The organism is Streptomyces sp. NBC_01450 (genome assembly GCF_036227505.1).
Lineage (GTDB): Bacteria > Actinomycetota > Actinomycetes > Streptomycetales > Streptomycetaceae > Streptomyces.
Genome location: NZ_CP109481.1, coordinates 1,425,269 through 1,481,282, shown reverse-complemented (window position 1 = coordinate 1,481,282; position 56,014 = coordinate 1,425,269). Strand labels below are relative to the sequence as shown.

At 69.3% G+C, this 56,014-nt stretch carries 53 protein-coding genes and 6 pseudogenes (1 of these 59 only partly in view); 30 read left to right on the top strand and 29 right to left on the bottom strand.

Annotation, left to right across the window (positions count from 1 at the left end):
• Positions 1 to 161: 161 nt before the first annotated feature.
• Positions 162 to 773 (bottom strand): TetR/AcrR family transcriptional regulator, encoded by a 612-nt coding sequence (locus OG568_RS55425; RefSeq protein WP_030354522.1) that lies wholly within the window; start codon positions 771 to 773, stop codon positions 162 to 164.
• Between the two features lie 144 nt (positions 774 to 917).
• Between OG568_RS55425 and OG568_RS55420 the strand changes: the two genes are divergently transcribed.
• The 5 genes and pseudogenes from OG568_RS55420 to OG568_RS55400 all read left to right on the top strand — a co-directional run bounded on the left by OG568_RS55420 (position 918) and on the right by OG568_RS55400 (position 6,055).
• Positions 918 to 1,652, top strand: coding sequence for an SDR family NAD(P)-dependent oxidoreductase (locus tag OG568_RS55420; RefSeq protein WP_030354521.1), 735 nt, complete (start codon positions 918 to 920; stop codon positions 1,650 to 1,652).
• 32 nt (positions 1,653 to 1,684) lie between these two features.
• Entirely contained in the window at positions 1,685 to 2,305 is a 621-nt protein-coding gene (locus tag OG568_RS55415; RefSeq protein ID WP_329537603.1) for an NADPH-dependent F420 reductase, read from the top strand.
• Positions 2,306 to 2,557: 252 nt separating this feature from the next.
• Entirely contained in the window at positions 2,558 to 3,085 is a 528-nt protein-coding gene (locus OG568_RS55410) for a GNAT family N-acetyltransferase (protein WP_329537602.1), read from the top strand.
• 120 nt (positions 3,086 to 3,205) lie between these two features.
• Positions 3,206 to 4,609 (top strand): annotated as a pseudogene (locus OG568_RS55405) (IS1380 family transposase).
• Between the two features lie 183 nt (positions 4,610 to 4,792).
• Entirely contained in the window at positions 4,793 to 6,055 is a 1,263-nt protein-coding gene (locus OG568_RS55400; protein WP_329537601.1) for a hypothetical protein, read from the top strand.
• Positions 6,056 to 6,619: 564 nt separating this feature from the next.
• On the opposite strand, the gene OG568_RS55395 is transcribed toward OG568_RS55400, so the two are convergent.
• The 3 genes from OG568_RS55395 to OG568_RS55385 form a co-directional block, all read right to left on the bottom strand.
• A complete protein-coding gene (locus tag OG568_RS55395; RefSeq protein WP_329537600.1) occupies positions 6,620 to 7,504 on the bottom strand; it encodes a hypothetical protein in 885 nt (294 codons plus the stop codon).
• Between the two features lie 51 nt (positions 7,505 to 7,555).
• A complete protein-coding gene (locus OG568_RS55390; protein WP_329537599.1) occupies positions 7,556 to 8,581 on the bottom strand; it encodes a WD40 repeat domain-containing protein in 1,026 nt (341 codons plus the stop codon).
• Positions 8,582 to 8,697: 116 nt separating this feature from the next.
• On the bottom strand, positions 8,698 to 9,669 hold the full coding sequence (locus OG568_RS55385; RefSeq protein WP_329537598.1) for an FAD-dependent oxidoreductase: 972 nt from the start codon (positions 9,667 to 9,669) through the stop codon (positions 8,698 to 8,700).
• A 109-nt stretch (positions 9,670 to 9,778) separates the two neighbouring features.
• Here OG568_RS55385 and OG568_RS55380 point away from each other — a divergent pair, with 109 nt between their 5' ends.
• From OG568_RS55380 to OG568_RS55370, 3 genes are all read left to right on the top strand, one after another.
• Positions 9,779 to 10,672: a LysR substrate-binding domain-containing protein gene (locus OG568_RS55380; protein ID WP_329537597.1), complete on the top strand. Its 894-nt coding sequence runs from the start codon at positions 9,779 to 9,781 to the stop codon at positions 10,670 to 10,672.
• 475 nt (positions 10,673 to 11,147) lie between these two features.
• Positions 11,148 to 11,375 (top strand): hypothetical protein, encoded by a 228-nt coding sequence (locus tag OG568_RS55375; RefSeq protein ID WP_329537596.1) that lies wholly within the window; start codon positions 11,148 to 11,150, stop codon positions 11,373 to 11,375.
• Between the two features lie 349 nt (positions 11,376 to 11,724).
• A protein-coding gene (locus tag OG568_RS55370; RefSeq protein ID WP_266421100.1) for an IS3 family transposase occupies positions 11,725 to 12,899 on the top strand; the annotation gives its coding sequence in 2 pieces (ribosomal slippage) (positions 11,725 to 11,992 and positions 11,992 to 12,899; 1,176 coding nt in all).
• A gap of 191 nt (positions 12,900 to 13,090) precedes the next feature.
• Here OG568_RS55370 and OG568_RS55365 read toward each other — a convergent pair.
• Both OG568_RS55365 and OG568_RS55360 read right to left on the bottom strand, forming a co-directional pair.
• A complete protein-coding gene (locus OG568_RS55365) occupies positions 13,091 to 14,038 on the bottom strand; it encodes a GNAT family N-acetyltransferase (RefSeq protein ID WP_329537595.1) in 948 nt (315 codons plus the stop codon).
• 45 nt (positions 14,039 to 14,083) lie between these two features.
• Positions 14,084 to 14,995, bottom strand: a complete 912-nt coding sequence (locus OG568_RS55360; RefSeq protein ID WP_329537594.1) for an NADP-dependent oxidoreductase — start codon at positions 14,993 to 14,995, stop codon at positions 14,084 to 14,086.
• 491 nt (positions 14,996 to 15,486) lie between these two features.
• Between OG568_RS55360 and OG568_RS55355 the strand changes: the two genes are divergently transcribed.
• Positions 15,487 to 16,746 (top strand): MFS transporter, encoded by a 1,260-nt coding sequence (locus OG568_RS55355; protein ID WP_329537593.1) that lies wholly within the window; start codon positions 15,487 to 15,489, stop codon positions 16,744 to 16,746.
• 356 nt (positions 16,747 to 17,102) lie between these two features.
• Here the strand turns inward: OG568_RS55355 and pdxR are convergent, their stop codons facing one another.
• The 3 genes from pdxR to OG568_RS55340 form a co-directional block, all read right to left on the bottom strand.
• Positions 17,103 to 18,521: a MocR-like pyridoxine biosynthesis transcription factor PdxR gene (gene pdxR, locus OG568_RS55350; protein ID WP_443077950.1), complete on the bottom strand. Its 1,419-nt coding sequence runs from the start codon at positions 18,519 to 18,521 to the stop codon at positions 17,103 to 17,105.
• An 8-nt stretch (positions 18,522 to 18,529) separates the two neighbouring features.
• On the bottom strand, positions 18,530 to 18,913 hold the full coding sequence (locus OG568_RS55345; protein ID WP_075033306.1) for an MmcQ/YjbR family DNA-binding protein: 384 nt from the start codon (positions 18,911 to 18,913) through the stop codon (positions 18,530 to 18,532).
• Positions 18,914 to 19,753: 840 nt separating this feature from the next.
• On the bottom strand, positions 19,754 to 20,425 hold the full coding sequence (locus tag OG568_RS55340) for a TetR/AcrR family transcriptional regulator (RefSeq protein ID WP_329537591.1): 672 nt from the start codon (positions 20,423 to 20,425) through the stop codon (positions 19,754 to 19,756).
• 227 nt (positions 20,426 to 20,652) lie between these two features.
• Between OG568_RS55340 and OG568_RS55335 the strand changes: the two genes are divergently transcribed.
• Entirely contained in the window at positions 20,653 to 20,781 is a 129-nt protein-coding gene (locus OG568_RS55335) for a hypothetical protein (protein ID WP_329537590.1), read from the top strand.
• A 40-nt stretch (positions 20,782 to 20,821) separates the two neighbouring features.
• Positions 20,822 to 22,834 carry a SpoIIE family protein phosphatase gene (locus OG568_RS55330; RefSeq protein ID WP_329537589.1) on the top strand — a complete coding sequence of 671 codons (2,013 nt, stop codon included), beginning with the start codon at positions 20,822 to 20,824 and terminating at the stop codon, positions 22,832 to 22,834.
• A gap of 98 nt (positions 22,835 to 22,932) precedes the next feature.
• Here the strand turns inward: OG568_RS55330 and OG568_RS55325 are convergent, their stop codons facing one another.
• Together OG568_RS55325 and OG568_RS55320 are read right to left on the bottom strand one after the other, a co-directional pair.
• The gene (locus OG568_RS55325; RefSeq protein ID WP_329537588.1) at positions 22,933 to 23,550 is read right to left on the bottom strand and encodes a TetR/AcrR family transcriptional regulator; all 618 of its coding nucleotides are present in this window, start codon (positions 23,548 to 23,550) and stop codon (positions 22,933 to 22,935) included.
• A gap of 23 nt (positions 23,551 to 23,573) precedes the next feature.
• Complete coding sequence (locus OG568_RS55320; RefSeq protein WP_329537587.1) at positions 23,574 to 23,702, bottom strand: hypothetical protein; 129 nt, start codon at positions 23,700 to 23,702, stop codon at positions 23,574 to 23,576.
• Positions 23,703 to 24,467: 765 nt separating this feature from the next.
• Between OG568_RS55320 and OG568_RS55315 the strand changes: the two genes are divergently transcribed.
• From OG568_RS55315 to OG568_RS55295, 5 genes are all read left to right on the top strand, one after another.
• Positions 24,468 to 25,022 (top strand): carboxymuconolactone decarboxylase family protein, encoded by a 555-nt coding sequence (locus OG568_RS55315; RefSeq protein WP_329537585.1) that lies wholly within the window; start codon positions 24,468 to 24,470, stop codon positions 25,020 to 25,022.
• Between the two features lie 293 nt (positions 25,023 to 25,315).
• Positions 25,316 to 26,140 carry an isocitrate lyase/PEP mutase family protein gene (locus tag OG568_RS55310; RefSeq protein WP_329537584.1) on the top strand — a complete coding sequence of 275 codons (825 nt, stop codon included), beginning with the start codon at positions 25,316 to 25,318 and terminating at the stop codon, positions 26,138 to 26,140.
• Positions 26,141 to 26,200: 60 nt separating this feature from the next.
• Positions 26,201 to 26,848: a nitroreductase family protein gene (locus OG568_RS55305; RefSeq protein WP_054227983.1), complete on the top strand. Its 648-nt coding sequence runs from the start codon at positions 26,201 to 26,203 to the stop codon at positions 26,846 to 26,848.
• A gap of 448 nt (positions 26,849 to 27,296) precedes the next feature.
• Positions 27,297 to 28,196: a zinc-binding dehydrogenase gene (locus OG568_RS55300; RefSeq protein ID WP_329537583.1), complete on the top strand. Its 900-nt coding sequence runs from the start codon at positions 27,297 to 27,299 to the stop codon at positions 28,194 to 28,196.
• A 462-nt stretch (positions 28,197 to 28,658) separates the two neighbouring features.
• Positions 28,659 to 29,600, top strand: coding sequence for an NADP-dependent oxidoreductase (locus OG568_RS55295; RefSeq protein WP_329537582.1), 942 nt, complete (start codon positions 28,659 to 28,661; stop codon positions 29,598 to 29,600).
• Positions 29,601 to 29,720: 120 nt separating this feature from the next.
• Here OG568_RS55295 and OG568_RS55290 read toward each other — a convergent pair whose 3' ends face one another.
• Positions 29,721 to 30,152, bottom strand: coding sequence for a nuclear transport factor 2 family protein (locus OG568_RS55290; RefSeq protein WP_329537581.1), 432 nt, complete (start codon positions 30,150 to 30,152; stop codon positions 29,721 to 29,723).
• 435 nt (positions 30,153 to 30,587) lie between these two features.
• Between OG568_RS55290 and OG568_RS55285 the strand changes: the two genes are divergently transcribed.
• From OG568_RS55285 to OG568_RS55250, 8 genes and pseudogenes are all read left to right on the top strand, one after another.
• Complete coding sequence (locus OG568_RS55285) at positions 30,588 to 31,475, top strand: SDR family oxidoreductase (RefSeq protein ID WP_329538294.1); 888 nt, start codon at positions 30,588 to 30,590, stop codon at positions 31,473 to 31,475.
• Positions 31,476 to 31,751: 276 nt separating this feature from the next.
• A pseudogene (locus tag OG568_RS55280) lies at positions 31,752 to 32,624 on the top strand (4Fe-4S dicluster domain-containing protein); the annotation flags it as partial.
• Between the two features lie 61 nt (positions 32,625 to 32,685).
• Positions 32,686 to 33,504 carry an FAD/NAD(P)-binding protein gene (locus OG568_RS55275; protein ID WP_329537580.1) on the top strand — a complete coding sequence of 273 codons (819 nt, stop codon included), beginning with the start codon at positions 32,686 to 32,688 and terminating at the stop codon, positions 33,502 to 33,504.
• A 1-nt stretch (position 33,505) separates the two neighbouring features.
• A complete protein-coding gene (locus tag OG568_RS55270) occupies positions 33,506 to 34,384 on the top strand; it encodes an oxidoreductase (protein WP_329537579.1) in 879 nt (292 codons plus the stop codon).
• Positions 34,381 to 35,727 (top strand): Ni/Fe hydrogenase subunit alpha, encoded by a 1,347-nt coding sequence (locus tag OG568_RS55265; RefSeq protein WP_329537578.1) that lies wholly within the window; start codon positions 34,381 to 34,383, stop codon positions 35,725 to 35,727. The genes OG568_RS55270 and OG568_RS55265 overlap by 4 nt, the downstream gene beginning before the upstream one ends.
• Positions 35,724 to 36,308 (top strand): hydrogenase maturation protease, encoded by a 585-nt coding sequence (locus OG568_RS55260; protein ID WP_329537577.1) that lies wholly within the window; start codon positions 35,724 to 35,726, stop codon positions 36,306 to 36,308. Before OG568_RS55265 ends, OG568_RS55260 begins: the two co-directional genes overlap by 4 nt.
• Before the next feature lie 55 nt (positions 36,309 to 36,363).
• Entirely contained in the window at positions 36,364 to 37,239 is an 876-nt protein-coding gene (locus OG568_RS55255; protein ID WP_329537576.1) for a universal stress protein, read from the top strand.
• A gap of 26 nt (positions 37,240 to 37,265) precedes the next feature.
• A complete protein-coding gene (locus OG568_RS55250; RefSeq protein ID WP_329537575.1) occupies positions 37,266 to 37,478 on the top strand; it encodes a hypothetical protein in 213 nt (70 codons plus the stop codon).
• A gap of 374 nt (positions 37,479 to 37,852) precedes the next feature.
• Here the strand turns inward: OG568_RS55250 and OG568_RS55245 are convergent, their stop codons facing one another.
• Together OG568_RS55245 and OG568_RS55240 are read right to left on the bottom strand one after the other, a co-directional pair.
• A complete protein-coding gene (locus OG568_RS55245; protein ID WP_329537574.1) occupies positions 37,853 to 38,332 on the bottom strand; it encodes a universal stress protein in 480 nt (159 codons plus the stop codon).
• On the bottom strand, positions 38,316 to 38,666 hold the full coding sequence (locus OG568_RS55240; RefSeq protein ID WP_329537573.1) for a DUF1918 domain-containing protein: 351 nt from the start codon (positions 38,664 to 38,666) through the stop codon (positions 38,316 to 38,318). The genes OG568_RS55245 and OG568_RS55240 overlap by 17 nt, the downstream gene beginning before the upstream one ends.
• A 281-nt stretch (positions 38,667 to 38,947) precedes the next feature.
• Here OG568_RS55240 and OG568_RS55235 point away from each other — a divergent pair, with 281 nt between their 5' ends.
• Positions 38,948 to 39,370: an Hsp20/alpha crystallin family protein gene (locus OG568_RS55235; RefSeq protein ID WP_266590363.1), complete on the top strand. Its 423-nt coding sequence runs from the start codon at positions 38,948 to 38,950 to the stop codon at positions 39,368 to 39,370.
• A 64-nt stretch (positions 39,371 to 39,434) separates the two neighbouring features.
• Here OG568_RS55235 and OG568_RS55230 read toward each other — a convergent pair whose 3' ends face one another.
• The 9 genes from OG568_RS55230 to OG568_RS55190 all read right to left on the bottom strand — a co-directional run bounded on the left by OG568_RS55230 (position 39,435) and on the right by OG568_RS55190 (position 47,156).
• Positions 39,435 to 40,055, bottom strand: a complete 621-nt coding sequence (locus OG568_RS55230; protein ID WP_329537572.1) for a V-type ATP synthase subunit D — start codon at positions 40,053 to 40,055, stop codon at positions 39,435 to 39,437.
• Entirely contained in the window at positions 40,052 to 41,446 is a 1,395-nt protein-coding gene (locus OG568_RS55225) for a V-type ATP synthase subunit B (RefSeq protein WP_329537570.1), read from the bottom strand. Before OG568_RS55225 ends, OG568_RS55230 begins: the two co-directional genes overlap by 4 nt.
• On the bottom strand, positions 41,443 to 43,137 hold the full coding sequence (locus OG568_RS55220; RefSeq protein ID WP_329538293.1) for a V-type ATP synthase subunit A: 1,695 nt from the start codon (positions 43,135 to 43,137) through the stop codon (positions 41,443 to 41,445). Before OG568_RS55220 ends, OG568_RS55225 begins: the two co-directional genes overlap by 4 nt.
• Positions 43,138 to 43,223: 86 nt before the next feature.
• Positions 43,224 to 43,733, bottom strand: coding sequence for a hypothetical protein (locus tag OG568_RS55215; RefSeq protein WP_329537569.1), 510 nt, complete (start codon positions 43,731 to 43,733; stop codon positions 43,224 to 43,226).
• A complete protein-coding gene (locus tag OG568_RS55210; protein WP_266590372.1) occupies positions 43,733 to 43,957 on the bottom strand; it encodes a V-type ATP synthase subunit F in 225 nt (74 codons plus the stop codon). Before OG568_RS55210 ends, OG568_RS55215 begins: the two co-directional genes overlap by 1 nt.
• A gap of 2 nt (positions 43,958 to 43,959) precedes the next feature.
• The gene (locus OG568_RS55205; RefSeq protein WP_329537568.1) at positions 43,960 to 44,373 is read right to left on the bottom strand and encodes an ATP synthase subunit C; all 414 of its coding nucleotides are present in this window, start codon (positions 44,371 to 44,373) and stop codon (positions 43,960 to 43,962) included.
• The gene (locus OG568_RS55200; RefSeq protein ID WP_443077981.1) at positions 44,358 to 45,716 is read right to left on the bottom strand and encodes a V-type ATPase 116kDa subunit family protein; all 1,359 of its coding nucleotides are present in this window, start codon (positions 45,714 to 45,716) and stop codon (positions 44,358 to 44,360) included. The genes OG568_RS55205 and OG568_RS55200 overlap by 16 nt, the downstream gene beginning before the upstream one ends.
• A gap of 70 nt (positions 45,717 to 45,786) precedes the next feature.
• Complete coding sequence (locus OG568_RS55195; protein ID WP_329537566.1) at positions 45,787 to 46,716, bottom strand: hypothetical protein; 930 nt, start codon at positions 46,714 to 46,716, stop codon at positions 45,787 to 45,789.
• Positions 46,713 to 47,156, bottom strand: a complete 444-nt coding sequence (locus OG568_RS55190) for a hypothetical protein (RefSeq protein ID WP_329537565.1) — start codon at positions 47,154 to 47,156, stop codon at positions 46,713 to 46,715. Before OG568_RS55190 ends, OG568_RS55195 begins: the two co-directional genes overlap by 4 nt.
• A gap of 413 nt (positions 47,157 to 47,569) precedes the next feature.
• On the opposite strand from OG568_RS55190, the gene OG568_RS55185 reads away from it, so the two are divergent.
• Together OG568_RS55185 and OG568_RS55180 are read left to right on the top strand one after the other, a co-directional pair.
• Positions 47,570 to 48,196 (top strand): CBS domain-containing protein, encoded by a 627-nt coding sequence (locus OG568_RS55185; protein ID WP_329537564.1) that lies wholly within the window; start codon positions 47,570 to 47,572, stop codon positions 48,194 to 48,196.
• 208 nt (positions 48,197 to 48,404) lie between these two features.
• Positions 48,405 to 50,060 (top strand): annotated as a pseudogene (locus OG568_RS55180) (IS200/IS605 family accessory protein TnpB-related protein).
• 19 nt (positions 50,061 to 50,079) lie between these two features.
• Here OG568_RS55180 and OG568_RS55175 read toward each other — a convergent pair.
• Positions 50,080 to 50,418 (bottom strand): annotated as a pseudogene (locus OG568_RS55175) (helix-turn-helix domain-containing protein); the annotation flags it as partial.
• Between the two features lie 2 nt (positions 50,419 to 50,420).
• Positions 50,421 to 50,750 (bottom strand): annotated as a pseudogene (locus OG568_RS55170) (PEP/pyruvate-binding domain-containing protein); the annotation flags it as partial.
• Positions 50,751 to 50,884: 134 nt separating this feature from the next.
• Here OG568_RS55170 and OG568_RS55165 point away from each other — a divergent pair.
• The 3 genes and pseudogenes from OG568_RS55165 to OG568_RS55155 form a co-directional block, all read left to right on the top strand.
• Positions 50,885 to 51,097: pseudogene (locus tag OG568_RS55165) on the top strand (sensor histidine kinase); the annotation flags it as partial.
• A gap of 180 nt (positions 51,098 to 51,277) precedes the next feature.
• Positions 51,278 to 51,982: a CBS domain-containing protein gene (locus tag OG568_RS55160; RefSeq protein WP_329537563.1), complete on the top strand. Its 705-nt coding sequence runs from the start codon at positions 51,278 to 51,280 to the stop codon at positions 51,980 to 51,982.
• Positions 51,983 to 52,017: 35 nt separating this feature from the next.
• On the top strand, positions 52,018 to 52,614 hold the full coding sequence (locus tag OG568_RS55155; protein ID WP_329537562.1) for an Rv1733c family protein: 597 nt from the start codon (positions 52,018 to 52,020) through the stop codon (positions 52,612 to 52,614).
• 78 nt (positions 52,615 to 52,692) lie between these two features.
• On the opposite strand, the gene OG568_RS55150 is transcribed toward OG568_RS55155, so the two are convergent.
• The 4 genes in view from OG568_RS55150 to OG568_RS55135 are tightly spaced (at most 44 nt apart) and all read right to left on the bottom strand, a layout consistent with a single transcriptional unit that may run on beyond the window.
• Positions 52,693 to 53,343, bottom strand: a complete 651-nt coding sequence (locus tag OG568_RS55150; RefSeq protein WP_329537561.1) for a CBS domain-containing protein — start codon at positions 53,341 to 53,343, stop codon at positions 52,693 to 52,695.
• A 30-nt stretch (positions 53,344 to 53,373) separates the two neighbouring features.
• The gene (locus OG568_RS55145; RefSeq protein ID WP_329537559.1) at positions 53,374 to 53,832 is read right to left on the bottom strand and encodes a Crp/Fnr family transcriptional regulator; all 459 of its coding nucleotides are present in this window, start codon (positions 53,830 to 53,832) and stop codon (positions 53,374 to 53,376) included.
• 44 nt (positions 53,833 to 53,876) lie between these two features.
• Positions 53,877 to 54,590, bottom strand: coding sequence for a CBS domain-containing protein (locus tag OG568_RS55140; protein ID WP_329537558.1), 714 nt, complete (start codon positions 54,588 to 54,590; stop codon positions 53,877 to 53,879).
• Positions 54,591 to 54,621: 31 nt separating this feature from the next.
• Positions 54,622 to 56,014, bottom strand: partial view of a bifunctional acetate--CoA ligase family protein/GNAT family N-acetyltransferase gene (locus tag OG568_RS55135; protein WP_329537557.1) — the 3' portion only. The gene runs 1,295 nt beyond the window's last position; only the last 1,393 of its 2,688 coding nucleotides appear in the window; its start codon lies off the right edge, out of view; it ends in the stop codon at positions 54,622 to 54,624.

Sequence of the window (56,014 nt, the reverse complement as noted above, 5' to 3'; positions counted from 1 at the left end):
GTCGCCATTCCCCGGCGGCTTCTGCTGCGGCCTTCAACAGGCGGGCGGGGCGGCCAGTTCCGTAAAGCCTGCAATGCCAGGTGCCGGGCGGCTGGTATCGCGTGCCAGCCGGTGCAACCGCGTGACCGGTAGTGCGTCCAGCCCGGCCGCGATGGTCCACGTTAACTCGACACTTCCTCCCGTCGTCGGTCATCGCTGGCTGTGGCGGGGATGGCGTTGTCGATGAGGACGGCGGCGATGGCGGCGGCGGTGGGGAAAGCGTCGGCGTTGAGGACCCGGGTGCGGGCCGCGGCGCCGTCGATGAGCAACGCGAGCTGCTCACCGAGCTGTTCAGGGTCGGCGGCGCCGGCTTCGCGGGCGGTGTCGGCGAGCCGCGCGGCGACGGCTTCCTTGTAGTCGCGCGCGTACTGGGATGCGGGGTGCTGGGGGTCGTGAAGTTCGACGGCGGCGGCGATGTAGGGGCACAGGGGGGTGGTGGGGGGGATGTCGAAGGCGGCGAGGAGCCGTTCGCGGGGCGTGAGGTCGGTGCGGTCGAACACGCCGGACAGAACGGAGGGGTCGAACCGGCGCAGGTACTCGGCGACGAGTTCGTCCTTGCCGGTGAAGTGCTGGTAGGCCGTGCGCTTGGACACCTGGGCCGCCGCGCAAAGCTGGTCCATGCCGGTGCGGTTGATGCCCTGCTCGCGGAACAGTTGCTGGGACGCGCTGATGATGCGCTCGCGGGCGCCCCGGCCGCGGCGGCGGCCCGTGGGGCCCTTCTCCAACTCCGTCATGGCTCCATCGTACCGCAGCTAGGTAACGACCGGTGTACATAGTTTGCGCCCCGGCGGCCCGCCCGATACCGTAAGCACACAGGACGGTGTACATAATGCCGTCGCCCCAGGTACACACGGCACCACCGACTCAAGGGAACAACTATGGGAAAGCTTGACGGCAAGGTCGCGGTCATCACCGGCGGCACCACCGGCATGGCGCTGGCCGGCGCGAAGCTGTTCGTCGACGAGGGAGCGCACGTCTTCATCACCGGCCGCCGCCAGGACGCCCTGGACGAGGCCGTGAAGCAGATCGGCCGCAACGTCACCGGCGTCCAAGGCGACGCCGCCGACCTGGATGACCTGGACCGCCTGTACGACACCGTCAAGCGGGAGAAGGGAAGCCTCGACGTGCTGTGGGCCAGCGCCGGAGGGGGCGAGCCCGCCCCGCTCGGCGAGATCACCGAGGCCCACTTCGACGCCGCGTTCTACCTCAACGCCCGCGGCACCCTGTTCACCGTCCAGAAGGCCCTCCCGCTCTTCAACGACGGCGGTTCCATCCTCATGACCGGCTCCAACGCCTCCCTTGGCGCCTTCCCCGGCTGGAGCGTCTACGCCGGCAGCAAGGCCGTCCAGCAGGCCTGGGCCCGCGTCTGGCTCAACGAGCTCAAGGACCGCCGTATCCGCGTCAACGTCCTGACTCCCGGCCAGGTCGCCACCGCTAAGCAGGAAGAACTCTTCGACGAGGCCACCAAGCGCCAGTTCGAGTCCCTCATCCCCCGCGGCCAGATGGGCCGCCCCGACGAAATCGCCACCGCCGCCCTCTTCCTCGCCTCCGACGACTCCAGCTACGTCAACGGCATGGAACTCGTCGCCGACGGCGGCACCACCGCCATCTAAACCGAACAACCACAACCAGGGCGGGACATCTCATGAGCAACATCAGCATCATCGGCACCGGGAACATGGCCCGCACCATCGGCGCGCGGGCGATAGCGGGCGGCAACACCGTCGAGGTCATGGGCCGCGATCAGTCCAAGGCCGCTGACCTGGCCAAGGCTCTCGGCGGCGCCACGACGGGAGAATGGGGCACCGCCCCGGCCGGGGACATCGTCATCGTGGCCCTGCTGTACGACGGCGTCGTGCCGGTCGTCGCCCAGTACGGAGACGCTCTCGCAGGCAAGGTCATCGTCGACATCAGCAATCCCTTCAACTCCACGTTCGACGGGCTAGCCCACCGCGAGGAAACCTCGATCGCGCAGGAAGTCACTAAGGCCGCCCCGGCCAGCGCCAGCGTGGTGAAGGCGTTCAACACCAACTTCCGCCATGTCCTGGAGAAGGGTCGGCCCGACGTCTTCATCGCTGGCGATAATGCGCAGGCCAAGGCAAGTGTGGAGGCGTTCATCGAGACCCTCGGGCTGCGCCCGCTGGACGTCGGCGGCCTGAAAATGGCGCACTGGTTGGAAGGAGCGGGCGTGGTCACAGTGGGCCTCGCCAACCACGGGGTGGGGAACTTGGACTTCGCCCTCAGCATCACCGAACTTTCCGTCTGAGTTAACCTCGCCGTTTCGGTTGAGATGAGGCCGGGAGCGGAGAGGAAATGCGAAAGTGCCTTCTGGGCTGGGACGATGAACCTTGTCGAGGGGTTCTGTCGGTCCAAGCGGCAGGCACTTTCTGCGTGCAGGGTATCGAGAACATGAGCTGCGCGATCGACTCGATCCTCCGGCGGGCGTAGAGTGCGGCGGCGTGGGCACCCTCGCATAGGCTGGGCGTCTCATCAGACGCACCGCGACGAGGATCAGCCCATGCGCAGCGGCACCAGGATCCGCCTGATCGAGCCCGCCGACGCCGCCCCGATAGCCGCGCATCGGGTGCGGGACTTCGAGGCTTTCCGGCGGTGGGAACCGGCCCAGCCGGCCGACTTCTTCACCCCGGAGGGCCAGGCGGAGCGGATCGACAGGCTGCTGGCCGGATATCGGGCCGGCACGGTCTGGCCGGGCGTGGTACTCGCCGACGACCAGGTGATCGGGCAGGTCACCGTCGGAGGCATCCTGCCGCAGCCGCACCTGCGCCGCGGCTCCGTCGGATACTGGATCGCCGGCGTCGCCCAGAATCAGGGGCACGCCGGGCACGCCGTCGGGCTTGTACTCCGGGTGATGACGGACGAACTCGGGTTGCACCGCGCCGAGGCGTCCACCAATCTGGAGAATCTGCCGTCGCAGCGGGTGCTGCGCCGCAACGGGTTCAGCCCGTACGGCGTCGCGCACTCCTCGATCTTTCTCGACGGGAGCTGGCGGGACGGGCTGCTGTGGGAGCGGGTCCTCGGCGACTAGCCTCGCCGTTTGGGTTGAGATGAGGCCGGAAGCGGGGAGGAAATACGAAAGTGCCTTCTGAGCTGGGACGATGAACCTTGTCGAGGGGTTCTGTCGGTCCAAGCGGAAGGCACTTTCTGCGTGCAGGGTATCGGTTCTCGTCCCAAGCTCCACGTCTCCACTGACGGTTCGGGGGTGGTCGGGCACGCGGGCGCACGTTTGCTGGCGGATCTTGCCGATGCCACCGGTCTGACCACCGCCTACTCCACTGCGCTCAGGCCGTTGCGACCGCGTGGCACCGGGCACGATCCAGGTCGGACCTTCACCGATCTCGCGGTGATGCTCGCCGACGGCGGTGAGGCGATAGCGGATCTGGCCGTGCTGCGGGACCAGGGCGAGGTATTCGGACCGGTCGCCTCCACGCCCACCGCCTGGCGGTTGCTCGCCGACACCCACGGGGCAGTACTCGCTTCGCTGCGAGCGGCCCGCGCCTCAGCCCGGGAAGTCGCCTGGATGCAGGCCGCCGAGACCGGCCACGGCATCCCCGCCGTCCAGGCCGACGGACGAGAGCTTCCCGGCCTGGTCCTGGACCTCGACGCCACGCTGATCACCTCCCACTCGGAAAAGGAACAGGCCGCGCCCACTTACAAAGGCGGCTTCGGCTTTCATCCGCTGCTGTGTTTCCTCGCGAACACCGGCGAGGCCATGTCTGGCCGACTGCGGCCCGGCAACTCCGGAGCCAACACCGCCGCGGATCACATCGCGGTGCTGGACGACGCCCTCGCGCAGATCCCCGACGCTCACCGGTACGGCACCCAGATCCTGGTCCGCGCCGACAGCGCCGGATCCGCGAAAGCCTTCCTCACCCACATCCGGACCTTGCGCGAGCACGGGTTGGACCTGTGGTTCTCGGTCGGATACGCGGTCACCGAGCCAGTCCGTCGTGCAATCCGCTCAGTGCCCGAAGCTCTCTGGCATCCCGCCCTGGACCAGAACGGGACACTGCGAGACGGCGCCGAGGTCGCCGAACTGACCGGCATGTGACCTCGCTGGTTACCCGGTCGGCACCCGCATCACCGTGCGGCGCGAACGACCGCACCCCGGCGCCCAACTGTCCCTGTTCGACCACGACGAGGGCCTGCGACACCAGGTATTCCTTACCGATACCCCTTACTCCGGCGGCGGCTCCGTACAGTTCCTCGAGGTCCGCCACCGTGGGCACGCCACCGTCGAGGACCACATCCGGTGCGGCAAGAACACTGGCTTCGGCGGCTTCCCTTCCCGTCATTTCGACGTCAACGCCACCTGGCTTGAACTCAGCCTCACGGCGATCGATCTCCTCGCCTGGGCTCGCGTCCTCCTGCTGGATGGCGAACTCGCCGCCGCCGAACCCAAGAAACTTCGCTACCGGCTGCTACACGTTGCCGCCCGCCTCACCCGCGGTGGACGCCGCCTCCGCCTGCGGATCTCGGCGACCTGGCCTGGAGACACGAACTGGCCACGGCTTTCCACCGCCTCGCCGCACTGCCCCGACCGGTTGACTGACCTGCGGCCCCCGCCCACCCACGATCCGAAGGACCCGGAGAACCCGACCATTGCGCCGGGACTCCACCATGCCCAGGCAACAGAATCGCCTCGACCACCCAACAGTTGATGATCAACGCAGCCACCTCAGTCCAACCGAAACGGCGAGGCTAGATGGGTGGCCCGCCGGCGCGTGAGGACGCCGTGACGGCCGCATTCCGCGCAGTCGGCGACGAACTGCTCATCTACGCCGACGGCTGCTGCACCCGCTGCGTGGTCCGCGACCAGGTCAGTGATCTCCTCAGCTCTGATGGAGAAAATGTCATGCCCCAGCTCTCACCGCTGGCCGATGCATTGATCTGCGCGAAGTACCCCAGGTCCGTGATCAAGTGGATCCGATCCAGCGCGAGCGCCCAGCTGATGGCCGAATTGGCTGCAATCCGCACGGAGATCACCCACGAGCTGCTCGACGGTCTCCCGCAAACCACCCACACCCGCTCGGTGCGCGAGACCCTGGTGGCCACCAGAGTCCTGCCTCCCCGCCACGAGGGCCTGGCCCGTCTGGAGCTGTGGATCGAGGAGACACTCGACGCGGTTTCCCCGAGCCAGCGCCGGTTCGTCCGGCCGTTTGCGGAGTGGTTGGTACTGCGTGATGCCCGTCAGCGGGCGGCCCGCGACCGGTTCACTACGGGCACCGCCGAAGGTGGCCGCAGAGACATACGCGCAGCCATTGAACTCATGGACTGGCTCGACCGGAACACGATCGACCTCGCGGACCTCGACCAGGCGCAGTTCGAACTCTGGCTCCTCGCGGTCAAACCGACGCGTCGCCGCGGCATCGGCAGGTTCATCCGGTGGACGAACGCCCGACACGTGACCCGGGGGCTTGAGGCTCCATCCCCCAAGCACGGACTGGCCGAGCGGTTCATGGACGAAGACCAACACCAAGAACAGCTTCGACGTTGCCTGACCGACACGTCGCTACCACTGGAACTACGCATCGTGGGGGCACTCATCCGTCTCTACGCCCTGCCACTCACCCGAATCGTGCAGCTGACCACCGATCGGTTCGTTCAGAGTGAGAGCGGCTCATACCTCGTGATCGCGAGATACCCGGTCCTACTGTCTCCTTCGCTCGCACGACTGATCGAGCAACAGATCGCCGGGGGCAGAACGCCCTCCATGCTGCCGACCCCAATCCCCAGCGAGGGCTCCGGGGTTCTCCTGATGCCCGGCCGCCCCGCACATCGGCCCCGCAACCCGGACGGCCTGGCCCAGCAACTCAGCGACCATGGTCTTCCGACTATCGCTGCCCGGCACACGGCCATGATCGGCATGGCATCGGAGTTGCCACCCGTCATCATCAGCGACCTCTTCGGCATCCACAGGAACACCGCCAACAACTGGGCAGCGCTCGCCCAAGACGGCTGGGCGGACTATCTGGCTGCCTGTCGGCTCTCCGAATAGGGCTCCGCGACGACTCCGCTGAGACGGTGATCTGGCGCTGCTCGGCAACGAGATTGTGTGCGTCGGCCACTCGGAGCACACGGCGTCCACCCCGTCTTCGTCGTCACCGGAGGGCGGAAAACGTGCGGCTCCTGGCATCCATCCCTGAGCAGCGCACGATCTGAGGTGGTCCCCAGACTGGGCCTTTGCTCGGTCCATTGAACTGGCGAATGCTCACCAAAGTCCGCATGAACGCGCGGCACGCGACCACGCTATTGCGGGCTCTCCTCGTGCTGGCGAACGCCGAGGTCCACCGCTGACAGACGATCACCCGCTACCGATCACGCCCACGACCAGCACGAGCATCCCAGCCTCAACGCATGCCAGTCCCGGACCTACAACGTCAAGATGACGCGGGCTCACTGGAACCACGCCTCGATGCAGACGTGACAACGGACCAGGTGATTTACCGGCTGATACCCACGGTTGAGGCTGCCCGCACGAACCACGCGGAGATGGAAGCCCTTGCTCAATGCCATGCGGGCCGATCGTTCGGCGGTCGGTGGCGGAGGGCTCGTGCCTGCTCTACGCGTGCATCGCGGTGGTGAAGTACCACAGCAGGTAGGCCGCCATGGCGAGCGTGACCGGCACGCCGACGAGGAGGCGGATCAGCAGGATCAGGGTCCTGACCCAAGGTTGTCCCGGTCCCATGGCGAAGTCGGGTCTGGCCGGGTCGTAGGAGACCGCTATGTCGGCGGGCGCCGACCGCGCGCCGCTGCGACGGACTTCGTGAGTGGTGCCGGCGGTGTCGGTGAACTCGTACGTCACGACCCCGGGGCTGTTGTCGTCATCCCCGGGCGCGTAGCCCGCGTATGTGGCGGTGGTCGTCACGCCGTACCGGTGCAGCAGCCACCAGGTCACCGTGGCGCGCCACGTGCCGCGGGCGACGGCGCAGCCGAACACGACTCCCGCGAAGGTGGCGGCCCACAACTCGGCGAGGTGCCCGTCGCCCGCCAGCGCGGGGAGCAGCAGGCCGAGGGCGAAAAGGCAGGTGAGCGCGGAGCAGGCCCACCACTCGTCCGTGGACAGGAATGGTCTGCGGGGTGTTCTGGGCGTGGCGGGGCGCTCCTCCGCGTTCACCAGGGCCGCGCCGTTGATGCGTCTTTCGGCCTCGTCCCGTTGCGGGATGGCGGCGTTGACGGCGTTGGCGAAGGCTTCCACCTCTTCGATGCTGTGGGAGCTGATCGCGCAGACCGTTGTCGCCCGGGCTCCGGTGGCCGCCGAGTTCAGCCGGATCTCGGCGGTCGGACGCTTGGTTCCGGCGACATGGACGGTCTCGATCGCGTCGAGGGGAATGACCAGCCGGATGCCTGCCCGGTCCAGCGCGACGGCCTCGCGTTTCAGGTGGGCGGTTCCGCCTCTGCCGCGCAACATCGTTCCGGCTGCGGGCTGCGCGTCTCTGACTGTCATGACTGAGTTACCCCCAATGGTCAACTGACGTGGTTTCCAGGGGAGTCGGGGTCACCGGTTCGGCCACAGCCGCACCGTGCGGTCGAGGCTGGCCGAGGCCAGGGTCCTGCCGTCCGGGCTGAACGCCACTGATGTCACCTTGCCGGTGTGGTCGGTGAGGGTGGCGAGGGGGACGAGGTCGAGCGAGCTCGTGTCCCACAACCGCACGGTCCTGTCGTCGCTGCCGGTGGCCAGGGTGTCTCCGTCCGGGCTGTACGCCACCGCTGTCACAGGGCCGGTGTGGCCGGTGAGCGTGGCCTCCACGGTGCCTGACACCGAGTCCCACACGCGCACGACGTTGTCGGCGCTGCCTGTGGCCATCAGGTAGCCGGCCGGCGGGAACGCTACGGGCTTGAAGCCGTGCCAGTGCGGGGCTTCGAGGGTGGCGTCGACGGTGGGGGCGATCAGGGCTTGCAGGTCCCACAGTCGTACCGGGCCGCCGGTGAGGTCCTCGCTGCCGGTGGCCAGTGCGTATCCGTCCGCGCGAAACGCCACCGCGTTGACCAGGGTCATGCCCTCGGTCGTCAGCGTGGCGGTGACGGTGCCGGTGGACAGGTCCCACAGCCGGGCCGCGCCGTCGCGGCCCCCTGTGGCCAGCGTCTTGCCGTCCGGCGAGAACGCCAGGTCCAGGGTGAGCTGGGGATGGGGCAGGGCGACGCCGGTGGGATCCGCCACGTTCCACAGGAACACTTCGAGGGCGCCGGCCACGGCCAGCGTCTTGCCGTCCGGGCTGAAGGCCACCTTTGTGACGTCCTCGACCTGGTCGGGCCAGGGGGTGGTAGCGGTGCCCTTGGCCACATTCCACAACCGCAGCGTGCTGCTGATGCCCCGGACCCCGGACAGCCCGGCGACGAGCGTCCTGCCGTCCGGACTGAACGCCACGCTGTGGGCGTGGCCGTCGGGGACGGTGAACACGACCTTGCGGGGCTCGTCGTCGTCCGCTCTCGACTCGATCTCCGCGAACGTGACGGTGGCAGTGGTCACTCCGAGCGCGGCGAGCAGCAGCGTGCGGCGGCGCACCTTGGCGGGGGGCTTCACCGGCGGTCGGCCGGGTTGCGGCCCTGTCCCACCGGCCGACGTGGCGGGAGGGTCGGTCTCTGCGGGTTCGACGAAATCCATCGGTGCACACCCAGTTCTCGAGAAGAGGAGCAGTGTTAACGGGAGCGGTACACAAGGGCGGTTGCGGCGTCCGCGCAGCCCCAGGCCAGGGTGATTCCGGCGCCTCCGTGGCCGTAGTTGTGCACCAGCCGGCGTACGCGGCCGTGCGGGCGGGGGTCGGCCTCCAGGCGGACACCGCCGTCTCGATGGGGCCGCAGGCCCACCCGATGGCCGAGGACCGGGGCGCCTGCCAGTTCCGGGAGCAGTTCGGTGCAGCGGCGCAGGATCGCGGCGGCGGTGGCCGGTGACGGGGTGGTGTCCCACTCGCCGATCTCGAAGGTGCCGCCGAGGACGATGTCGGCGCTGCGGGGGTGGACGTAGGTGTAGCCCTCGGCGTTGTCCTCGTCGCGCACTGATGTCTGCAGTCCGGGGTTGGAGACGAGGACCAACTGTCCTCGCGCCGGCCGTACTTCGGTGTCGCCGCACAGGGCGCGGGCGCCCAGGCCGGAGGCGTTCACCACCGCGGGAGCCCATACGCCCGCCTGTTCCAGGGCGTCGATGCGTCGATAGAACAGCGTGCCGCCCGCCGCGGAGAAGGTCTGCTGGAGCCAGGGCAGGTAGCGGGACATCTCCACGGTCGGAACGGTGAACGCCCAGCCGCCGCTGAACGGGGCCCGTACCTCGTCGCTGCGCAGGGTGCGCAGGCCGGGAAGGGCGGAGGCCCACCAGGGGACGTCGTGGGCCGCGCCGCGCAGCAGCATCCGGGTGGGGCGCATGACCACGCCAGGTACCCCGTTCGCCGCCTGGCGGGCGAACTCGTCGTAGGTGTGGGTGGCCCAGTCCAGTACACGAGGTTCGAACCGGGTGCGGGTCGGATACCAGACGGCCGCCGCAACGGAGGACGTCGTCTCGGCCGACGGCTCGGCCGTGACCACGGCGACGCGGGCACCGGCCTGCTGCAGGCGCAGTGCGGTGGTGAGCCCGATGACCCCGGCGCCGACGACGACCGCGTCGAACCTGTCGCCCATGCCTCCCCCTTGATCGCCGAACCGTGTGCTTCCCACTGTCGGAGGGGAGCTGACGGCCTGTCCAAGACCAGTCACGTTCAATGCAATAAGCTGCGCTTATAGTTGACGGATGGACTTGCGGCGGCTGCGCTACTTCCTCGTGCTGGCCGAGGAGTTGAACTTCACGCGGGCCGCGCACCGGCTGCACATCGCCCAGCCCGCCCTGAGCCAGCAGATCAGGGCGCTGGAACGGGACGTAGGCGCTTCACTGCTCGAACGGGGCAGCCGGGGCTGCCGGTTGACCGCGGTCGGCGAGGTTGTGGCCCGCGAAGCCGGCGAACTGCTCGCCCACGCGGACGCGTCGCAGGGACGGATCCGTGCGGCCGTCGGCGGGCGGCAGGGGCAGCTGCGCCTGGCCCTGACCCGCTCCGCCCGCGGTGGCCCCGTCGACGCCCTCCTCGCCGCGTTCCGCACCCTCCATCCGGACGTGGATCTCGTCGTACGGACGGGGTGGACCGCGCACAACATCACCGAGTTGCTGGCCGGCAGGCTGGATGCCGCCTTCGTACGGCCCCCGCTGGACGGCGAGGGCCTGGAGTGCCGGCACATTGCCCGCGAGGAACTCCTCGTGGCTGTCCCCGCCGATCATCCCCTCGCCCGTGAACGAAGGGTCACCCGCGGGCGCATCGCCGCCGAACCCGTGATCCTCTGGCCGCGCGAGAACGCCCCCGGAATGCACGACCTGATCACCCGGCAGCTGTGGCCCGACGGCGGGCCGCGCATCGTGCGGGAAGAACCCGACGACGAGCAACTCCTCCTCAGCGTCGCCGCGGGCACCGGCATCGCCCCGGTGCCCGCGGGGCGTGCTCGTGCGCTGCGCATACCAGGGGTGCGGCTCAAGCGTGTGACCGCGCCCATGCCCACCGTGGACCTCGCCCTGGCCCACCAGCCGGCAAGCGCCGCGCCGGCACTGCGAGGGCTCCTCAGCCTCGTCGACACCCTGCCCGGGCCATCGGCCGACTGACGTCGGCTCAGTCCGATCAGCAGACGCATGACCCGGCGGGGACAAACGTCGCCCCCGGAAGCGACCCTACGAACAACCGCACTTGCTCGACGGGATCCACGGGAACCGCCCCGTGACGGACGATCACCTGCTAGCGATCTGCGCTGGGATCAGCACGAGAACCCCACCCACCACTCACACCAGCCCCATGACCAGCGAATTCAGGTTGGAATTGGCCCAGTGGCGATCAGCAGGGATTCCGCTCCTGACCAAGGCTGCGGGGAGACCGCGCTGTGTTACGGGCAGGAGCTACGTGCCCTGTTGTCAGTGCAGTCGAGGTGATCGCCCCACGCATCAACACAATCACATCGATGAGGCCACCGGCGATCGCAGGTGGTTCTGATGCGGATCCAGGCACATCCGTCCCTGCATAGCGCACGGTTGGAACACTGCCTCTTCCCCAGTCATCAGGCGTCTGTCGCAGGACTGCGTGGCGGTGGCGTGCGAGCCGGGCTCCGCGGACGGCCGTGAGCTGACCGATGCCCAGCACCGCGAGGCGGCCACCAAGCTGGGCCGTGTGTGGGAGCGGATCGGCTTCGAGCCGTTCCAGTGCGGCGTGCACATTCTCGACTGCCACCTGCAACGCACGCAGGACCTGCTGGCCGAGCGCCGGGAGGAGTTCAACGCCCAGTGCCGGGCCTGGCAGGCACAGCACAGGCCGTAGGACGAACAGATTCGACCTCCACGCAAATGGTTGGTGCTGCCCTCCGGCCCCGGGACCTGGTCGGCACCCGAGGCAGATGTCCGGCCGTCCCTCGGACGCGTCATCGGCAGCCCCGGCCGGGACCGACACCGGCCGGGGCTGCCTGTCGTAGGACCATGCGGCCCCGGAACCGCTTCCGAGGCGCGTTTGCGCGAGACTGCCGGGTCTGCGAGGTCGCGGCGGGACGAGGGATGCCTGGGCGTGCGCAAACGCAGGGGGCTGGTCGTCGCCGATCCTGGAGGGGCGTTACCCCTTGACCGTGGACACCCTGATCATTGGATCGTGAAGATCCGAAGGACAGGAGTTCCCGTTGGGGACGTCGAAGTACTCGCCTGAGTTCCGGGCCGATGCCGTCGCGTTGTACCGCTCCAGCCCGGGCCGGACGTACGCGTCGGTGGCCAAGGATCTTGGGGTGAACCACGAGACGCTCCGCACCTGGGTGCGGGATGCCGAGCAGGCCGCCGTGCCCGGCGCGGTGGAGGCCAGCGAGTTGGAGAAGGAGAACAAGCGGCTGCGGGCCCAGGTGAAGGAGCTCGAGCTGGAACGCGAGATCCTGCGGAGGGCCGCGAAGTATTTTGCGGGCGAGACCAGCTGGTGAGCCGTTTCCAGTTCGTTGCCGACCACCATGACGCCTTCGGCGTGAAGCGGCTGTGCCGGATCCTGGGGCTCTCCCGTTCCGGGTTTTACCGGCACCTGGCCGGCTTGGATGCGCGGGCCGGGCGGGCGCGTGCGGACGCCGAACTTGCCGGGCGGATCACGTCGATCCACACCGAGTCCGACGGCACCTACGGGGCTCCGCGCGTCACCGCCGAGCTCCAGGGCGCCGGGCTGCGGATCAATCACAAGCGGGTGGAACGCGTCATGCGGAAGTTCGGCATCGTCGGGCTGCACCTGCGCAAGAAGGTCCGCACCACGGTCCCCGCAGCCGACGCCATCCCGGTGCCGGACCTGATCCAGCGGGACTTCACCGCCTCTGGGCCGAACAAGAAGTACGTCGGCGACATAACCTACCTCCCGGTCGGCGACGGCCAATTTCTTTATCTGGCAACGGTGTTGGACCTGCACTCCAAGCGTCTGGTGGGCTGGTCGATCGCCGACCACATGCGGACCGAACTGGTCACCGACGCCCTCAAGGCCGCCGCCGGCGCGCGGGGAGGGAACCTGCGCGGAGCGATCTTCCACAGCGACAACGGAGCCCAGTACGCCTCCAAGGAGTTCGCCCAGGTCTGCAAGGACCTCGGCGTGATCCGATCACGCGGGGCCGTCGGCACCAGCGCGGACAACGCCGCCGCGGAGTCGTTCAACGCCAGCATGAAAAGGGAGACTCTCAAGGGCGCGAAACGCTGGCCCGGAGCTCGCGCCGCCCGCCTTGCGGTCTTCCGCTGGGTCACCCGCTACAACACCTGGCGACGGCACTCAGCCCTCGGTCAGCAGAGCCCGATCAACTACGAACAGCGATCAACTACGCTGACCACCGCCGCATAACAACCGGTGTCCACGATCAAGGGTGAAGGCCCGAGATCCGTCCCCTGTTCCCCGCGGCCTCGGCAAGGTCGGTGGAGGTCTTGCCTGCGGCGGCTTACCTTGCCCGGTGAGCGACAGCGCCGCTGTTCATCCGCGGCCGGCTCCACGCACGCTGGACGGGTCGAACCGCGTACGGATGCCGGGCGGCTATGTCAGGTCGTTCTCGAACGCAGCGGTCTGTTGCTGGTCGTCCGCCCCGCCTGCGGGTCTGTGCTGGGGTAGGCGCCGGAACCCGGATGGACCTTGTCGATGAGATCGCGGTATTGCGGGTTGCGGGCGATGAACTCACCCACGACCGGGCAGATGACGGTGATCTTCTTTCCGGTTGGGCGAATCTCGTCCAACACGCGCGCGATGAGCTCCGTGGCGACCCGGTGGTGGCGGTAGGCGGGGTCGACCCAGGTCGTCAACAACACGACGCGGCCGCCAACGAACCGGTACGAGAGTTCCGCGATCGCTTCGGCTCCGATAGCCGCGAACCATCGGCTGCGCTCCGTGTCATTGATGACATCAAGCTCCCAGCTCGACTCCACCTCGCCGGGACCTGTCTTGTCCAAAGCGGCGATGAGCGTCGCGTTGTTCTCTTCCCGGGCAGCTGCCTCGGCCTCGACGCTCGTCGTCACTGTCATACCTTCTCCCCGGGGAAGCCTGAAGGGCTGGTCTAGGACCGGTGTGACTCTCTTGGCTCCCGGGTGCTCGGGGTCGATGAGGTCGGCGTACGCCGGGTTGCGCTCGATGAAGGTGCGCACGATCGGGCACGTGATGGTGACCGTCTTTCCTTGCGCGCGCACGTCGTCCAGGACGCGTCGGATCAGCTCGGTGGCGATCCCCTGGTTGCGGAACTCGGGGAACACTGAGGTGGCCAGCAGCACGAGTCGGTTCTCGCCGGCGGCCTTGTAGGTCAGTCCTGCCACCTCTGTGTCCCCGGCCTTGGCCTCGTAGACACCGGTCTTCTCGTCGTTGACGACGTCGAACGCGGGAGCAGGGGGATTATCGCTGGCATCGTCGATGACGACGGCCTGATCCTGAGCGGGGAGGCCTGGGTCTGCCCTCTCGACGTCGCCGACGGTCGAGCGGTTCGGCTCGGTTGGACTGGTCATGCGGGGTGGTCCTTTGCTGGTTGTGTCCGGGCATGTGCGGCGGCCTCATGGGCGAACGATGGTCTTGCCTTTGACCCGCTCGGCCGGGTTGAAAGAGGAAACGGCGTCGTCGAGAGTGACGACCTGGCCGATGTTCGTGCGCAGACGTCCGTCCCGGACTCGCTGGACGATCTCAGCCAGCTGTGCGCGGTCGGCTTCGACGACGAAGTCGACCGCCAGGCCGTCCCTAGGCTGCGTCTCGGTCGGGCCGGCGATGGTCACCAGCATCCCGCCTGCTCGCACCAGCCCCGCCGACCGCTTCCCGATATCGCCACCGATCACGTCGAAGACCAGGTCGACGCCGCCGACGTCTTCCAGTGCGTCGTTGCCGAGGTCGACGAACTCCTGCGCCCCGAATTCCATCGCGGCCTGCCGGTCGGCGGCGCGTCCGGTTCCGATGACGTAGGCGCCGGCCTGGCGGGCGAGCTGCGTCACCATCGAGCCGACGCCGCCGGCTGCGCCGTGCACGAGAACGCTCTGCCCCTCTTGGAAGCGGCCGTGCACGAACAGTCCCTGCCAGGCCGTCAGGCCAGAGATCGGCAGACTCGCACCCACCGTGAAGTCGACATCGCCCGGCAGCGGCGCGAGGTTACGTGCCTCGATGGCCACGTACTGCGCGAGAGTGCCGTCACGCGTCCAGTCCGCCAGTCCGAACACCCGCTGTCCGACCGACAGCCCCCTCGTGCCATAGCCGAGAGCGCTGACCACCCCGGCCACCTCATGGCCGGGGATCGATGGCGTCCGGTCACGGCCGAGACGATCGACCCAGGTCGAGGGCCACTCCAGCTCACCTGGGGTGAAACCCGACGCGTGAACCTCAACGAGCACGTCGTTGCCCGCGGCCTTTGGCTCCGGACGCTCGCTCAGCGTCATCCCGGCCGCTCCCGCTGCCTGATCCGTCACCACAATCGCCTTCACGAGACGCCTCCCTGTCTCCGGTTCCCTGCCTGCGCGGCACGGTCCGTCCAACCAGAGCCGGCCGATCCAACGGGCTGCTTCGATCTCGGCTCGGCCCTCGAGTCACTACCTTCACCCTAACTCCAAAGTGGACGTCAGAGTCCAAAGATGGGAGGGCGGATGCACTACGGGGTGATGGCAGGTAGTCCCGCGTACAGACGCACCCGATCACCGTTTACTCAGTCCAAAGGCGACATTAATCGATCCTGGCGCGGAAGCGCTGGCGAGCGCAGGGCAAGGGGCGCGTTTGTCGGAGCATGACGCGCGCCTCAGTCTGGACGAAACAGTCCCGTTACTGCATGATCGACGGGCCAGGCGAACCTACGGGGCGAACCACAGCCGTGACGCGAAGACGGAGCTCGCAGGAGCCAGCAGTCGCGGGGCCAGCTGTCACCGCCCACGACAGAAGCCGGTGCGCTGCCTGATTCAGAACGAGAAAAGGACACTGCTCGATGCACAATGTGGCCCCAACGCCGAATCAGGATCGTCAGGGCAGAACATTCCGGCTTGCATTCCTGTCCGCGGCGCTCTCCCTGGCGGCCGCGTTTGCCGCGGTGGGCTCGACGATCCCCCTGTTCAACGTCTACCGGGCCCAGGACGGGTTCACCAACGCGGGCATCTCGATGACAGTCGTCGCCTACTCCGCCGCCACCATCAGCACGCTGCTGGTACTGGGACGGCTGTCCAACCATGTGGGCCGGCGGCCCACGGCCCTCGCCAGCCTCGGCCTGCTCGTGCTGGGCTGCGTGGTGCTGTTGAACGTGCACCACATAGGCGTCCTGATCGCCGGCCGGCTCCTGATGGGTCTGGGTGCCGGGTTGGCCAGCAGCAGCCTCACCGCGTACATCGTCGACACCGCACCCGCAAAGCCGGCCTGGCTGGCCTCCGTCGCGTCCAGCCAGACAGTCATGCTCGGCCTTGCCATAGGCGCCATCGCCTCCGGCGCCCTGGTCCAGTTCGGCCCCTGGCCACGCGACCTCATCTACCTCATTTCCGTCGGCCTGCTCCTGCTGTCCACCGTGCTCATCGCCATCAGCCCGGACACCGTAGCCCCCGTCCCCGGCGCGTGGCGATCACTGAAGCCCACTGTCCGCGTACCGGTCCGGGTCAGGCATCTGCTCGCCGTCACGGCTGCAGTCCTCTTGTCCACCTGGGCTACCGGGGCGTTCTACCAAGCCTTCGTGCCCGCGCTGGTCGAAGACCAGCTTCGCACGCACAGTTCACTCGTCCTGGGCCTGGTGTTCGCCGCTTACATGGCCCCCAGTGCTCTGGGCGCTCCCCTCAGTGGCCGATTCGCACCGGCGGGAGCTCAACGCATCGGCATGGCGGCCTTCTTCGCCGGCTGGATCGGCATCATCACAGCGATCGCCACCGGTGCACTTCCATTGTTCATCGCCGCAACTATCGTCGCCGGGGCCGGTCAGGGCATCGCCATCAGTGGCACCACCCGCAGCCTGCTGTCTGGCAGCAGCCTGGCAGACCGGGCACCGATCTTCGCCGTGGTGTATCTCCTCAGCTACAGCGGCGCGACCATTCCCAGCCTCATCACCGGCCAACTGGCCAACGCCTTTTCGCTGCCGAAGATCGCGCTCGGCTACGGCGCTTTTGCCCTCGTCGCCACCCTGTTCACCGTCATCGCGGCACGCAATCCGCACACCGACACGATCAGTCAGCACGATGAGTGCTCACGGCAAATCTCGCCGTCACCCTGACGGCACTTGACGCCGAACAAGGCCGCCGCCAGTACTCGTCCACGCCTGCCTGTCGCCCCGCGGATCGCACGTGCTGCTTCATCGGCCCGAACGGGCCTCGGCGAGGATCACATCCCCATCCGTGGCTCGGTCCGGAGCGGAATCAGCGGGCGGACAGGCTCTCGATATACCTGCCCGGTCGCGAGCTGGTCGATCGGCGCCTCGGGAGGAAGCGCGTGACTGTCTCGAAGCCTGCGTAACACGCCGGCCAGCCCAATCTGCGAGTGCATTCCTGACGGCGCACCCCAGACAGCTGTGACGTGAGACGTCGCACCTAGAAAGAGACGCGTTCGAGTGCCCGGCCACTTGGGGGCGCGTCAGGAAAGGATCCGCATGAGCGCGGAGAGTGCCTGAGGCCACACAGCGTCGGAGGGCCCCCCGTATCCCACGACGAGGGCATCGGCCATGACGTGCAGGGACCGTGCATGGCGGTATCGAGACAGGCCAGCCACTTTGAGTCCCTGCCGGGTCGCCGACTGAAGGACGCGCTGCTCGGTCCCGGGCGGCAGACTGAGCACGGTATGCAGGCCAGCCGCTGTCCCTGTGACGCGCACCTTCGGGGCGTGCTGGGCCAGGGCTGTGACCAGAGAGTCCCGCCGATCGCGGTAGCGCCGACGGGCAGCACGTACGTGACGGCTGTAGGCGCCGGAGGTGATGAATTCCGCCATGGCCAGCTGGCTCAATACCTCGGACGAGTCGGTCTGTCCCTTGGCCGCCACAGCTTCCTCAGCGAGCGTGGGAGGCAGTGCCATCCAGGCCAGCCGCAGGCCAGGAGCAAGGGTCTGGCTGGCGGTACCCAGATAGACCACGCAGTCTGGAGCGAGTCCCTGGAGCGCTCCGACAGACTGGTGGTCGAACCGGAACTCACCGTCGTAGTCATCCTCCACGACCAGCCCGCCTGTCCGTCTGGCCCAGTCCACGACTGCCGTCCGGCGATCGCGCTGCAGTGTCGTGCCCACAGGGAATTGGTGAGCCGGCGTGAGCAGGACCGTATCGGTGCCGTCAGGCGGGACCGGGTAGGTCCCGTGAGTATCCAGGGGAAGCGAGAGGGTCTCCAGCCCGGCAGCCGCCAGCAGGCCGCGGTGCCTGTCTGGGCCGTAGGACTCGACGGCGACATTCCTTGCCCCACGGCCGGCCAGGACTTTGCTCAGGATCTGCAGGCCGTGGGAGATGCCGGCGCAGATCAGTATGTGCTCCGGACTCGTGTATACGCCCCGGGCTCGTGCGAGATGGTCTGCGAGTGCGGCCCGTAGCTCCGGCCGGCCGCGGGGGTCACCGTAGCCGAACGCGTCGTCGGGAGCCGCGGCCAGGGCGCGGCGTGTGGCCCTCAGCCAGGCTGCACGAGGAAAAGCGGTGAGGTCGGGGTTGCCTGGGATCAGGTCGTAGCAAGGTTCACCGGGCGGCTGGGCGGACGAGCGGACCGAGACCGGCCGAGTGATCGTTCTGTCTGCCACGAGTGTGCCCGAGCCTCTGCGGGCGGTAAGCCATCCCTCGGCGACGAGGTCGCCATAGGCGTCAGCCACGGTGTTGCGGGCAAGCCCGAGGTCGGCGGCGAGTCGGCGGGAGGAGGGCAGCCGTGTGCCGGGTGCCAGGCGGCCGCTGCGGACAGCGTCGCGCATGGCTGCGGCCAGCGCGCGGCGCACACCCCGTCCAGCTCGAATCAGATCACTCTCAAAGGCCTGCCGTAGCCGCGCTGGACTGGTCGTACCGCGGGCGGCGAGGGGCTCCACGGGCATGGCGGAGGTCAGGCCCGGTGGCCGTAGGTGTGCGGATCCACAGGCTGCTCGGATTTGGGAAGTCCGCCGACCACGAGACGGTAGGAGTCGATCACGAGTTCCTTCACCAGCTTCTCGTCGACGGTGCCCCCGCCTTCCACCGTGATCCAGTGCCTCTTGTTCATGTGATAGCCGGGGGTGATGTCTGTGTGCCGTTCACGTAGGGCTGCGGCGTCGTCCGGATCAGCTTTCAGGATCACGACAGGGTGCCCCGGCATGTCGGTCATGAGCATGAAAACCTTGCCGCGCACCTTGTAGAGGTCCCAGTCGGGACCGAAACGATGCTCCAGGTCGGCGCCGGGCAGTTCCACGGTGCAGTCGCCCGCGATCTTCTGCAGCTTCTGTCCGTCCATGGTGATCAACTCCTCTATCAATCGAGTGCCCCGGCCGACCGGCCAAGGCCCCAAGGTGGGTTCCGGCGACCGCCTGACGGCGCGGCGTTGGCGCTCCCGAGGTCCTGGGCGAGAAGGCCCGCCACGGATGCCAGGCCGTCGGCGCTGCGGGCCTTCCACGCTCTTGCCGTCACCTCCGTGAACCTGTTCAGGTCTAGAGCGTCCCGTTGGCTCTGCCGCGGGCAGCCCCCGTCTGTCAGGCTCACCGAACTGTTGCTCTGCTCCCTCAGTGCCTACCTGGGGGGGGGTAGACGTACGCGCGAACGTAACCGGCGGCGGCCGGAGGGGCGTCGCCGCCGGGCACGTGCTCCGCCGGTTTCGAGGCGCTCACCGGTTTGCCTGGCCTGAGCAACAGCGCAGCCAGGACAGCGCGCTGCCCCGGCTGGCCGGCTCCGGCCTCGACCCCCTGTTTGCATAGCCGGACGGGACCGACCATTGAGCACTGGACGTCCACGTGCATGGTGTTTACCGCCCTGGAGATCCTTGTGAGGCTTGACCGCTCAGCTGTCCGCAGGAGACCGCTCTCTCCAAACGTACCGCAAGTCGGCCATTTTTCAGGACCAAATAGTCCTCCCTTGTGAGAGGGCCTCCGCTTTTGACTTGAGGCTGGGCTACGCACAGGCGCAGAAGGGGCTACGCCGGGCACGGAATGTGAGGACGGACGCCTCCTTCTGCCGGCAAACCCCCGTCCGGCCCGGCTATGGATGTCGGGAGGCGGTGAAGGTCCGGTGCCGGAGACTGCGACGCGACCGCCTGCGGTGCGGCACCAGGATTTCTTGGTGCCGCTCTGCCGCAGACGGCTTAGTGCCCTGAAGAGCCTTCCGCCGGTGGACTGGTGTCCTCGGCAGGCACGGTATAGGCCTTGACGTGGCCGATCGCCATGTCCAGGGCGATCCTCATGGGTTTGACGTCCTGGGCTGTCTGCGCAAGGAGGTAGCCACCTTGAAGGGCGGCCATGAGGCCGGTGGCCAGCTCTTTGGCATCTGTGTCGGCCCTGAGGACTCCTGAGTCCTTCATTCGCTCGAGCCCGGCCTCGAGTAGTCCCTCCCAGCTGTCGAAGTGCCGGGCGAGCGCCTCGCGTGCCTCTTCGTCCTGATCGGCCAACTCGCTTGCAAGGGATCCGAGCGGGCAGCCGTACGCCCCGTTTCGGAGCGCGTTGTGTTCGATCAGCACGTCCCGCCAGCGCTCCAGCCCGCGGAGGGAGTTGAGCCGCTGAAGTAGCTGGTGCTGACGTTTGAGCAGTTCAGCAGCTTGCAAGGCGACAACGTCCCGCACCAGTGCATCCTTGTCGGGGTAGTGGCGGTAGAGCTGGGATTTGCTCGTTCCGCTGGCCGCCCTGACCTCGTCGAGGGTCGTGGCAGACACGCCCCTGACGTACATCATGTCGGCGGCAGCCCTCAAAATGCGCTCCCGAGTCGCCCGCCCGCGCTCAGTCAGCCGGGAGTCGTTTCTGTCGCGCGCCTGTTCCGCCACATAGGCCAGATTACCGCTGCGTAGGCTAGCAGGATTGAAAAGGGACCTCAAGGTCCTTTTTTCTGTGCGCCTCCCGGGCGGCGGGACCGGCCGGAGCCGCACCCGGCCGAGTGCGCCTGGGTTCCGGGCCGGCACTACCACGGGACGATCCAGGCCCCCGGCACCGCCTCTGAGGCCGAAGCGGTCCCCGCCCCTCTGTTTGTACCCTCCCCATTGACCAGGCGCACGTGACCATCGGCAACGTCCCGACCCGCGATGACGCCGCTGTCGCCTTCGACCCGACCGAGCGGATCACCGGGAGGACGATCGTCGGCGTTCGTCGATACACGCAGTCGGCCGGTGCCGCCGCAGAGTGACCGGCCGCGTGGACGAGGCCTGCTCTGCGGCAGATAGTTGATGAAGGACGACGAGGTCATATCGCTCGACGATGAGGGTGAGCGGCAAATGGACGCCTCGGACGAACTTCTTCAGATGGCTACACCGTCGGCTCTTTTGACCCTGGACGGAGCGATCCGCAGCCTCAACGCGGCAATGGCCAGGACACTGGGCAGGTCCGTGGAGCAGTGCGTGGGTCGTGGCTTCGGTGATCTGTTGCCCGCAAGCCAGCTGACTGCGGTCAAGAGTCTCGTGGCCCACGCCGCCACGACGAAGACGGTTGCGATGCGGGTGCTGGAGTTCCCCGGGCCAGGTACAGCATCTGTCGTCTGCCTTGTCGAGGCACGACCAGTGAATGATCGCGTAGGTGGCGAGTCGCTCGTGTGGGTGCACTCATTGAACGCGGGAAACGACCGGGGCGCCCTGCTGATCCCGTTCCGTCTGGCAGCCAAGGCCGCCAACCTCGGTCTGTGCATGTATTCACCCCAGGAGCGCGAGCTGGAGTGGCTGGGTGGTGCACCCGCCTTGGCGGCGCTGTTCCCGGAGGCCTCCATGTCGTTGTCCGAGGTGGTTCGGCGAGTCCACCCCGATGACCGCGGGGCGCTGCGGCGGCTCGTGCGTTCGACGGCCGCCCGGTCCCCCTGGATCAGGTTGCGCTTCCTTACCGAGCGCGATGGCTGGCACCTTCTGGTCTGCCGGGTCCGTCGGATCATTCTGGGGTCTGGCGGCCCTGAGCGGGTCTTCGGAGTGATCCGCGATGACACCAAGAGGGAAGCGCGCAGACGCAGAGCGAAGGACGCGCTGAGTGCTGAGCGTCAGCGCGCCGACGAGATCGCGGCCTTCTCTTCCGCCGTGATGACCGCAGTCACGGAGCAAGAAGTACGGCAGGTCGTCCTGACCCGGCTCGCCGCGACATTCGGTGGTACCGGCGCCGCGCTAGCGTTCATCACGCAAGGCCGCCTACGCGTTTCCTCCGATGCCGGGATCCCGATACCGGTGGCCGCCCTGCAAGGCCTGCCGCTGGACGCCCCCAGCGCGCTGCCCTATGTGATCCGCACTGGCGAGCCGCAGTTCATTCCCAACCAGGAGGACTACATCCGCCGCTGGCCGCACGGGGCCATGGTGCCGTACTTCGACCAGCTCGACTCCGGCTTCGCCATCTCGATCACCTCCCTCAGCCCGATCGGCGATCAGCCGCTCGGGGCCTGGCTGGTGACTTACGACAGCGAACATCACTCGTCCCCGGATGAGCGGGCCCTCATGGGTACTCTTGCCGATCTTGCAGGCCAGGCACTGAAACGCGTTAGCTTGCAAGAGGCACGAGTCGAGCTGGCCACGGCGCTCCAACAGACCATGCTCCCCACGCTGCCCGAGCACCTCCCCGGCCTGGAGGTCGCCGCCCGATACCGACCAAGCCGCGACGGGCTCGATATTGGCGGAGACTGGTACGACGCCTTCGTCATGCCCGACGGTGCCGTCGCCCTGGAGATCGGCGACGCCCAAGGGCACGACGTGGACGCCGCCGCCTTTATGGGACAGGTGCGCGCATCCATGCGCGCGATCGCCGCCCACGAACCGGGTCCCGCAACCGTGCTGGCTCGCACCAACGAGCTGCTCGTCACGATGGGCGCAGCACGATTCGCCAGCTGCACCATGCTGCGTATCGACCCGGGCGACGGACGGGTCACCGGTGCGAGCGCTGGCCATGTGCCGTTGCTGTACGCACGCGACGACGGCAGCCACAGCATCCACGAGTTGCCGGGAGGCCCGGTGCTAGGAGTCGTGCTCGGCACCGAGTACGGCGAGGAGACCTTCGCATTGCACGAGGACAGCGCGCTGGTCATGGTCACCGACGGCGTGGTCGAAGGACCGGGCCTCACATTGGAGGCCGGACTGGAACGAGCCGGAACACTGGCTGGCGCGGCCCTCCACGACGGGCTGAATGCCGAGGAGACCGCTGACCGCGTCCTCGACGCTGCTGTCGCGGTGGACCACCTGGACGACGTGGCTGTGCTGGTCATCCGGCGCGCATAAGACTCGATGCGTCCGTGCGCCGGGCAAGGTCGTACAGGTAGCTGCTCCAGACAGGTGGCGGCGGACCCGAACGCGCTCCTCGAACCGCGAAGGTGGGCTCAGTTGCGAGCGAAGAACGCGATGTGGTCCAGCGCCATGTCCAGCGCGACGGCCATCGGCTCGGAGCTGTGCGCGTTCTGTGCAAGCACGTAACCTCCCTGCAGAGCGGCCAGCAGACCAGTGCCCAAGCGTTGTGGGTCGGCGTCCTCGGAGAGTACGCCGAGGACGCGGAGCCGGGTCAGTGTCTCGACGAGCATCCGTTGCCAGGCATCGAATGATGCGTTGAGCGCTTGGCGGGACTGCTCATCGTTGTCGGACAGCTCAATCGACATCGCTCCCAGCGCGCACCCATACGAGCCGTCCTGCAGTGAGTTGGCGTGGACCAGGGCGTCGCGCCAGCGGCGCAGACCGGCGAGGGTCTTCACACCGCGCAGGTGCTGTTCCTCGCGGGCGAGGACGAACTTCGACTGCACGTCGATCACGGTGTGGATCAGCGCGCGTTTGTCCTCGAAGTGGTTGTACAACTGCGACTTGCTCGTTCCGCTCGCCAGCCGGACGTCATCGAGCGTGGTGGCGTTGACGCCCCTGACATAAAACAGCTTGGCCGCCGAATCAACGATCCGTGAACGGGTCTCCAGGCCGCGTGGCGTGCGGCGAACATCGCTGGTTGCGGACACGGTGTCTCCCTCAGGCACGTTACTCACTCGTGCTGCTCAGCCGTGGAGCGCATCGCAAGCGCGGTGGCCTCGATCTCCAGGCGGATCAGTTGTGGCACCAATACGATCATAAAGGCCGACTGGCGAGAGATGACGCCCTTGTGATTCTTCACGCAGGTATCCATGACGTCGCGGCCTGTAAGCCAGGACCGGACCTGGCCGACATCGCCCAGTTCCGCGGCCGCCCGCCGCGGGGTCCGGGGCTTGCCGGGCCTCCTCGGCGAAAACCTCCTGCAGGGTTCCGTCCTGACGCAGTGACGGAGAGGGCCGGCGCGGTGCAGGCCGGGGTCGTGACGCATCGAGGTAGGCGCCGAGGCGGCGCGACACCCTGGCGTCGATGACCTGTGCTGCGACAGCCATGTCAACCAGTACCTCACCGTGGACGGATGCGAGATGGAGGTGCAGGCAGAGCCGGCAGGTCTTGTCGTCGTTCCTGCCGAGCCCTCAACCTAACTTGGACTAAATAGTCCACTCAGTCAATCGATCCGGATTGAGTCAGGCCGACACGAGCCCGCGCGGTCCGACTGGCGCAGTCGCTCACAACGCAGCTCATCTGCAGCTTTGACCTGCACATTTAATGACGAGGCCCGATCTCGACCCGCCCGCAGCAAATCTGGCGGACCCTTCCCTTCCGGGAGCCGGGTTGCGCAGACGTTTCTGGTCTGTATAGTCCTTTCTATGTGGTGTCCGAGGTGATGAAGAGATCCGCAACTCGGCACCCACGGAGTCACCCCTCTCAACGCAGGCCACCGGGCGCAACCGACGCGACCGTCGAGGTTGCGGCCGGCGCAGGAAGAGCCTGCGGCGGAGATCCGAAGCACTGCGAGCCCGGCTCGGGCTCGTCGACTATTCACACCCCGATCGGAGGTCGATTCGCCGTGTCACGACTGAACGTTCCCGCTCCAGAGGACGTGCCTGCCGGCGCACAGCAGATACTCGGCAACGTTGGTGCGCAGCTCGGCTTCGTCCCGAACATGTTCAAGACCCTCGCGTCCAATCCGGCCGTTCTTGAGGTCGTCACGACTCTGCAAGGCACCCTGAGCCGGGTTCTCGACGGAAGGACGCGGCACACCATCGCGCTGGCCGTGTCGCAGGCCAACGGCTGCGGTTACTGCTTGGCGATGCACACCCACGTCGCGACCGAATTCGGTGGCATGTCGGACGACGACATCAAGCTCGCCCGCGTCGGGAGCTCGGGCGATCCCAAACGTGCCGCGGCCGCTCGCTTCGCGCAGCAGGTGGTCGAGAGTCGCGGCCAGGTCAGCGACACCGACCTCGCGGAGGTACGGGGCGCCGGATACACCGACGCGCAGATCCTCGCCATCGTCGCGGTCGCGGTGCAGTTCCTGCTCACCAACTTCATCAACAACGTCAACCAGACCGACCTCGACATCCCCGCCGTTGACTCGGTCGATACGACCGTGCCCCAGTGAACCCGCGTCCCGAACCGCCGCCCCCCGGCGGCCCCGCGGAGAGACCCACCACCTTGCTGCGGGATACATGGGAACTCCGGTGGACGAGGGCACACGCCGGACCAGCCTCGTCGAGTCCGCAGAATCGCCCACGGCCCGCGTCATCGCGTCTGTTGAGGCCGGGCGGCGTCAGGAAGCGCCACGCGGCCGCCGGCAACACCCCACCCGCCGGTTGTTCTTTGGAACCCTCGACGCGGCTCAGGCACGCAGTCGGCACCCCCCACTGAGTCAACGATCATTCAGGAAGGCTCGACATGCCGGGCTCCGAACTCTATGAGCAATTCATGGCGCTGCACACCCGCGACGGTGGCCTCGTCATGCCCAACGCCTGGGACGGCCTCTCGGCGCTGATGCTGGCCGATGCCGGCTTCGAGGCGATCGCGACATCGTCTGCGGCGATCGCCGCCACGCTCGGCCGCCTCGACGGGCGTCACCAAGTCACCCGCGAAGAGCACCTTGAGCATGCACGGCTGCTCGGCCGCCTCACCAGGCTGCCCGTCAACGGAGACTTCGAGGACGGATACGGCGACACGCCTGAGGACGTCGCCGCGACCGTTGAGGCCGCCGTGGAGTCCGGCCTGGCCGGGATCGGGGTGGAGGACACCTCGGGCGATCCCGATATGCCGATCCGCGACTTCGACGAAGCAGTCAGTCGCGTACGTAGCGCCGTTGACGCTTCGAAGGGACGCATCGTCGTTACCGGCCGCACCGACAACTTCATCCAGGGGCGACCGGATCTCGACGACACCATTCGGCGTCTGACGGCCTTCGCTGAGGTGGGCGCAGATGTGGTCTACGCGCCATTCCCACCCGACCGCGACGCACTCGTCGCGATCGTCACCGCTGTCGCCCCGACACCGGTCAGCGTCCTGGTGTCTCCGTCGGACAAAGTGCTCACCGTCGCTGAACTGCAGCAGGCAGGAGTCAAGCGCATCAGCTTGGGTCCGTTGCTCTACGCCCACGCGATGGGAGCGGTCGAAGAGGCCGCGAAGGCACTCCTCGCGGGCGACCTCGCCTCGGCGACGACGGGCATGAACTTCGCCCGCGTCAACGAACTGCTGGCCCGCAGCAAGAACTAACCCGATCAGCACGAATCACTGACTTTTCATCTCGTGATCACAAGACAAAGGCAGGATGACATGGATCTCGGCAAGCTCATGAACAAGCACCTCACCAGGTACTTCGACCCCAGCAAGACGATCCCCGAGGAGACACTCCAGCAACTGCTGGGATTCCTGCGCTCGACGCCGTCGTCGACGAACGTGCAGCCCAACCACTTCTACGTCCTCGCCACGCCCGAAGGCAAGGAGCGGCTGGCGGCCAACCTCGGCGAACGATTCCAGGACAACAGCGAGAAGATCCTGAACGCCTCACACACCGTCATACTCACCACCAGGGCGGATCTTCCCGGAGGCCACCTCCAGGCCGTGTTCGACAAGGAGCGGGCCGACGGCCGGTTCCCCGACCCGGCAAAGCAGGCGCGGTGGGAGTCCATGACCCGCGACTTCCTCAACCTGCGCAACTACGGCTACAAGGACCTGAACCACTGGATGGAAAAGCAGACCTACCTCGCGATGGGTCTGACCATGATGGCGGCTGCTGAGCTCGGCGTCGAAGCCATGCCCCTCGAAGGGTTCGACCCGACCAGTGTCGACAAGGCGTTCAAGATCCGCGAAACCGGACACACCACGACCGTGCTGCTGGCCCTCGGCTACCCCGACCCCGCGAAGGTATACAACAGCCCGATTTCACGCTTCGAAACCGACCAGCTGTTCACGTTCGTCTGACCAACGACGGCACCGGGAACGACCGGGGCCGAAGTCCGCAGGCTGCGGACGCCGCTGGTCCTCGAGGCCGACCCACCCCGGAGAGCCAGACCGGCGGCCAGCGCCGCCGGTCACCGGTCGGCGCCCCCGGTCGTCGGTGATCCGAATGATCCAACGGCGTCGGCGGACCTCCGGCTTGCCCGGCAACGGCTTCTCCGACCCGCACCGTGAGGTCGTCGAACAGCGCAGCACGAAGCGGCGCGGAACCTGGCGCCGGCGGCAACGCTGCTGCCCGAAGCGCTGGGGACCTGGAACCAGTCGGTCGAACTGAGCGCGAGGACAAAGATCTACTGTGAAGGCGTGCGGAATGCCCCTATTCGGCACCACTGCCGGATTTGGGTTCCCGGCCCGTACCCCTGGTCGGCCGGACCGAGTGAGAGGACAAAGATCCACTATGAAGGCGTGCGGAGTGTCCAGGGCAGAGACGGAAGTCGCCCTGCTGGAACTGCCCGAACCGTCATCTCCCGAGCCGGGCCAGATCCTGGTCGCGGTTGAGGCCGCCGGGGTCGGACCGTGGGACGAACTGGAAATCGACGCTCGTTGGGACGTGGGGCTGCGCCCTCCTGCGGCGCTGGGAGTGGAGGGCGCAGGCAAGGTGCTGGCCGTCGGTGCGGGTGTCACCCAGTTTGCCGTGGGCGACCGGGTGCTCACGCACGAAGCCCCGCTGCCCGGAGGAAGCGGCTTCTGGGCCGAACGCGTTCTGATCAACGCGGATCACGCGGCGGCCTGCCCACCAGGCTTGGACGCGGCACACGCAGCGGCACTGCCTGTCAACGGGCTCACCGCGCTGCAGGCTTTGGAGAAGCTGGACCTCAGCCGAGGACAGCGGCTCCTGATCACCAACGGAGGCGGGGGCACCGGAGCCCTGGCCGTCCAACTCGCCGCGGCCCAGGGCATCGAGGTAACCGCGACCGCGTCTGCTACCGCTGCAGAGCGTCTGCTCGGTCTGGGAGCGATGGAGGTCGTCGACTACCACGATCCGCACTGGTCGACCGAGGTACGCGGCGGGTTCGACGCTGCCCTCATCATCGCCGCCGGCACGGCGGCCGCAGCCCTGCCTTTGGTGCGTGACGGCGGCCGGCTGTGCTCCCTGACCTCGGACGCGCCTCCGGAGGAACGAGGCATCACGAGTTGGGACCTCTACATCGAGCCCAACGCCGCGCAGCTTGCCCAGCTGGCGGAGCAGGCCGCGGCTGGAACCTTGAAACTCGCACCAGAACCCCTGCCGCTCAGCGAAGGCCCGGCCGCATTCACCCGAGTGGTTGCCGGACGGGCCGGCGGTAAGAAGATCGTGCTCATGCCAGCATGACGCGCCCTGCCACCGACCGATCCCGATGGTGGGCCACGGTGCGCGCGGGGCACGAGCCGCGAGACTGCGCATCGGCGTGGCCATGCAGTGACGGGACTTGGACGCGTGCCATCTGTCGGCCGCGTCGACCGAAACGGAGCCGTCCCTGCGCCCGCTGCCCACTAGCGCCGGGCAGTAATGAGCAGCGGCGGGCCGGAGCAGCTACGCACGCGACTGAGTGGGTGGCGATACCGGCGAAACTCATCACGAGATCGGACCAGCGAGGCGAGCGGCCTCCCAACCACTGCCTGCAGCGGCAGCCGGGCTTTCCCATCGACGCGAAGGTGACCCTGCAGGGTCTGTGCCACGGCCGCGACGACCCTGCCCAACCGGCCGAACACGTTGTGGCGCCCGGCACGCACACCGTTCCCGTCCACCTCGCGACGGGAACGGACAGAGCTTGTACAGAAGGAGGAAACACAAATGAAAGCGATCGTGGTCACTGACCCCGACGCCGGAACCGCCGGGATGACGCTGGCTGAACGACCCGATCCGGAGACGGCGCGCCTCGCCAGCCTTGACGGCGCGAACTACGGCGACGTCGTCGTCGAAGTTCATGCGTCGGGTTTCACCGGGGACGAGCTGGAGTGGCCCTCGACCTGGGTCGATCGCCTCGGCCGGAATCGGACGCCCTCGATCCCCGGACACGAGGTGGCCGGAGTGGTCACCTCTCTCACCTATGGAACGGCAGGGCTGTCGGTCGGGCAGCGCGTGTTCGGCCTCACGGACTGGACCCGCGACGGCACCCTCGCGCAGTACGTCGTCGTCGAGGCGCGCAACCTCGCGCCGCTGCCCGGCGACATCGACTTCACGGTCGGCGCGAGCGTCGCGATGACGGGCCTGACTGCCTGGCAGGGACTGTTCGAGCACGGGCACCTCTCGGTGGGGCAGAGCGTGCTCGTGCACGGCGCCGCCGGCGCGGTCGGATCGATGGTGGCTCAGCTCGCGCGAGAGGCCGGTGCGCACGTCATCGGCACCGGACGCGCCGCCCACCACCAGAGCGCACTCGACTTCGGCGCGCACGAGTTCGTCGACCTCGACAACGACACGCTGGAAGACGTCGGCGGAGTCGACTTCGTCTTCGACGTATTCGGCGGCGACATCGGCGCTCGATCGGCCCGGCTGGTGCGAGGTGGAGGAACATTCGTCACCGTCACCGGCCCGCCGGAGGTGCGGCCGGCCGACGGCCTGGCGGCCGACTTCGTTGTCGTCTCCGACCGCGCCCAGCTGGGCGAGATCGCCCGGCGGGTACGGGAAGGACGTCTGCGGACGCATATCGGCCAGGTCGCGAACCTCGACGACGCTGTCGCCGCCTTCAACCCGGCCCAGAAAGTCAACGGAAAGACGATCATCCGCATGCAGTGAAGCCGCGGACGACATCTCACGCAAGCCGAGGTGACGGGGTGTCGTCGCGGGACAGCCCCGGCGACGGCACCCCGAATTGCGTCAGGTTCGGACCGCGCTACCAGCTGTCGCGGGTGCTCTTCATCTCATCGATGCCGTGAGCTGAGGTGGCTGCCACTGCCCGGCGGCGATCAGGTGCCCGGCGCGATCGCCCAGGCTGACACGCAGACCCAGGTCCCCCCCACGCTTCTGATACGTGTCCGTGTACAGGGCTTCTTGCTCAGATCCATCAGCGAGCACGGTGTACGTGCTGCGGCCATGGATTAGCGCAACGTCACTGAGGATTCGGATCTTGACGTCATGTACCGAAAGATCCTTGAAAGGACGTGGCTTAGCTATGTACTCCAAGAACTCGGCACGGTTCCGCGTGACGCCCGGAGTCTGCACGATAAAGTCCTCGGCGAGGAACTCACTGAAGCGCTTGGCGTCGTTGTGCTGATCCGACTGGACGTAGTAATTGTTCGGCTGCTCAACGATCGCCAGATCCTCGGAAGACGGCTTGACGTCATTCATCTTCCCTGGTCCCATCTGAATGGTTCGATTTCTTTGGTGAGGTGGATTCTCGTTCTGCGGAAATGCACGCTAAATCGTCGTAGCGGCTGGGGACTGCCGACGAGGTAATGATCCCCTCGCGCCAGCGGGTAAACGAGTCCGCCAAGGAGACCTTGGCAGCTGAGAAGCCAGCTGCACCCGTTTTCCCCGAACCAGCTAGGGTTCCTACTGTTATAGGGCAGCACGTTGGCGGTGGGCCTACGCACATCGGAGCAGCACCTGTACAGCGCGCAATGCAGCATAACGGCATGTATGCATTGTTAGAATGCTGAGTGGGGTCGATGAGATGCGGTCGCCTCGGGGGGAATTTCAGAGGTGAGCGTCGCCGACCCGAGCGGCTCGGCCGTCAGTTCCTTTCCTGCGACGCAGCGTCGCAGCAGTCATCTGGAGCCTCCCATGCGCGTGTTCGTTACAGGAGCCAGCGGCAGCATCGGCTCAGTCGTAGTTCCCGAACTCATCGCTGCTGGTCACGAGGTCCTCGGCCTCGTCCGTTCCGATGCCGCAGCCGCGGCCGTTTCCGTCGCGGGCGGGGCGCCGCTCCGTGGCGACCTCACCGACCTGGACAGCCTCCGTGCTGGCGTCGCCCAGGCAGAAGGCGTCATCAACCTGGCCTTTGGGAACGACTGGAGCAACTTGGGGCCGTGCATCGACGCGGAGACACAAGCCCTGCAGACCTTCGCGGCCGCACTCGCAGGCAGCGGCAAGCCGTTCGTGCATGCCGGCCTCACGCCGATGGTGCCGGGCCACACCTCCACCGAGGAGGACCCCGACACCACCAACGGTCCCGTCGGTGGCCGCGGCCTCAATTCACAGATGGTGCTGGCCCTTGCCGACCAGGGCGTCCGCTCCTCTGTCGTACGGCTGCCGCGCTCCGTGCATCAGCGCGCGTCGCAATACGGCTTCTGCTCGGTGCTCATCGCCGCCGCGCAGAAAACGGGCGTGTCAGCGTACGTCGGCGATGGCACGCAGCGCTGGCCAGCAGTCAACCGGCTCGACGCCGCCCGGCTGTTCCGCATCGCACTCGAGGACGCTGCACCCGGCACGGTCCTACACGCGGTAGCCGACGAGGGCGACACAATGCGGTCGCTGGCCGAGGCTATCGGCGGCGTGCTCGCGGTGCCGGTCGAGTCGGTATCGCCTGGTAGTTTCGGTCTCATAGGCCGCTTGTTCGCGCTCGACATGCCATCCTCGAGTGCACTGACCCAGAGGCGGTTCGGCTGGGAGCCCACCCACCCGAGCCTGATCGCGGACCTCGCCGCTGGCGACTATCCCGCCCTGGGTTAGAAGCGGGAAGCCAGTGGTGATGATCGGGGGATGGCAGGGCCACGCCACCGCTTCCCCCGTTCCCGCCGCCGGGACCAGGAGAGGACGGCCGGCGTTCGGCCCTGGGCCGGTGGCTGCGCAGCGTCCGACGCTGCCGTAACTGGCGTCGTGGCAGCCTGGTGTGTGGGGATCGGGGGCTTCCCCTTGATTGAAGCTTCCCCTTGATCGCGGACACCTGGAGACTGGGACCTAAGGTTCCAGAGGAAGTAGCACCAGGTGGGAAGCAAGTACACGAAGCGGGAGTGGAGCGCCGACCGAGTGGAGGGCGAGTTGGTCCTCACGGCCGACCAGGCCGCGCCTCCCCGGTACGCCTTTCTCGGCGTGCGTCCCTGCGACCTGCGGGCCATCGCCATCCAGGACCGGGTACTGACCGGTGGGGCGTACCGCGACCCCGTCTACGCGGGGCGGCGCTCCGGGGCACTGCTGATCGTGGTCGAGTGCACGGAGCCAGGCGCCACCTGCTTCTGCGTCTCGATGGGCACCGGACCCGCCGCCGGCCCCGGCTACGACTTGGAGATGACCGAAGTGGTCGATGAGGACGGGCACCGCTTCTGGATCCGCGGCGGCAGCCAGGAAGGTGCGGAGATCCTGGCCGAACTGCCCGCTCGTCCGGCCGACCCCGAAACCCGGGATACGGCCCGCGCAGGTGTCACGGCCGCCGCGGACCGCATGGGACGGACCATGCCCGAGGCCGATCTGCGGGAACTGATGGCAGGAACACTCGACGCGCCCCGCTGGGACGACGTCGCCGGACGGTGCCTGACCTGCGGAAACTGCACCATGGTGTGCCCCACCTGCTTCTGCACCACCACCGAGGACGTCACCGACCTCACCGGCGACCACGCGGAGCGGTGGCGGCTGTGGGACTCGTGCTTCGATCTGGACTTCTCCCACTTGCACGGCGGCCCGGTCCGCGCCTCCTCGCGCAGCCGCTACCGGCAGTGGATGACCCACAAGCTCGGTACCTGGCACGACCAGTTCGGATCGTCCGGCTGCGTGGGCTGCGGCCGCTGCATCGTGTGGTGCCCGGTCGGCATCGACATCACCCAGGAAGCCGCCGCCCTGCACGACTGGACACGGTCCGGGGCACCGGAGGGGGCGGCGTCGTGACCGGGCTTTCCGTCTCCCCGGACTCCGCTGCGGTCGAACGGCTGCTGGGAGGTGGGCCACCATGAGCACCGTGGCGCCCCCGCTTCCGTACCGCGTCGCCGACACCTGGGCCGAGACCGCCGACACCCGATCGATCGAACTCGTGCCGGTCGGACGGGAACTCCCGTCCTTCGCACCGGGGCAGTTCGCGATGATCTACGCGTTCGGGGTCGGCGAGGTGCCCATCTCGGCCAGCGCCCTGCGCGGCCGCCATGGAGGTCTCGTGCACACCGTGCGCGCGGTGGGTGCGGTCTCGACCGCGCTGTTCCGAATGCGCCCGGGCGACACCGTCGGGTTCAGCGGGCCGTACGGTACCGGCTGGGACCTTGATGCGGCGGTCGGCCACGATGTGCTGGTGATCGCCGGCGGCATCGGGCTGGCTCCGCTCCGGCCGGTTGTGCACGCGGTCCTGGACCGGCCTGCCGCGTACGGTCGGCTCGCGGTCCTGGTGGGCGCCCGTACCCCTGCCGATCTGGTCTACCGCGACGAGATCGAGAGCTGGCGCGGTCCGGCCCGGGTGGAGGTGACCGTCGACCGCCCCGGCCCGGGGTGGCACGGTGCGGTGGGTGTGGTCACCACGCTCCTGGACCGCCTCGACCTGCGGCCCGAACGGACCTGCGCGCTCGTGTGCGGGCCCGAGGTGATGATGCGGCACACCGCACGCGCCCTCTTGGTCCGGGGCCTGGTCCCGCAGCGCGTTCAGGTGTCCTTGGAACGCAACATGCACTGCGCCACCGGCCATTGCGGCCACTGCCAGCTCGGCCCACTCCTGCTGTGCCGCGACGGACCGGTCGTCGGCTACGACCGCGTGGCACCACTGCTCCTCGTGAGGGAGTTGTGACATGGCCACCGAAGCCGGACCTGCCACTGACCCACGGCCCACGCTCGCCGTGTGGAAATTCGCCTCTTGCGACGGCTGCCAGCTGACCCTGCTCGACTGCGAGGACGAACTCCTCGACCTCACCGAGCGAGTACGGATCGACCACTTCCTGGAGATGACCCCGGTCGAGGGCGCCGGCGGGGAGCGCGCGCGGCTGGACGGCCGGGGCCCGTACGACCTCTCCCTGGTCGAAGGATCGATCACCACCGCCGAGGACGCCGAGCGGATCCAGCACATCCGCAGCGTCTCCAGGTATTTGGTGACCATCGGAGCCTGCGCCACCGCGGGCGGCATCCAGGCACTGCGCAACTTCGCCGAGGTCGACGAGTTCCTTGCCGCGGTCTACGCCCAGCCCGAGTACATCTCCACGCTGGAGACCTCGACACCGATCTCGGCCCACGTCCCGGTCGACTTCGAACTGCGCGGCTGCCCCATCGACCGCCGCCAGCTGCTCGAAGTCATCACCGCCTACGTGGCCGGACGCAAACCCCGGATCCCCAGCCACAGTGTCTGCTTCGAGTGCAAGAGGCGCGGCATTATCTGCATCACCGTGGCCCACGGCACCCCCTGTCTGGGCCCGGTCACGCACGCCGGTTGCGGCGCCATCTGCCCCGCCTACGGGCGCGGGTGCTATGGCTGCTTCGGACCGACTAGCCGACCCAACCTGCGCTCCATGGTCGCGCAGTTGCGCCACGACGGGATGAGTGAGCGGGACATCCAGCGTGTCTTCCGTACCTTCAACGCCGCGTCGCCGGAATATGCCCCCGTACCCGACCTCGCGGCCGAGGAGCAGGACAGCCCTCGGGCCACGACGGAAACCCGCCCGGAAAGGCCCGCATGAACCATCGTGGAACCCGTGTCCTGCGACTGGACGCGCTGGCCAGGGTGGAAGGCGAGGCCGCCCTGCACCTACGCGTCGACGGGGGGACTGTCGCCGAGACACGGCTGCGCATCTACGAACCGCCACGGTTCTTCGAGGCCTTCCTGACCGGCCGGGCCCATACCGAACCCCCCGACATCACGGCTCGCATCTGTGGCATCTGCCCGGTCGCCTATCAGATGAGCGCCTGCCAGGCGATCGAGAACGCCTGCTGGGTCACGGTGGACGGTCCGCTCGCGGAACTGCGGCGCCTGCTGTACTGCGGCGAGTGGATCGAGAGTCACACCCTGCACATCTATCTGCTGCACGCTCCGGATTTCCTCGGCCATGCGGACGTGGTGGGGCTGGCCCGCGACCAACGTGCCGCCGTGGAGCGCGGGCTGAGGCTCAAGCAGACCGGTAACGCGATCCTCGAACAGCTCGGCGGCCGTCCCATCCACCCGGTCAACGTCCGCGTCGGTGGCTTCTACCGGACGCCGACGCCGCAGGAGCTTGGCCTGCTGGCGGAACGGCTCCGGCAGGCCCGAGAGGACGCGCTGGAGACCGTCCGCTGGGTGGCCGCGTTCGACTTTCCCGACACCGTGTGCGACCACGACCTGCTCGCACTGCGTGACCCCGGCCGCTACGCCATCGACTCCGGAACGCCGGCGGTCATGGCCGCCCACGGCGGAAGTCCGGCGCTCCGCGAGTTCACCGTGTCCGACTTCGAACAGCACGTCCAGGAAGGGCAGGTGCCGTACTCCACTGCCCTGACCGCCACTCTCGACGGACGCCGCTTCCTGACCGGTCCGCTGGCGCGCTACGCGATCAACGGCCGGTGGCTGCATCCCGCGGCGGGCGAGGCGGCGCGGGACGCCGGGCTGGGCGACCCCGCCGCCGGCGCGATCTGCGACAACCCCTTCCGAAGCATCGTCGTACGCGCCGTGGAGGTGGTGCATGCCGTCGAGGAAGCCCTGCGGATCATCGACGGGTACGAACAACCTCTCCGACCGGCCGTCGAGGTACCGCCACGCAAGGCGGTCGGCGCCGGGGCCACCGAGGCGCCCCGGGGCCTGCTCTATCACCGCTACGCCCTCGCGGAGGACGGCACGCTCACCGAGGCCCGCATCATTCCGCCCACGGCCCAGAACCAGACGGCCATCGAGGAGGACGTGCGCAGAGCGGTTCAGGCGCGCCTGGACAGGGCCGGGCCCGCCGCAGAAGACGAGGAGCTCACCCACTTGTGCGAACGGGCCATCCGCAATCACGATCCCTGCATCTCCTGTGCCGCGCACTTCCTCGACCTGACAGTGGAGCGCAGATGAGCGGCCGGGTGCTGGTGATCGGTGTGGGCAATCCTCTGCGCGGTGACGACGGGATCGGCCCGGCAGCGGTGGAGGCACTGCGGGGCCGTGTTCCGCAGGGCACCGTCCTGGTGGTCAGCGACGGTGAACCCGCACGCATGCTCGACCTGTGGCGGGGTGCGGACACCGTGGTCGTCGTGGAAGCCCTGCGTGCACATCCGGCCAGGCCGGGTGAGGTGCACACCCTGACACCGGTGGAAGCGGCCTGCCACGCAGTGGGTACGGCGAGCACACATGCCTTGGGCCTGGGGGAGTGCCTCGCCCTGGCGGAGGCCCTGGACCAGCTGCCCCACAGGCTCGTCGTGCACGCCGTGGAGGTGGCCGACGTCGCACTCGGCGCGGGCCTGAGCGAAGCGGTGCGGTCGGCCCTCCCCGAACTGACCGACCGCCGTTGCCGCCTCCGTCCGACAGGCATACGCACGGAACCACTAGTGGTGGTTTCTCACACAAAGCTCCAGGCCCGGCAGGCGAACGGGGGCCAAAGGTCCTCCGACGCGGGCCGAAGCGCCCCTCGTAACTCCAACGGCGGAGTGCCACGGTGAAGTTCACCCCCATGTGCTGCACGAGGTGGCGGCCCCGTGAAAGGTGGTGGGCAGGATGACGCTTCCTCTGGTGGTGGGCGTCGACGGCTCGGACTCGTGTCTGCTGGCGGTCGGCTGGGCCCTGGACGAGGCCGAACGCCACGGTCTTCCGCTGAGGCTCGTCTACGCCTCCCTGTGGGCGCGCTACGAGGGTGGCCTCCCGTCGGTGGGCCAGGGGCGACCTTCCGAACGGGTGCTGGCTGAGCACATAGTGGCCTCTGCGGCCGAACGCGCCGAGCGGCGCAACTCTGATGTGAAGGTCACCACCGACATCGTTCCGGGCGGAGCAGCAGACGTTCTCGTGCGCGAGGGCAACAATGCCTTCGCACTGGTGAGGGGATCGCGCGGCCGCGGTGAACTCAAGGGACTACTTCTCGGATCGGTCGGCCTGGCCGTGGCGGGCCGGGCACACTGCCCGGTGGTCGTGGTCCGGGGCGATCGTGCGGGCCTGGCGGGTACGCATGAGCGGATCCTGCTCGGTCTGGGGGAAGCCGACACCAGCGTGGAGGCCGTGCGGTTCGCCTTCCGCGAGGCCGAGGTGCGCGGCTGCATTCTGGACGTCGTACATGCTTGGCGTAAGCCCTCCCATGACAGGAGCGGCGAGCGGGTACGGGCCGAAGGGCCGACAGACGTATACAAGGAGCGAGCCTCCGCCTTTCTCGACGCTCAGCTCAAAGCTGCGACCGCCGAGTATCCACACGTCCGAACGCGCCGAGCGACGCTCGAGGGCCCTGCCAGCAAGATCCTGGTGGACCGGTCGGCGGCCGCCGATCTCGTGATCATCGGCGCACGGCGCAGGACGGGCCACTTCGGGTTCCAGCTCGGTTGTGTGAGCCACGCTGTGCTGCACCACGGCCAGTGCCCGGTCGTGGTCGTACCCCAGAGGCAGTGAGTGCATCCCAGGCGGACGGAGGGCCGATGAGTAAGCACACCCGAGTCGCCCCGCGAGCCGAGCGTGCCCGCTGCGTTGCCCGGTTGCCGTCGCCCGGGACGGCGCGGCTCCCGGCCTCCCGGCCGATGGCCGACTCCATCGGCCGGAGTGGCCGATGCGCGGCCGGTGAGTGGCTGCTGCTGCCCGACGGCACGTGGCGGCGTGTCGAAACGATCCGGGTGCCGAGCCTGTTCGGCTGAGAGCGAGAGACATGTGCCGGAGCGCTCGTCGACACATTCCCCACTCCCGGGAGTGCCCCGTCTCCTGGGGCCGAACGGCATTCACGAGGACCGTGGGGCCCATACGTGGCGGGTCCGAGGCATGCGACGGTGGAAGTCGTACGGAACCGACGAAGCGAGAGCGGAGGGCCGTACCATGCGGACACCGCGTCTCCCCGGCCGCCGGCCTTCGGCTTGCCCGGTAAGCGGACCCCGCCCAGGCCCGACGGCGGCCGGAGCCCCCTGGAACGGCCGGTGGACCGGCTGGAGCGCAGGCTTTGTGTCTTTCTGACGGCCCTCGCCCTCGTGGCGCTGCCGCTCGCGGTGTGAGGTTCCGGACTGGCGGCATACAGCCATTACGCGGGTTCCTGGGTGACGTGCTTCGGCTCGGGCACGACCACCACGGGACAGTGCGCGTGGGCCATGACGGGTATGGCGACCGAGGCGGAGCCGAACACATCCTGGGCCCGGCTCAGGTGTCGCGAGCCCAGCACGACGGTCGTGGCGTCGCGGCTCTGCTCGCGCAGCACCCACACGGGGTCGCCCTCCGCGAGCAGCGCGTCTACTTCGAGCTGCGGGTGCTTCGCCGCGACGAACTTCACGGCCCCTTCGAGCACCTGCTTGCCGGCTTGGTGCAGTGCCTCGTTCCATTCCTCCCAGGACGGCGGGATCTCCCGCTTCCCATAGCCCTTGGTCGGCACGCCCTCGACGTGGACCGGACGCAACGGCAGCCGACGGCGAGCGGCCTCGTCGGCCGCCCAGGCCAGCGCCATCCGGTGGGCGGGATCGGGATCGACGCCCACCACGATCGGCCGACGATCACCGAGCCGGGACATGACTGCCTCCGGTCACCAGCTCGTCGGGGGCCGACGAGGTGTCCGCAGACGGGCCTGCCGGATGCGGTACGGACGTCGGATGCCTGATGTACGCGTCGGGGCCGGGAAAGTACAGGGTCGCCCGTCCGTTTTCGGCCCATCGCACGTCATAGGGCGGACTGCCGTCCGGATGGTGCAGTCCGACGATTTCGCCGTCGCGGGCGATGCCCCCGGCTGTGGTGCCGCGTACGACAATCTCGTCGCCGACGCGGGCGCGCATCGAGGTACCGGTCGCCTCGGGGCCGGTACTCGGCACGGCCCGGTCGTTCTTCTTCGCCGGCGCGGGAGCGGACATCGCCTTCGCCTCCTTCCTGCGGTGGCGCGGAGCAGTGCCGCCGCCGATTTCATTCAAGGCCGTGGCACGGCTGACCTGCCAGAGGCCATTGGTCCCCGGCCCGAGCCCAGCGACCCTTCCACCGCACTGCTCACCAGTCTGACCGAGGGCAGGGGGCGGGGCGGCCGGGCGAAAGGGACTGGAGGGACCCCAGGTATGGGCCGTTCGGCCTCAGCAATCAGGAGGCATGCGCGCTGGACTGGGTGTGTCGGCATCGGCGACCACACCGAGGAGGTACCGCGATGGCCACACTGAAGCGCGGGCAGAGGTTCCCGTTCCCGGAGATCCCGGACTGGTTCGAGAGCCTTCCCGCCCGGTTCGCGATGCCCACGATGGGCGAGCTGTACACGGTTCGCATCGAGGACTACATGGAGGACGGCCGTTTTGTGGTGCGGGCGGAGCTTCCGGGTATGTCGCCCGAGAACATCGACGTCTTCATCAGCGACGGTGTGCTGACGGTCCAGGCCGAACGCACCGAACGGGAAGTGGACAAGAACCACAGCGAGATCCGGTACGGCGTGATGAGCCGCAGCGTGACGCTGCCGCCGGGCGCCGATGAGGACGACGTCAAGGCCGACTACACCGACGGCATGCTCACGGTCAGCGTGGGCATGGGCGCCGAGAAGCCGCCGGCCAAGCATGTCGAGATCCAGCACGGCAGCTGACAGCGGCCGACTGCGTGTGGCGGGCCCCGCCACGGGCCCGCCATCGGCGCGCTTCACGTCACCGTCAGCGGGCTCCGTGCGTGGCCGCCCAGCGGCGTCGTACCGCCTCCTCGTGCTCGGCTTCCTCCAACGCCAGTTCCACCGCTGCCAGTTCGCGCCGCAGTCGGGGTATCCAGTGGCGGCGCAGGACACGGACCCGCTGCCGGGTCCGTGCGGCCTCAGCGGCGAGCAGTTCGGCGGCTGCCTTGCGGGCGGCGTGCTCCGCTGCGGCGCGGACCGCGGCACGGTAGGCCGTCTCGGCGTGCGCGAGCGCCGTGTTGGAGGGTGTCGGTTCCGCCGGTGAGCGGACGGGGCCGGTCCAGACCACGGCTGCGGGATGGCGTATACCCATCAGCGCGGCCCACTGGACCTCGATAGAGGCCTGGCCCGCAGGAACAGCCTCGGCCAGCGCCCGTTCGCCGCCGAGCATCACCCCACGCACCAGCCAGGAATCGGCTTCGGCCAGCTGTTCCCGCCATACAAGGCCCGCTTCCTCAGCCGCTCGTCGCTCCGCACGCTCCCGGTCCAGCAGGAGCCGGAGTTTGCGTTCCAGCAGGTCCGCTCCGCGCAGCGCGGTGGCAAGGCTGCGGCGAAGCCGCAGCCGACCGGCACGCCCTGTCGGTACCTGGCGCCCGTGCGCACTCACGTCGGCTCCTCGTCCTGCGGTCGGGCGTGGTCGTCGAGCAGGTCGGCGGGGATCATGCCGAGCTGGCTGCGCGGCAGGGCCAGCAACACCTCCCAGGCCCGGTCCAGAGACTCGTCCAACGACCGGTTCTCCTCCGTCCCCTGGGCGAGGAACCGGTGCCGGAAGGCGTCGTCCAGGTCCAGGAAGCGCAGGTCGGTCGGGCTGAGCGCGGGACGCCCGATCAGGTCGGCGAGCTCCCGCACCTGCCGGGACCGGGCCAGCGCGGCGATCAACTGCGCGGCGACAGCCGGATGGTCCGTGCGGGTACGGCCCGGTCCGGCCCCCTTGCGCATCAGCCGTGACAGCGAGGCCAGCGGGTCGACGGGGGGATACGTGCCGGAGGCGTGGACCTCGGCGGACAGGACGATCTGACCCTCCGTGATGTAGCCCGTGAGGTCCGGCACGGGGTGGGTGATGTCGCCCGCGGGCATGGTGAGTACCGGCAGGACGGTCACCGACCCGGGGCGGCCTCTGATCCTGCCGCAGCGTTCGTAGAGGGACGCGAGGTCGCTGTAAAGGTAGCCGGGGTACGCCCGGCGGGCCGGTATCTCGCCCCGGGCGGCGGACACTTCGCGCAACGCCTCCGAGTAGGCCGTCATGTCGGTCATCACCACCAACACGTGTCGGCCCTCTGTGAACGCGAGGTGCTCGGCGACGGTCAGCGCGAGACGGGGGGTGAGCAGCCGTTCGATCACCGGGTCGTCGGCCGTGTTGACGAGGAGGGCCAGTTCCCGTGCGGCGGAGCGGGCGGCCAGCCCATCCCGGACGAATGCCGCGTCGGCGTGGGTGAGCCCCATTCCGGCGAAGACGACGGCGAAGGGCTCACCGCCGCACGTCGCCTGGGCCGCGATCTGCACCGCCAGTTCCAGATGGGGCAGCCCGGCCGCCGAGAACACCGGCAGTTTCTGGCCCCGAACCAGTGTCGTGAGGACATCCACGGCGCCCACTCCGGTCAGTACCGGCTCGTTCGGGGGTTCCCGGCGCACGGGATTGATCGGCGCGCCGCCGACCGGAGCGTAGATGCCGCCCAGCACCGGCGGTCCGCCGTCGGCCGGTTCGCCCCGACCGTTGCACACCCGCCCGAGCCACCCGGGGCCCACCGGTATCTGCAGCGGCGTCCCTGCGAAGGCGACACGCGTGCCGGTCCGGTCCATGCCGGCCGTGTCCTCCAGTACCTGCACCACCGCGAGATCCCGGTCCACTTCGAGGACGAGCCCGTGCCGGCGTTCACCGGAGTCCAGCACGATCGTGGCGAACTCGTCCCAGCCCACCCCGTTCACGCCTTCGACGACCACGAGCGGCCCGCGCAGTTCCCGCACGCCCGTGTACTCGATGTTCACGGCGCCGCTCATGCCACCTCCTTGAGCCGGTCCAGCACGGTGTCCCGCGCCGCCGCCACCGGGGCGGTCTCCGCGGGGCCGGCGGTCTCGCGGGCGCGCAGGAGCGGGGTGAAGTCCACCGCCTCGACCGCATCCGCCGGGGCACCGGAGTCCACCACTTCCAGACAGCGGTCGATCACCGTCAGCACGGCCTCCACGAGGGCCGCGGTCTTCTCGGGGGCGCTGTAGGCGTCCGCGGGCGACAGCGCGTTCTGCTGGATCACGGCCTCGCGCAGCAGCCGTCCCGCGAGCACGCTGATCCGTTCCCGGGGTGGCAGCGCCGTGATGCCGACCAGTTCGACGAGGTCGGCCAGCCGGTCCGCCTCCGCCAGCAGTCGTGCCACCCGCCCGCGCCGCTCGGCCCACTCGGGATCACCGCCCCGGGTGCGTGAGGCGGTCAGCGCGGCGGCGTCCCGCGAGAAGGAGTCCGCCCAGGAGACGGCAGGGTAGTGCCGTGCGTAGGCGAGGTCGCGGTCCAGGCTCCACAGGCACCGGACGAAGCGTTCGGTGTGGGCGGTGACCGGCTCGGTGCGGTCGCCTCCCGGCGGGGACACGGCTCCGATCACCGTGACGGAGCCGGTCGCGCCGCCCAGGGTGCGCACCGCGGCGGCCCGCTCGTAGAACGCGGCCAGCTGAGAGGCGAGCCCCGCCGGATAGCCCTCTTCGGCGGGTAGTTCGCCCATCCGCGAGGCGAACTCCCGCAGCGCCTCCGCCCATCGGGAGGTCGAGTCGGCGATCAGGACGACGTCGAGGCCCATGTCGCGGAAGTACTCGGCGACCGTGGCGCCCGTGTGCACGCTCGCCTCACGGGCCATCATCGGCATGTTGGAGGTGTTTGCGATCGTCACGGTCCGCTCCGCCAGACGGCCCCCCGTATGCGGATCGGTCAGCTCTGACAGTTCCTCGATGACGTCGGCCATCTCGTTGCCGCGCTCGCCGCAGCCGACGTAGACGATCACGTCGGCGTCGCACCACTTGGCGATCTGCTGCAACAGCATGGTCTTGCCGGTGCCGAAGCCGCCCGGCACGGCGACCGTACTGCCGAGGGCCACGGGGAAGAGCAGGTCGACTGCCCGCTGCCCGGTGTGCAGCGGCCGATCCGCCGGCAACCGCTCCGCGACCGGTCGGGGCCCGCGCACCGGCCAGGACAGTGCCATCCGCACCTCGTGCCCGCCCACGACGGCGAGCACGTCGTCCGGGGAGTGATCGCCCGCCGGGGCTATCCAGGTCACCTCGCCCGAGCTGCCTGGAGGCGCCAGGAGCCGGAGAGGCACGCTCGCTCCGATCTCCCCGAGAGCGTCCCCGGCCGAGACCCGCGCTCCCGCGGACACCTGTGGTGTGAACCGCCAGGCACGCCGGTGAGGCGCGCCGCCCGACCTGCTCGTCAGGAAGTCACCGGCACCGGCCAGGGGACGCAGCAGACCGTCGAACACGCCGCCGAGCAGATCCGGTGCCATCCGCACCGACAGCGGCCTGCCCTGCGGCTCCGCCGGCTGTCCCGGGGCCAGCCCGCCGGTGTACTCGTACGCCTGGACAGTGGCGGTGTCGCCCTGAATGGCGACCACCTCGCCCGGCACCCGGGCGGCGCCCAGCGCGACCAGGTCGTGCATGGCGACCGTGGCCGGGCAGGTGATCTCCACGAGGGGGCCGGCGACCCGAAGGATCCGTGGACGGGACGCGTCGCCTTGTTGCGAGGGTGTCGGACCGGCGCCCTCGGCCTGCGGGTCTGCCCCCTGGCTGCCCGGGGCGGTCACGGCGGCTCCCACAGCGTCTCGGCCCGCGCGCCCAGTCGGCTCAGGGCCCGGTCGGCGAGAGCGTCGGCCGACAGGTCGACCCGGCGGCCGGGCACCTCGGCCGTCACACCGCCCCCGTCGGCAGCCGTGACCTGTGCCCCCGTTCCCAACACGGACCGCGCCGCCTCGGCGAGCCGGGCCCGTGGCACGGCACCCTCCGCCAGTGCCCGGCGCACACCCTCGCGGACCGCGTTCCTCAGTTCCGCGTAGACCTCGGCACGGACCACGAGCTCCGCCGCCCAGGCATCCTGCACCGCGCGCACCCGCTCCCGCTCCGCATCGGCGGCGCCCTCGACCGTGCCGAGGTCCCGCGCCTGCGCAAGCACCTGCTCAGCCGTAGCGCGAGCGGCGCGCAGGGTCTCGTCCGCGTCGGCCCGCGCACGGTCCCGGACGGCGTCGGCCGAGGCCCGTGCCGCGCGCAGCAGCTCCGCGCGCACGGGGTCCAGCGCGTCCACGGGCGCGGTCATCAGGGCATCACCACCGTCAGCGGACGGGACGGGTCGGGCGCCGTGGTCTCGGCTCCCAGCGCTTCGGCGGCCTCGGCCGTGAGAATCACGAGCCCGGCTGTGCCGGGAAGCGCCCGCCAAGCGCGACGGACGGCGTCCGGATCCTCCGCGACGAGGACGTCGACCCCTGCCAGGGCCAGCCCGCACACGCTGGTCCGTGCCCCGATGGCGGTCACGGTGCCCATCGTCAGACCTTTCCGATCAGCAGGATCGCCACCACCAGGCCGTACACCGCGATGCCCTCCGCCAGACCGACGATCACCATCGCCCGGCCGAACATCTCCGGACGTTCGCTCAGGGCTGCCAGCGCTGCTGCGCCCGTGTACGCGACGGCGATCGCAGCCCCGATCGAGGCCCCGGCCACGGCGATGGCCGCCCCGATCAGGGCGGACCCGTTGACCCCACCGGACGCGGCGGCGTGCGCCGACGCCTGTGCAGGGGCCGCCAGTGCCGTGGCCAGGACGACACAGGCGCCACCCAGCAGGGCCAGGTTCGTCGCCAGCAGCCAGCGGAAGGTGTGTCTGATCCGGTGCCGCCGCAGCAGCCGGACGGCGCCGAGCACCGCAGCCAGGACCGGCAGGACGATCAGCCAGGTGAGCATGGGACCACCTTCGTAGCGCGGTCGGCAGGTTCCGCCGGGGGAACGTGCCAGGGACGGAACGGGCGGCCCTCCGTCTCGAAGAGCCGGGAGAAGAGTTCGTAGTACTCCAGCCGCAGGGCCTGCACACCTGCCACCAGGGCCTCCAGGCCGAACGAGAGGGCCGTACCCACGGCGAACAGCACCACGGCGCCGACGACTCCGGCACCACCGTGCCCGGCCAGGCCCGTGGTGCCGCGCCACACCAGGTCGGCGAGTGCGGCGTGGGTGAGGCCGAAGGCCGCGAGCCGGGCGAACGACAGGGTGTTGGTGCCCGTACGCACGACGACGTCGAACAGTTGTACAGCTGTCTCGGCGCATCCGGCGCCGCCACCCGCCGTGGCCCGGAACAAGCCGAAGGCCACCAGCGCCAGCCCGGTCACCGCGAGCGTGACCCCGACAACGGCCGCGGGCGGCCGATGCAGGAGCAGGCCCGCCGTGGCCAGCGCGAGCCCCAGGTAGAACAGCAGCCCGGCACAGCCGGACGACGCGTACAACGCCGTGCCCCAGCCGGCCTCACGCACACGGTTGACCGCGCCGGCGGCATGCGCGACGGCGAGCAGTCCCGCCCCGAAAACCACGGCGGCGGCGAGCAGGCGGGCAGGACTGTCCAACGGGCTCAGCCACAGCACCGGCAGCAGCCCGGTCGGGCCGAAGAACTCCCCGTAGGCGGCGCCCGCGAGCATGGAGGCGACTCCCGCGCCCGCCAGGAACGGCCACAGCCGGCCCAGCCGGGCAAGCCGACGGGGCCGCCCGAGGCGGAGCGCGAGCGTGCCGAGCACCAGCAGCGCCCCGTGCCCCACGTCACCGAACATGATCCCGAACATCGCGACGTAGGCGAGGCCCGCCGGCCACGAGGGGTCGAGGTCGGCGTAGGCCGGTGTGCCGTACGTCGTCACGAGCGGCGTGAAGGAGGCGGGGCCGCCCGGCCGCAGCAGCGTCGGCGGATCCGCGCCGCGCGGGGACGGCAGCGGCACCAGCGCGCCGCCCGCAGCGGCCAGCCGGCCCGCGACGCGTGGCACCTCGGCGGCCGGGCACCACCCGGCCAGCGCGGCCACCTCCCCACGCCGTACGGCGCCTTCCGCGCGCTCCTCCAACTGAGCCTCGCCCGCCAGCAACTCGACATCGCCTCGTTCTTCGAGCAGCTCGAGGTCGGGCGCGGCGGCGGCCAGGACGGCCGAAGCGGCGCTCTCGGGCCCGGTCGTCGTGACACGTCCCCGCAGCCGCTGCAGCCGCACCGCCGCCGCGCCCGGAGCCGTCTCCTCGGCGCGGTCCAGTTCCACGCAACCGGCCTCGGCGATCCGCACCAGCGTGTCCCGCAGGGCCGCCTGCGGCACGATCACCGCCACACGGCGCATCCGGACCGGAGCCATCGCCTCAGACCAGGGCATCGAAAACCTCCCCGGGCCGTCCACCGCGCGCCGCCGACTCCAGCGCCGCCCGCACCCGCCAGGCGTCCACGGACAGCACCGCGACCGCACCCACGACCACGCGCGGCCCGTACCGGCCGTCGCGCAGCATCGCCGCGCCATCGGCCTGCACCGTCCGCCACCAGTGGGCCTCGGCCTTCCACAGCGCGTCCGGTTCCTCGACGTCCGCCAGGACCCAACCGGCCGCCGAGGGAAGACGCTCGCGGAACTCCTGGTACGAGGCGGCGGCCGACGCCCGCCCCCCGAGCAGCCGTGCCGCGTGACGCTGCGAGGGCTCCGGCAGGGAGCGTTGATGCACGAACTGTTCACGGGCCGTCAGCAGGACCGCGCGTCCCTGGGCCCAGCGGCGTGCAGGCGGTACGGCGACTGCGGTGCGCCGGGCTGCGGCCATCCGCATACCCGTGACCAGGGCCCACGGCGTGTCACCACCCGGGTCGCCCCAGGGCGAGGCGGCGAGCGCCGCCCGAAGCTCCCCGGGCGTCGCGGCGTGCTCCAGACTTCGCCAGGCAGTCTCCAGCGCCCCGAGCCGGTACGGCTGCGGGCTCGCCGCGCGACGACCGTTTGGTGCGGGCAGCCGGGAGGCAACGTTGGCGATCTCGAATCCGGCGGCCAGCGGAACGAGCAGGCGGGCACCGCCCCGGGGCAGCCAGCCGGCCAGCACCCGCAGATGCCACAACAGCGTGGCGGTCACCGCCCGCTGCGCCTCGGGCAGGCCGACCGCGGTCTGCGCATATCTCGAGTACGGGGTCGCTGCCAGGCACCGCAAGGCGTCGTCGAGCCTGTCACAGGCCGCGACCTCCCGCGCTCCTGCGGCGCCCGGGTACCGGCCGACGAGGGCTTTGGCCCGCACCGCCCCGGCGACCCAACCGGCACTCATGGCGTCTCGCCTTCGTCCGGGATGCCTGCCAGACGCAGCGCATCGGCCACGGCACGGACCACCAGATCCGGCATGCGCTCCCTGCCCCGCTCCCGGACCGCCGAAGCGGCGAGGTCCCCGGCGGCGCGAAGGGCGTCCGCTTCCCGCCTAGCCTCCCGGAGGACGGGTTCCGCAGCCTGTCGGCGAATCTCGGGAGCACGCTCCCGGGCAGCCGCCACGAGCTCCGCAGCCTCCCGCGCCGCATCCTGCCGTACGGCCGTGGCCGCCTCGTCCGCCGAGGCCCGGATCCGTGCCGCCTCGTGCTGCACATCCGTCAGCTGCGCGAGGGCGGGCTCCAATTCCGCGGCACGTTCCGCCGTACGGTCGGCGGGTACGCCGGTGGCGGACGCTCCCGGTGTTCCCGCCGGACGGAACCGCTCCAGGAAGTCCCGCAGACTCATCGGCGACCTCCTGCCGGTCGGCTGCTCCTTCAGTCTCACCGTTCCCGTTCCTCCCCGCACCGGATAGGGCCGTCACGCCGTTCCACCAGGGCCGTTCGGCTCTTGGCAAGAGCGGCCGGAGCGAAAGACTGGGAGTGCAGGCAATTCGACGGAGTCCGGAGGCCGCCGTGAACAGGCACGAGAACTTCTCCGCGGAGGCCGCGGCTAGACAGGACCGGCCCTCCCGCCCTTGGAGCCCCGGCGAGGCGGACCGGCAGGACATGCTGATTCGCTACCTGGGTGCCGTGGCCACGGCTGCGGCTGAGTATGCACGCACTGAAGAGCAGGCCCCCGCAGGCGCCACCGGCCGCCCGGTGCCGTCGGCCGCGGCGCCCCCGCAACCGCCTTCGCCGCCCAAAGCCAAGATCCCTTTGGTGCGCGACGTGATGGACGTGCCCGCCGCCTCCCTGCGCGACGACCTGCCGTACCGCGACATCGCCCGTTTCTTGGCACGTGAGCAGGTCGGCGCCGTCCCCGTCGTGGATACCGAGGACCACGTGGTGGGCGTCGTCTCGGAGAACGATCTGCTTGCGAAGGTCGCCTTCGAGGCCTCCGGTCACCGGCCCGGACACATCGGCAGACTGCGTGAGCGGCGGATGCAGAGCAAGGCCCGCGGTGAGACGGCGGCCGACCTGATGACGAGCCCGGCGATCACGGTGCTGCCGGGGGCGACCGTCGCCGAGGCCGGCTGGCTTGCCGCGCTGTCCCGGCTGAAGCGGATCCCGGTCACCGACCGCGAGGGCCACCTGGTCGGCGTCGTACGCCGCAACGCGCTGCTGCAGGCCCTCATCAGGGACGACGCCGGGATACGGGCCGAGGTCGAGGCCAGGATCGAGGCTTGCTGCCCGCCGGTCGACCAGGAGACCGTGGAGGTGGCCGTGCACGACGGCATCGTGGAGCTGACGGGGCGGATGCCTCCGGCCAGCATGGCTCGGTTGGTGGCGGAGGTGGAGAACATCGCCGACGTCGTCGAGGTGCAGAACCTTCTCACCGCCGCCTGAGCCAGGGTTGTCTGGTGGGGTAATCAACTGCTGGGTTTTTTCTGCGAATTGCTGCATATGAGGGTGCAGGAGTGAGCGTGTTCTGTTTCGCCTGTTCGTGAGGGAGGGGTCGCCTGATTGTTCGGGATGGGAACGGGTGACCTTTGCGGGTGTGGTTCGTTGGTCTGTGTGACGTGGGGGTGCGGGCTTGAGTGGGGGGTGGGGTGTGGTGCGTGGGAGGGGGGAGCGACCGCCTTCGGGGCTGCGGGTGGTGGCTGTGCCGTTTGTCGCTTCAGGACCGTCCGGTGTCGCTGTGCGCGGCCGGCTCAAGCATCTGACGGCCGGGGACGAGAGGGTGCTGCGGCTGGTCGGCGCGCACCTGGGCGCGTTGGCGTCGCGGGATCTCAAGACGCGGTGTGCTGATGGTCTGGAGCATTGCGCGGAGGCGTGGGCGGTACGCAAGCGTGGGCTGACGCCGTTGTCGTCGTCCCGGTGGGCCGGTGCGCTCACCAAGGCCTCGCATGATCAGTGGGCGCTTGCGCGGCGTTGCCAGGCGGCACACATTCATAGCCTTGAGGCCGGGATCCGGGCGATCCGGCACCGTCTGTCGCTGCCCGTTGGGGAGCGCGGCTCGAAAGGGGCTCCGGGTGGTTACCGGTCTGCGCGGGAATGGCATGCGAAGTCGCGTCGGCTAGCCGTGCTGGAGTCCCGGTACGCGGCGGTTGTCGAGGAGTGGCGGGCCGGACGGGTTCGTGTGGTGCGCGGTGGCAGGCGCCTGGTCAACACCCGCCACCACCTTGCCGACGCCCAGCTCACCGAGACCCGTTGGCGGGAGCGGTGGGAGGCGGAGCGCTGGTTTCTCGCCGCTGACGGCGAGAGCGGGAAGCGGTACGGCAACGAGACCATCCGCGTCACACCCGACGGCGAAGTCTCCCTCAAACTCCCAGCCCCGCTCGCCGCGCTGGCGAATGCCCCGCACGGCCGGTACGTCCTCGCTTCCCGTCTCGCCTTCCCCCACCGGGGCGTCGAGTGGGCCGACCGCGTGGAAGCCAACCGGGCCGTGGCCTACCGCATCCACTTCGACGTGGGGCGCGGGCGCTGGTACGTGACCGCGTCCTGGCAGTACGCGCCCGCCCCGGTGATGCCGCTGGATGCCGTCCTCGCGCACGGTGTGATCGGCGTGGACACCAACGCCGATCACCTCGCGGCCTGGCGTCTCGATGCGCACGGCAACCCGCTCGGCAACCCGCGCCGCTTCGACTTCGACCTGTCCGGCAGCGCCACCCACCGCGACGCTCAGGTCCGCCACGCCCTGTCCAGGCTGCTGAATTGGGCGAAGTCCTGTGGCGTCAAGGCGATCGCGGTGGAGGACCTGGACTTCACCGCCGAGAAGACCCGCGAGAAGCACGGCCGCAAGCGCCGGTTTAGGCAGTTGATCTCCGGCATGCCCACCGGCAGGCTCCGCGCCCGCCTCACCTCCATGGCCGACGCCACCAACATCACCATCATCGCCGTGGACCCGGCCTACACCTCGCGGTGGGGCGCCCAGCACTGGCAAAAGCCCCTCACCAGCAAGACCCGTAAGACCACCCGGCACGATGCGGCCAGCATCGCGGTCGGAAGGCGCGCCCAAGGACATTCGGTCCGGCGACGGACGGCACCGCCCCACACCCACCAGAGCGATGGCTGTGGGCATCGGACCGTCCAGGCCCGACCGGACGCCCTTGGGCGTGAGGAACCCCGCCCCCGTATTCCCGGACCACGCACACGATGCGTGCCGCCCGGACACGGAGCGAACGCGGGCAACCAGCACGCCCAACACCGCTCGGGACGTGCGGCTGAGCGTGAGCCCTGGCGACAGGACTCACTCCCGCTCAGTCACTAGGAACGGTTCCCTGATGCGATCAATGCGCGCAGTGGTCCCCGGCCTCATGCGGGTCCAGGTGAGAGGCGAGGACGGCCGCCTGCACCCGGCGCTGCACGCCGAGCTTGGCCAGCAGCCGGGAGATGTGGTTCTTGACGGTCTTCTCGGACAGGTACAGCCTCTTGCTGATCTCGCGGTTGGTGAGGCCGTCGCCGACGAGGGCGAGGATGTCCCGTTCCCGGGGCGACAGGCCTGCCAGCTCCGGCGGGATGGACGGTGTCTCGGCCGGGTCGGCACGCAGCGAGCGCATGAGCCCAGCAGTGGTCGCCAGGTCAAGCGTCGACTGGCCCGAGGCGACCGTGCCTACCGCCGAGACCAGGCGTCGTTCAGGCCGATGTCGAGGACCGTTTCCATCATGCCGGGCATGGAGAAACGGGCCCCGGAGCGGACGGATACCAGCAAGGGCTCGTCCGGCTGTCCGAGCAGCCGCCCGACGGTCGACTCCAGCGCCGGCAGGTGCCGGGAAACCTCCGCCGACATGCCCTCCGGCTCTGCACCGGTAAAGGCGCGGCAGGCTTCGGTGGTGACGATGAACCCCGGCTGCACCGGCAGGCCCAGCCGCGCCATCTCCGCAAGGTTGGCCCCCTTGCCACCGAGCAGGTCGGCCAGGTCGCGGCCGCCGTCCTGGAAGTCGTACACGTAGCGGACCATGACGCGTCTCCTCGGCTCCCGCGGTCTCGGTACACCTTCAGCCTCCGCCGGAACGGTGCCGTAGGGGAGGTGCCCTCGGTCCCCGCGGGTGGGCCGAGCGGCCCCAAGGCTGCCTGAGCCGTGGCGGTGTGCACGCCGACCGGGCCCAAGTGGTCCTGACGACTGACGGCCACGAGGCGTCTTTGACGATCTCGGACGACGGTGTGGGAATCACGCCCGGCGAACGCCGCGGTGGACTGCGCAACATGGCCGAGCGAGCGGAGTAGCTGGGGGGCCGGTTCGAGGTGAACAGCCCCGACGGGGGCGGCACGCTGCTTACCTGGTGGGTTCCGCTGCCCGTCGAGTAGGAATTATCTTCCGGAACTGCGCGGACACCCCTCGCACGACAGCGTCACCGGCCGCGCCGTAACCCCGGTCGGCCCCGTGACAGGGACCGTGGGACGGGCCACTCGGCCCATGCCGTGAACGTGTCCGTTGCCTCAGGCTGAAGGTGTCGTAGGACGCACCCGAGACCAATGGAGGACGCCATGGACGGCACTCCGACTGTGGTGGACGACGTGATGACCCACAGGGTCGTTGCCCTGCGCACGGGAGCGACCTTCAAGGACATCGTGAAGACCATGCGGGCGTGGCGGGTCAGCGCCCTCCCGGTGCTGGATGACGCCGGACGCGTCGTCGGTGTCGTCTCCGAGGCCGACATGCTGCTTAAGGAGGAGTACCGGCAAAGCGATCTCGACCGGTATGGCCAGCTACAGCATCCCGCCGACGTGTACAAGGCCGGCGCGGTGACAGCCGGCCAGCTGATGACCGCCCCGGCCGTCACCGTGACACCCGACGCCACCCTCGCCCGCGCCGCGCGCGTCATGGCACGCCACGGGGTCAAGCGGCTGCCGGTCGTCGGGCACGATGGCGCACTCAAGGGGATCGTCAGCCGCTCCGACCTGCTGAAGGTGTTCCTGCGGGATGACGAGGACATCGCCGAGGAGGTCCGGCGCGAGGTCGTCGAACGGCTCTTCGGTACACACGCCGAAGCGCTCCGGATCGAGGTGCGCGACGGTGTCGTGACGCTCTCGGGCCTGGTGCACGACACCGCGCTCGTCCCGCTCGCCGCCCTGCTGGTGCGGGCCGTGGAGGGCGTGGTGGACGTGCAGTGCGCGCTGACCGGTCCGACGCGCCATCCGGACCTCGACCCTGACGTGTCGGACACACGCCGGACGTCGGCCTCCACCTGACGGCGGCCGGCGTCCGGCGAGAGGAGGCGGCGACCATGACGCAGACACCTCCCACGACGGTGAAACCTGTACGGCTATGGCGCTGGCGGCGCAACCCGCTCCGGCGGCACAGCGATGTCGTCGAAGCGTGGATCGTGCTCGCCACCTGGATCTGTGCCCTTTCCGGCGGGACCCTGGCGGGCGCGGCCGCGGCCCAGGCGACGGACTCGGCCTTCGCCGCGCGGCAGGCTCAGGTCCACACCGTGTCCGCCGTCCTCACCGACGACGCGGCGAGGACGGCGCTCGGCGGATACGACGACGGCCGGGTATGGGCGGTCGTGCGCTGGACGACAGCGGACGGAGCCGTGCACACCGACCGGGCGAAGGTGCTCCCTGGTGCTCCGGCCGGCACCCGGATAACCGTCTGGACGGACCATATGGGTCGCGTGGTGTCCGCACCCGTCACGGGTGCAGCGGCAACCCTGCAGGCGGCCCTGACCGGAGTCCTGGTGGCCCCCTCGGCGGGCGTCGCGGTTTGGACGGTTGGATGGGTGGTTCGCAGCCGGCTCATCCGGCGGCGTATGGCCGAATGGGACCAGGAATGGAAGCAGGTCGGACCTCAGTGGGGGAACCTGAGTGGGGGCAAGAGCTGAACGCCGAGCCCGTACGCGCAACAGGCTGGCCGCCAACAACCTCGATTGCCAGGGCAGCTGTTCTTGTAGCGAGGGGCGCTACCCGTCGGCGGCAGTGAGCCGGCAGTCCACGCCCACCACCCCCTCGACGCCCCGCACGAGACGGACGGCAAGCGGAATGCGGGCGGCGTCCGTAACTCGTCCGGTCAGGGTCGCGACGCCTTCGGTGACCGTGATGTGCACGGGCTCGACCGGGGCCGGGAAGAGGACGTCCACGATGTCGCGCCGGATCTCGTCGGCGAGATGGTTGTCCGGGCGCAGGAACACCTTGAGCAGGTCCCCGCGGCTGACGACGCCTTCCAGGACGCCCTCGGCGTTCACGACGGGCAGACGTTTCACATGTCGCAGGGCCATGATGCGTGCGGCCTCGGCGAGCGTGGCGTCGGCGTGGACGGTGACGGCCGGGGTGCTCATCAGCTCCTCCGCGCTCACGGCCCCGGCCTTGGCCAGGTCGGACAGCCGTTGCAGCTGGGTGAACCGGTCCGGGTCGCTGTCCCGGAACTCCTCCTTGGGCAGCAGGTCGGCCTCGGAAACCACTCCGATGACCCGGCCGTCGCCCTCCAGCACGGGAAGGGCGCTGACGCACCACTGCTCCATGCGCTCGACGATGTCCTTGAACAGAGCCTTGCGGCCCACTGCGACGACGGCATGTGTCATCACGTCACTCACCCGGTGCGGGCTGGTGTGCATCCTGTCCTCCTCGTGAGGCCGGGCGGGCAGTCACGTCAGGCCACCGCTGCCGTAGGGGGCATAGAGGTCGAGCAGCCGGACCCGGGAGGCGTGCAGCCGCTGGGCGACCACACGGCCGACCCAGACCGCGATCGCCCGGCCGAACTCGGCGTCCTCGGCGCACATCGCCCGGACCGCCTCGGCGTCGAACTCCCAGGCGCGCACCGGGCTCATCGCCTCGGCGCCCAGCTGCCAGAGGTATGGCGGGAAATGCCAGGACCAGCCGACCAGTTCGCCGTGACCGAGCGACTCGATGACAGCGGGACGGCGGCCGGGCACGTACAGGTCGAGGGCGACAGTGCCGGTCCGCACGATCCAGAAGAGATCGGCGCGCCGACCCTCCTCGAACAGGCGAGTGCCGGCATCGAAGGAGACCTCGCGGGCAAGGCGCATCAGGCGGTCGCGGTGCTCGGCACGCAAGGCCGTGGTCATGGTGGTGGCGGAGGTCATCACACCGGCTCCCTTCATGGTCTCTGCTTCCACAGCTCGTGCAGTCAGTCGTCGGCCATGCCGTGCATGGCCGGTCCGGCGGGCCGGGCGTGCCTGTCGTCGAAGCGGTAGGTGAGGTGGTCGACCACGTCGACGACCCCGTCCAGGCGTCGGGTCATGGCGACCGCTACGGCGGCGTCGCTGCGGTGCTCCAGCTGCCCGGTGAGGGTGACCGCACCGTCGTACACGTCAACCTCGACGGTGTGCGGGCCGAGCCACAGGGCGTCGAACAGGATCTCGCGTTGCACCGCCTGCCGGATTTCCTCGTCGGATCGCACGAAGACCTGGAGCAGGTCGCGGCGGGTGACGATACCGACGAGACGGTCCTCCTCGTCGACCACGGGCAGCCGTTCGATGCAATGCTGCGTCATCAGCCGGGCGGCCTCACGAAGAGCTGCCTCCGCGGGTACCGTCACGGCGGGTGCTGACATCACCCCGCCGGCCGTCCGTGCCCGGCTCCTGGCGGTCCTCCGCCGCGCACCGCGCCGCAGCCGGAGCGCCCAAGTACCCAACAGGCCGCGGGACTCCGGGGGGCGTGCCTGGCGTTGCATCAGATCGGTCTCGGAGATGACACCGATGACCTTGTCGTCCTCGTCGATCACCGGCCGCCCGCTGATGCGGTGCTCGCGCAGGAGGCGTACGACGTCCTTGAACGGCGTGCCGTACTGGGCTGCGACGACATCGTCGGTCATGACGGCGCCGATCTTCGTGAGTTCCATGGCTGGTCTCCTTCGAACCGTGGGGATCGGGTCAGCGCAGCCGGCGCAGATACGGGTCGTGGGCGTGGCGCGGGACGAGCCGGATGCGGGCGTCGAGCGTCGTGACCCCGTGCGGCCCGGCGAGCACTGGGTTGAGGTCGGCATCGGTCAGCTGAGGCAGGTCCGAGGCCATCCGCGACAGTCGGTGCAGCAGCTGTTCCAGAGCACCGAGGTCGGCGGCGGGGCTGCCTGCGTACCCGAACAGCAGCGGAGAGCAGCGTGGCGAGGTCAGCAGGTCGTGCACGTCGAGCTCGGTGAGGGGGGCCAGCCGGGCCGCGTGGTCGGCGAGCAGTTCGGTCGCCGTGCCGCCCAGCCCGAACACCACGAGCGGTCCGAAGATCTCGTCCTGGACGACACCGGCGAACAGTTCGGCGCCGCGTTCGCCGAGTGGCTGGACGACCACCCCGGTCATTCGGTCACCGAACCGGGTGACCAGATCACGGTGAGCGGCCCTGACCTGGGAGGCGTTTTGCAGGTCCAGGTGGAGGGCGTGCTGTTCGCTCTTGTGCAGCAACCCTGGCCAGTAGGCCTTCATCACGACCCGCCCGTCGTGCCCTGCGAGCCGCTCGGCCCCGGCGACGGCCTCGTCCTCGTCCCGCGCCCACGCCCAGGGGATCTGCGGGATGCCGTAACAGGCGAGGAGCGCCGCGGTCGCCTGGGGATCCAGCCAGCCACCCTCCGGGTTGCCGTCCAGATATGCGGCAACGAGATCCCGCGCGCGACCGGTCTCCACGTTCCGCAAATCCGGTACTGAACTCGGGAGCCGAGAGAGCCAGTCGGCGCGGGCGGCGGTGTGGGCGAGGGCACGGGCGGCGTCCTCGGCGTCCGAGTACGCGGGGACGATGGTCTCGTCGGCAGTCGGCAGAAGCTCGACACGGGCTGCCTGGGCGGGCAGGACCGCGAGGACCGGACGGGGGAGCGGCCCCGGGGTCGACGTCAGGGCGTGTACCAGGTCTTCGCCGGTGGCCGCGGCGACCGCGGTGGGGACCAGCGTGACGAGGACGGCGTCGGCGGCGCCGTGCCGGGTCAGGAGGCTGATGCACGCCCGCAGTTGCTCTTCGTCGACCGCCGCAGTGACGTCCACCGGGTTGGTAGCGGTGGCACCCTGGGGCAGCAGACCGAGAAGCTCGTCCACAAGGTCGGCGCCGAGTTCCGGGACGACGAGTCCGGCGTCCGTGCACGCGTCGGCGGCCAGGACTCCCGCCCCACCCGCGTTGCTCACGACAGCGACCTTGGTACCTGCGGGCAGGGGCTGTGCATGCAGCAGGGCAGCGGTGTCCAGGAGTTCGCCGATGGTGCGGGTGGCAGTGATACCGGCCTGGGTGAACAGGGCCTGCCGGGTCATGGTCGGGGTGGCCGCCGCCGCGGTGTGGGAGGCCGCGGCG

Bases quoted from the DNA above. Each gene is read 5' to 3' on its own strand.
- OG568_RS55145 (WP_329537559.1), bottom strand. From the start codon at position 53,832: ATGACCTCCGCCACCACCATGACCACGGCCTTGCGTGCCGAGCACCGC.
- OG568_RS55245 (WP_329537574.1), bottom strand. From the start codon at position 38,332: ATGTCCCGGCTCGGTGATCGTCGGCCGATCGTGGTGGGCGTCGATCCC.
- OG568_RS55330 (WP_329537589.1), top strand. From the start codon at position 20,822: ATGAAGGACGACGAGGTCATATCGCTCGACGATGAGGGTGAGCGGCAA.
- OG568_RS55295 (WP_329537582.1), top strand. From the start codon at position 28,659: ATGAAAGCGATCGTGGTCACTGACCCCGACGCCGGAACCGCCGGGATG.
- OG568_RS55250 (WP_329537575.1), top strand. From the start codon at position 37,266: ATGAGTAAGCACACCCGAGTCGCCCCGCGAGCCGAGCGTGCCCGCTGC.
- OG568_RS55195 (WP_329537566.1), bottom strand. From the start codon at position 46,716: ATGAGTGCCGGTTGGGTCGCCGGGGCGGTGCGGGCCAAAGCCCTCGTC.
- pdxR (WP_443077950.1), bottom strand. From the start codon at position 18,521: ATGCCCGTGGAGCCCCTCGCCGCCCGCGGTACGACCAGTCCAGCGCGG.
- OG568_RS55140 (WP_329537558.1), bottom strand. From the start codon at position 54,590: ATGGAACTCACGAAGATCGGCGCCGTCATGACCGACGATGTCGTCGCA.
- OG568_RS55260 (WP_329537577.1), top strand. From the start codon at position 35,724: ATGAGCGGCCGGGTGCTGGTGATCGGTGTGGGCAATCCTCTGCGCGGT.
- OG568_RS55265 (WP_329537578.1), top strand. From the start codon at position 34,381: ATGAACCATCGTGGAACCCGTGTCCTGCGACTGGACGCGCTGGCCAGG.
- OG568_RS55365 (WP_329537595.1), bottom strand. From the start codon at position 14,038: ATGACCAGTCCAACCGAGCCGAACCGCTCGACCGTCGGCGACGTCGAG.
- OG568_RS55190 (WP_329537565.1), bottom strand. From the start codon at position 47,156: ATGAGTCTGCGGGACTTCCTGGAGCGGTTCCGTCCGGCGGGAACACCG.
- OG568_RS55215 (WP_329537569.1), bottom strand. From the start codon at position 43,733: ATGACCGCGCCCGTGGACGCGCTGGACCCCGTGCGCGCGGAGCTGCTG.
- OG568_RS55290 (WP_329537581.1), bottom strand. From the start codon at position 30,152: ATGAATGACGTCAAGCCGTCTTCCGAGGATCTGGCGATCGTTGAGCAG.
- OG568_RS55285 (WP_329538294.1), top strand. From the start codon at position 30,588: ATGCGCGTGTTCGTTACAGGAGCCAGCGGCAGCATCGGCTCAGTCGTA.
- OG568_RS55255 (WP_329537576.1), top strand. From the start codon at position 36,364: ATGACGCTTCCTCTGGTGGTGGGCGTCGACGGCTCGGACTCGTGTCTG.
- OG568_RS55410 (WP_329537602.1), top strand. From the start codon at position 2,558: ATGCGCAGCGGCACCAGGATCCGCCTGATCGAGCCCGCCGACGCCGCC.
- OG568_RS55395 (WP_329537600.1), bottom strand. From the start codon at position 7,504: ATGACAGTCAGAGACGCGCAGCCCGCAGCCGGAACGATGTTGCGCGGC.
- OG568_RS55155 (WP_329537562.1), top strand. From the start codon at position 52,018: ATGACGCAGACACCTCCCACGACGGTGAAACCTGTACGGCTATGGCGC.
- OG568_RS55355 (WP_329537593.1), top strand. From the start codon at position 15,487: ATGCACAATGTGGCCCCAACGCCGAATCAGGATCGTCAGGGCAGAACA.
- OG568_RS55275 (WP_329537580.1), top strand. From the start codon at position 32,686: ATGAGCACCGTGGCGCCCCCGCTTCCGTACCGCGTCGCCGACACCTGG.
- OG568_RS55240 (WP_329537573.1), bottom strand. From the start codon at position 38,666: ATGTCCGCTCCCGCGCCGGCGAAGAAGAACGACCGGGCCGTGCCGAGT.
- OG568_RS55415 (WP_329537603.1), top strand. From the start codon at position 1,685: ATGAGCAACATCAGCATCATCGGCACCGGGAACATGGCCCGCACCATC.
- OG568_RS55310 (WP_329537584.1), top strand. From the start codon at position 25,316: ATGCCGGGCTCCGAACTCTATGAGCAATTCATGGCGCTGCACACCCGC.
- OG568_RS55425 (WP_030354522.1), bottom strand. From the start codon at position 773: ATGACGGAGTTGGAGAAGGGCCCCACGGGCCGCCGCCGCGGCCGGGGC.
- OG568_RS55160 (WP_329537563.1), top strand. From the start codon at position 51,278: ATGGACGGCACTCCGACTGTGGTGGACGACGTGATGACCCACAGGGTC.
- OG568_RS55305 (WP_054227983.1), top strand. From the start codon at position 26,201: ATGGATCTCGGCAAGCTCATGAACAAGCACCTCACCAGGTACTTCGAC.
- OG568_RS55385 (WP_329537598.1), bottom strand. From the start codon at position 9,669: ATGGGCGACAGGTTCGACGCGGTCGTCGTCGGCGCCGGGGTCATCGGG.
- OG568_RS55205 (WP_329537568.1), bottom strand. From the start codon at position 44,373: ATGCTCACCTGGCTGATCGTCCTGCCGGTCCTGGCTGCGGTGCTCGGC.
- OG568_RS55235 (WP_266590363.1), top strand. From the start codon at position 38,948: ATGGCCACACTGAAGCGCGGGCAGAGGTTCCCGTTCCCGGAGATCCCG.
- OG568_RS55380 (WP_329537597.1), top strand. From the start codon at position 9,779: ATGGACTTGCGGCGGCTGCGCTACTTCCTCGTGCTGGCCGAGGAGTTG.
- OG568_RS55270 (WP_329537579.1), top strand. From the start codon at position 33,506: ATGGCCACCGAAGCCGGACCTGCCACTGACCCACGGCCCACGCTCGCC.
- OG568_RS55225 (WP_329537570.1), bottom strand. From the start codon at position 41,446: ATGAGCGGCGCCGTGAACATCGAGTACACGGGCGTGCGGGAACTGCGC.
- OG568_RS55210 (WP_266590372.1), bottom strand. From the start codon at position 43,957: ATGGGCACCGTGACCGCCATCGGGGCACGGACCAGCGTGTGCGGGCTG.
- OG568_RS55150 (WP_329537561.1), bottom strand. From the start codon at position 53,343: ATGCACACCAGCCCGCACCGGGTGAGTGACGTGATGACACATGCCGTC.
- OG568_RS55345 (WP_075033306.1), bottom strand. From the start codon at position 18,913: ATGGACGGACAGAAGCTGCAGAAGATCGCGGGCGACTGCACCGTGGAA.
- OG568_RS55420 (WP_030354521.1), top strand. From the start codon at position 918: ATGGGAAAGCTTGACGGCAAGGTCGCGGTCATCACCGGCGGCACCACC.